Annotated in this window: 46 protein-coding genes and 1 pseudogene (2 of these 47 cut by a window edge); 34 read left to right on the top strand and 13 right to left on the bottom strand. The window is 43.9% G+C overall.

Annotated elements, in window-relative coordinates:
• From F7D73_RS06410 to F7D73_RS06385, 6 genes are all read left to right on the top strand, one after another.
• On the top strand, positions 1-776 hold the 3' portion of the coding sequence (locus F7D73_RS06410) for a PCMD domain-containing protein (RefSeq protein WP_153123199.1). It extends 190 nt beyond the left edge of the window; only the last 776 of its 966 coding nucleotides appear in the window; its start codon lies beyond the left edge, outside the window; the stop codon is at positions 774-776.
• Positions 777-902: 126 nt separating this feature from the next.
• Complete coding sequence (locus tag F7D73_RS06405) at positions 903-1,982, top strand: BamA/TamA family outer membrane protein (protein ID WP_228117656.1); 1,080 nt, start codon at positions 903-905, stop codon at positions 1,980-1,982.
• Between the two features lie 12 nt (positions 1,983-1,994).
• Positions 1,995-3,725, top strand: coding sequence for a phosphoethanolamine transferase (locus tag F7D73_RS06400; protein WP_153123195.1), 1,731 nt, complete (start codon positions 1,995-1,997; stop codon positions 3,723-3,725).
• Positions 3,726-3,869: 144 nt separating this feature from the next.
• On the top strand, positions 3,870-5,399 hold the full coding sequence (locus tag F7D73_RS06395; protein ID WP_153123193.1) for a carbon-nitrogen hydrolase family protein: 1,530 nt from the start codon (positions 3,870-3,872) through the stop codon (positions 5,397-5,399).
• A 64-nt stretch (positions 5,400-5,463) separates the two neighbouring features.
• Positions 5,464-6,591 (top strand): o-succinylbenzoate synthase, encoded by a 1,128-nt coding sequence (locus F7D73_RS06390; protein WP_153123191.1) that lies wholly within the window; start codon positions 5,464-5,466, stop codon positions 6,589-6,591.
• A 19-nt stretch (positions 6,592-6,610) separates the two neighbouring features.
• Positions 6,611-7,624 (top strand): AMP-binding protein, encoded by a 1,014-nt coding sequence (locus F7D73_RS06385; protein WP_153123189.1) that lies wholly within the window; start codon positions 6,611-6,613, stop codon positions 7,622-7,624.
• A gap of 39 nt (positions 7,625-7,663) precedes the next feature.
• Here F7D73_RS06385 and aroB read toward each other — a convergent pair whose 3' ends face one another.
• Complete coding sequence (gene aroB, locus F7D73_RS06380) at positions 7,664-8,710, bottom strand: 3-dehydroquinate synthase (protein ID WP_153123187.1); 1,047 nt, start codon at positions 8,708-8,710, stop codon at positions 7,664-7,666.
• Between the two features lie 293 nt (positions 8,711-9,003).
• Between aroB and F7D73_RS06375 the strand changes: the two genes are divergently transcribed.
• On the top strand, positions 9,004-11,946 hold the full coding sequence (locus F7D73_RS06375; protein ID WP_153123185.1) for a TonB-dependent receptor: 2,943 nt from the start codon (positions 9,004-9,006) through the stop codon (positions 11,944-11,946).
• Between the two features lie 92 nt (positions 11,947-12,038).
• On the opposite strand, the gene F7D73_RS06370 is transcribed toward F7D73_RS06375, so the two are convergent.
• Positions 12,039-12,593 carry a porin family protein gene (locus F7D73_RS06370; RefSeq protein ID WP_153123183.1) on the bottom strand — a complete coding sequence of 185 codons (555 nt, stop codon included), beginning with the start codon at positions 12,591-12,593 and terminating at the stop codon, positions 12,039-12,041.
• Positions 12,594-12,794: 201 nt separating this feature from the next.
• On the bottom strand, positions 12,795-14,156 hold the full coding sequence (locus F7D73_RS06365; protein ID WP_153123181.1) for an MATE family efflux transporter: 1,362 nt from the start codon (positions 14,154-14,156) through the stop codon (positions 12,795-12,797).
• A 201-nt stretch (positions 14,157-14,357) separates the two neighbouring features.
• Between F7D73_RS06365 and F7D73_RS06360 the strand changes: the two genes are divergently transcribed.
• The 5 genes and pseudogenes from F7D73_RS06360 to F7D73_RS06340 all read left to right on the top strand — a co-directional run bounded on the left by F7D73_RS06360 (position 14,358) and on the right by F7D73_RS06340 (position 22,347).
• Positions 14,358-16,562 carry a sodium-translocating pyrophosphatase gene (locus tag F7D73_RS06360; protein ID WP_153123178.1) on the top strand — a complete coding sequence of 735 codons (2,205 nt, stop codon included), beginning with the start codon at positions 14,358-14,360 and terminating at the stop codon, positions 16,560-16,562.
• Positions 16,563-17,529: 967 nt separating this feature from the next.
• Positions 17,530-20,301, top strand: a complete 2,772-nt coding sequence (locus F7D73_RS06355; protein WP_194256865.1) for a DUF3427 domain-containing protein — start codon at positions 17,530-17,532, stop codon at positions 20,299-20,301.
• Positions 20,302-20,325: 24 nt separating this feature from the next.
• The gene (locus F7D73_RS06350) at positions 20,326-20,715 is read left to right on the top strand and encodes a (deoxy)nucleoside triphosphate pyrophosphohydrolase (protein WP_153123174.1); all 390 of its coding nucleotides are present in this window, start codon (positions 20,326-20,328) and stop codon (positions 20,713-20,715) included.
• Positions 20,716-20,736: 21 nt separating this feature from the next.
• A complete protein-coding gene (locus tag F7D73_RS06345; protein WP_153123173.1) occupies positions 20,737-21,510 on the top strand; it encodes an HNH endonuclease in 774 nt (257 codons plus the stop codon).
• A 329-nt stretch (positions 21,511-21,839) separates the two neighbouring features.
• A pseudogene (locus tag F7D73_RS06340) lies at positions 21,840-22,347 on the top strand (PD-(D/E)XK nuclease family transposase).
• A 391-nt stretch (positions 22,348-22,738) separates the two neighbouring features.
• Here the strand turns inward: F7D73_RS06340 and F7D73_RS06335 are convergent.
• Complete coding sequence (locus tag F7D73_RS06335) at positions 22,739-24,070, bottom strand: ATP-binding protein (protein WP_153123171.1); 1,332 nt, start codon at positions 24,068-24,070, stop codon at positions 22,739-22,741.
• A gap of 361 nt (positions 24,071-24,431) precedes the next feature.
• On the opposite strand from F7D73_RS06335, the gene F7D73_RS06330 reads away from it, so the two are divergent.
• Genes F7D73_RS06330 through F7D73_RS06315 form a run of 4 tightly spaced genes read left to right on the top strand, consistent with a single transcriptional unit; the run spans position 24,432 to position 26,116 of the window.
• Positions 24,432-24,731 (top strand): type II toxin-antitoxin system HigB family toxin, encoded by a 300-nt coding sequence (locus F7D73_RS06330; protein ID WP_153123169.1) that lies wholly within the window; start codon positions 24,432-24,434, stop codon positions 24,729-24,731.
• A gap of 11 nt (positions 24,732-24,742) precedes the next feature.
• Positions 24,743-25,105: a helix-turn-helix domain-containing protein gene (locus F7D73_RS06325; protein ID WP_022120483.1), complete on the top strand. Its 363-nt coding sequence runs from the start codon at positions 24,743-24,745 to the stop codon at positions 25,103-25,105.
• Between the two features lie 24 nt (positions 25,106-25,129).
• Positions 25,130-25,636: a very short patch repair endonuclease gene (locus F7D73_RS06320; RefSeq protein ID WP_153123168.1), complete on the top strand. Its 507-nt coding sequence runs from the start codon at positions 25,130-25,132 to the stop codon at positions 25,634-25,636.
• 27 nt (positions 25,637-25,663) lie between these two features.
• Complete coding sequence (locus F7D73_RS06315) at positions 25,664-26,116, top strand: hypothetical protein (RefSeq protein WP_153123165.1); 453 nt, start codon at positions 25,664-25,666, stop codon at positions 26,114-26,116.
• Positions 26,117-26,204: 88 nt separating this feature from the next.
• Here F7D73_RS06315 and F7D73_RS06310 read toward each other — a convergent pair whose 3' ends face one another.
• Positions 26,205-26,966 carry a NigD1/NigD2 family lipoprotein gene (locus F7D73_RS06310; RefSeq protein ID WP_153123163.1) on the bottom strand — a complete coding sequence of 254 codons (762 nt, stop codon included), beginning with the start codon at positions 26,964-26,966 and terminating at the stop codon, positions 26,205-26,207.
• Positions 26,967-27,243: 277 nt separating this feature from the next.
• On the opposite strand from F7D73_RS06310, the gene F7D73_RS06305 reads away from it, so the two are divergent.
• The gene (locus tag F7D73_RS06305) at positions 27,244-29,133 is read left to right on the top strand and encodes a C10 family peptidase (RefSeq protein WP_153123161.1); all 1,890 of its coding nucleotides are present in this window, start codon (positions 27,244-27,246) and stop codon (positions 29,131-29,133) included.
• A gap of 88 nt (positions 29,134-29,221) precedes the next feature.
• Here F7D73_RS06305 and F7D73_RS06300 read toward each other — a convergent pair whose 3' ends face one another.
• From F7D73_RS06300 to F7D73_RS06285, 4 genes are all read right to left on the bottom strand, one after another.
• On the bottom strand, positions 29,222-31,000 hold the full coding sequence (locus tag F7D73_RS06300) for a hypothetical protein (RefSeq protein WP_153123159.1): 1,779 nt from the start codon (positions 30,998-31,000) through the stop codon (positions 29,222-29,224).
• Between the two features lie 99 nt (positions 31,001-31,099).
• Positions 31,100-32,008, bottom strand: a complete 909-nt coding sequence (locus tag F7D73_RS06295) for an AEC family transporter (protein ID WP_153123157.1) — start codon at positions 32,006-32,008, stop codon at positions 31,100-31,102.
• Positions 32,009-32,047: 39 nt separating this feature from the next.
• Positions 32,048-32,923, bottom strand: coding sequence for a carbon-nitrogen hydrolase (locus F7D73_RS06290; protein ID WP_153123155.1), 876 nt, complete (start codon positions 32,921-32,923; stop codon positions 32,048-32,050).
• 80 nt (positions 32,924-33,003) lie between these two features.
• Positions 33,004-34,152, bottom strand: coding sequence for an agmatine deiminase family protein (locus F7D73_RS06285; RefSeq protein WP_153123153.1), 1,149 nt, complete (start codon positions 34,150-34,152; stop codon positions 33,004-33,006).
• Between the two features lie 307 nt (positions 34,153-34,459).
• Here F7D73_RS06285 and F7D73_RS06280 point away from each other — a divergent pair, with 307 nt between their 5' ends.
• Together F7D73_RS06280 and F7D73_RS06275 are read left to right on the top strand one after the other, a co-directional pair.
• Entirely contained in the window at positions 34,460-35,317 is an 858-nt protein-coding gene (locus F7D73_RS06280; RefSeq protein ID WP_264949758.1) for a Nif3-like dinuclear metal center hexameric protein, read from the top strand.
• A 31-nt stretch (positions 35,318-35,348) separates the two neighbouring features.
• Entirely contained in the window at positions 35,349-36,176 is an 828-nt protein-coding gene (locus F7D73_RS06275; protein WP_153123149.1) for a zinc ribbon domain-containing protein, read from the top strand.
• 79 nt (positions 36,177-36,255) lie between these two features.
• On the opposite strand, the gene F7D73_RS06270 is transcribed toward F7D73_RS06275, so the two are convergent.
• The 4 genes from F7D73_RS06270 to F7D73_RS06255 form a co-directional block, all read right to left on the bottom strand.
• Positions 36,256-37,065, bottom strand: a complete 810-nt coding sequence (locus tag F7D73_RS06270) for a TerB family tellurite resistance protein (protein WP_153123147.1) — start codon at positions 37,063-37,065, stop codon at positions 36,256-36,258.
• Positions 37,066-37,203: 138 nt separating this feature from the next.
• Positions 37,204-37,671 carry a MaoC family dehydratase gene (locus F7D73_RS06265; RefSeq protein ID WP_153123145.1) on the bottom strand — a complete coding sequence of 156 codons (468 nt, stop codon included), beginning with the start codon at positions 37,669-37,671 and terminating at the stop codon, positions 37,204-37,206.
• Between the two features lie 82 nt (positions 37,672-37,753).
• Entirely contained in the window at positions 37,754-39,010 is a 1,257-nt protein-coding gene (locus F7D73_RS06260; RefSeq protein ID WP_153123143.1) for a nucleotide sugar dehydrogenase, read from the bottom strand.
• 213 nt (positions 39,011-39,223) lie between these two features.
• Entirely contained in the window at positions 39,224-39,682 is a 459-nt protein-coding gene (locus tag F7D73_RS06255; RefSeq protein WP_153123141.1) for a type I restriction enzyme HsdR N-terminal domain-containing protein, read from the bottom strand.
• Between the two features lie 184 nt (positions 39,683-39,866).
• On the opposite strand from F7D73_RS06255, the gene holA reads away from it, so the two are divergent.
• The 15 genes from holA to ilvD all read left to right on the top strand — a co-directional run.
• On the top strand, positions 39,867-40,895 hold the full coding sequence (gene holA / locus F7D73_RS06250; RefSeq protein ID WP_153123139.1) for a DNA polymerase III subunit delta: 1,029 nt from the start codon (positions 39,867-39,869) through the stop codon (positions 40,893-40,895).
• A gap of 1,008 nt (positions 40,896-41,903) precedes the next feature.
• Complete coding sequence (locus F7D73_RS06245) at positions 41,904-42,449, top strand: helix-turn-helix domain-containing protein (protein ID WP_153123137.1); 546 nt, start codon at positions 41,904-41,906, stop codon at positions 42,447-42,449.
• Positions 42,450-42,712: 263 nt separating this feature from the next.
• Positions 42,713-43,489 (top strand): dihydroorotate dehydrogenase electron transfer subunit, encoded by a 777-nt coding sequence (locus F7D73_RS06240; RefSeq protein WP_153123135.1) that lies wholly within the window; start codon positions 42,713-42,715, stop codon positions 43,487-43,489.
• Between the two features lie 142 nt (positions 43,490-43,631).
• Entirely contained in the window at positions 43,632-44,540 is a 909-nt protein-coding gene (locus F7D73_RS06235) for a dihydroorotate dehydrogenase (protein ID WP_153123134.1), read from the top strand.
• Positions 44,541-44,570: 30 nt separating this feature from the next.
• Positions 44,571-44,843, top strand: coding sequence for a tetratricopeptide repeat protein (locus tag F7D73_RS06230; protein ID WP_153123132.1), 273 nt, complete (start codon positions 44,571-44,573; stop codon positions 44,841-44,843).
• A gap of 412 nt (positions 44,844-45,255) precedes the next feature.
• On the top strand, positions 45,256-46,089 hold the full coding sequence (locus F7D73_RS06225) for a prephenate dehydratase (RefSeq protein WP_153123130.1): 834 nt from the start codon (positions 45,256-45,258) through the stop codon (positions 46,087-46,089).
• Between the two features lie 50 nt (positions 46,090-46,139).
• The gene (locus tag F7D73_RS06220) at positions 46,140-47,309 is read left to right on the top strand and encodes a pyridoxal phosphate-dependent aminotransferase (RefSeq protein ID WP_153123128.1); all 1,170 of its coding nucleotides are present in this window, start codon (positions 46,140-46,142) and stop codon (positions 47,307-47,309) included.
• 20 nt (positions 47,310-47,329) lie between these two features.
• On the top strand, positions 47,330-48,397 hold the full coding sequence (locus F7D73_RS06215; RefSeq protein WP_153123126.1) for a bifunctional 3-deoxy-7-phosphoheptulonate synthase/chorismate mutase type II: 1,068 nt from the start codon (positions 47,330-47,332) through the stop codon (positions 48,395-48,397).
• Positions 48,398-48,450: 53 nt separating this feature from the next.
• Complete coding sequence (locus F7D73_RS06210) at positions 48,451-49,248, top strand: prephenate dehydrogenase/arogenate dehydrogenase family protein (RefSeq protein ID WP_153123124.1); 798 nt, start codon at positions 48,451-48,453, stop codon at positions 49,246-49,248.
• 131 nt (positions 49,249-49,379) lie between these two features.
• A complete protein-coding gene (locus F7D73_RS06205) occupies positions 49,380-50,747 on the top strand; it encodes an NAD(P)-dependent oxidoreductase (RefSeq protein ID WP_153123334.1) in 1,368 nt (455 codons plus the stop codon).
• Between the two features lie 738 nt (positions 50,748-51,485).
• Positions 51,486-52,169 (top strand): hypothetical protein, encoded by a 684-nt coding sequence (locus tag F7D73_RS06200; protein ID WP_153123122.1) that lies wholly within the window; start codon positions 51,486-51,488, stop codon positions 52,167-52,169.
• Positions 52,170-52,241: 72 nt separating this feature from the next.
• The gene (ffh, locus tag F7D73_RS06195; protein WP_153123120.1) at positions 52,242-53,594 is read left to right on the top strand and encodes a signal recognition particle protein; all 1,353 of its coding nucleotides are present in this window, start codon (positions 52,242-52,244) and stop codon (positions 53,592-53,594) included.
• A 30-nt stretch (positions 53,595-53,624) separates the two neighbouring features.
• Entirely contained in the window at positions 53,625-54,503 is an 879-nt protein-coding gene (gene folD / locus F7D73_RS06190) for a bifunctional methylenetetrahydrofolate dehydrogenase/methenyltetrahydrofolate cyclohydrolase FolD (protein WP_153123118.1), read from the top strand.
• 231 nt (positions 54,504-54,734) lie between these two features.
• Positions 54,735-57,311 (top strand): alpha-L-arabinofuranosidase C-terminal domain-containing protein, encoded by a 2,577-nt coding sequence (locus F7D73_RS06185; RefSeq protein WP_153123116.1) that lies wholly within the window; start codon positions 54,735-54,737, stop codon positions 57,309-57,311.
• Between the two features lie 288 nt (positions 57,312-57,599).
• Positions 57,600-57,671: the start of a dihydroxy-acid dehydratase gene (gene ilvD / locus F7D73_RS06180; protein WP_153123114.1), read on the top strand. Its footprint extends 1,731 nt past the window's final position; only the first 72 of its 1,803 coding nucleotides appear in the window; the start codon lies at positions 57,600-57,602; the stop codon falls past the right edge of the window.

Below are 57,671 nucleotides of genomic sequence, written 5' to 3'. Positions count from 1 at the left end.
CCCTCAATGGCAATACTCCTTATACCAACAAAGGTGGTTCCCCCTGGGGATCATCCAATGTTCTGGCACATGTTTCGGGTATCTACAAAACCAATAACTCGGTTTATCGTGACAAGCGTGGCAATGGATATTGTGCTAAATTGGAAACCCATATAGAGAAAGTGAAGGTGCTTGGACTTATCAATATCAAGGTTCTGGCAGCAGGTTCCCTTTTCCTGGGTGATGTACGTGAACCGATTACGAGTACCAAAGATGGTCCGAAAGCCATCAATTGGGGTATTCCGTTCACTGCACGTCCTAAGGCAGTACAATTTGACTATAAAACATATATGCCTCAATCAGCTAACCGTATCAAGCAGAATGGATTCAGTGGAGCATCCACTGTAGCAGGTCGCGACTATGCCATTGCCGTACTCTATTTGCAGAAGCGCCATGAAGATGCTCAGGGAAACATCACTGCCAAACGAGTGGGCACGATGGTAGTAAAGTATGGAAAAAGTACCAACGGATGGGTGAATGATGCTACTTATACCATTCATTATGGCGATATCCGTCACATGGCTGGTTATGATGCTGCTACGATGGGACTTCGCTCTACCGACTATGCCCGCAACAGCAAGGGAAAAAGTGTGCCGGTAAGGGAAACCGGATGGGCGGGCAATCATGAGACGCCTACGCATCTTATCCTGCAGTTCTCTTCATCCCATGGTGGAGCCTATATCGGTACACCGGGTAATACATTGTGGATAGATAATGTGGCATTGGTTTACGAGTAAAAATCACATGTAGAATCAAAGATTATAGACTTTATGAAGCATATTCTGACAATACTAGTCATGATGATGGCATTGGGCTGTTATGCCTCTGAGCCATTTTCGCAAGATACAATCCCCTCACAGCAGATGGCAGATACAACCCGGCATGCCAGAAAATCATGGATGACACGATTTCTTGACTATTTTAATGATGCCAACAAAAACAAGGAGCATAAGCGGTTTGACTTCAGTATCATCGGAGGTCCTCACTATGCTTCTGATACGAAGTTTGGCTTAGGAATGGTAGCTGCAGGTCTTTATCGTTCAGACCCCAATGATACCCTACTTCCTCCTTCCAATGTTTCGCTTTTCGGTGATGTGAGCACGGTAGGTTTCTATATGTTGGGTGTTCGTGGAAATCATATAGCACCTCGTGGTCGTTATCGCATAGACTATCGTCTCTATTTCTATTCTTTCCCTTCTGATTTTTGGGGAATAGGTTACGTGATGGGCGATAACGATGACAATAAGAGCGACATGAAGCGATGGCAGGCACAGGCTGAGGCTGCTTTCCTGTTCCGGGTGGCAGACAATTTCTATGTTGGTCCGATGGCTAGTTATGATTATGTAATTGGTAAGCACATTGAGCGTCCGGAGTTACTGAATGGAATGGATCACCATACATGGAATGTGGGAGCCGGTGTATCGCTGGTATATGATAATCGTGATAATCTTACCAATCCGCATCGGGGCATCTATCTCAATCTGAAGCAGATGTTCCGCCCTCGGTTTATGGGTAATGATTATGCCTTCAGTACCACAAAATTCCGCTTTGACAGCTATCAGCAGTTGGGAGAGGGTACGGTTCTTGCCGAAGATTTTGGAGCAAATTTCAATTTCGGCAATCCTTCATGGGGTATGATGGCCAATTTAGGTGGAACCAGTTCTATGCGTGGTTATTACGAGGGTCGTTACCGTGACAAGCATTCCCTGGAGGCTACGGTGGAGTTGCGCCAACATGTTTGGAAACGGAATGGCATCGTGGTCTGGGCTGGAGCTGGAACCGTTTTTCCTAAATTCTCTGAATTGCGCAGTAATCGGATTTTGCCTAATGTTGGCGTGGGTTACCGATGGGAGTTTAAGAAGAATGTCAATGTACGTTTGGATTATGGATTTGGTAAGTCGGGACAGTCTGGCTTCCTGTTTAATATCAATGAGGCATTTTAATACAAGAGAAGAATGAATCGTTTATCCTATATATATAATAAGGTGTCATCGGGGCAATTCCTGTATGCTTATGCTGTGGTGGCATTGCTGTTGCCTAATATAGCCTTGTGTTATACCGAGTGTTTGACTCCGTGGGCATGTGGTGTCAATGTGTTGCTGCCTTTGTCGCTGTATATGTTGTTCTTTTCTGCGGCTAAGCGTCCTGGTAAGATGGTATGGTGGGCATTTATCTTTGTCTTTTTCGCTGCGTTCCAGCTGGTATTGCTTTATCTTTTCGGAACGGGAGTGATAGCGGTAGATATGTTTTTGAATCTCGTAACTACCAATCCCGGTGAGGCGATGGAGCTGCTCGATAATCTGGCTCCTGCCGTGGTTGGTGTCTTCGTGGTTTATTTGCCCTTGCTTATCCTGGGGGGTGTCAATATCAGAAGAGATAGCCGGTTGTCGGTTTCTTTCCAGCAGAGAGTCCGCCATTGGGCAATGCAGATTGGGGCTATAGGACTGTTCTGTCTGCTGGCAAGCTATCTGGTGGTGGATGATTACCGTATGCGCAATCAGCTTTATCCCGTCAATATCTGCTACAACCTTTATCTGGCTTTTGAGCGCAATGCTGCTTCAGAGAATTATAAGGAGGTAAGCCGGAATTTTAAGTTTGATGCCAGGAGCGAGCATTCTGCCACGGCTCCCGAGGTGTATGTGATGGTAGTAGGAGAGACGGCACGAGCTCATAATTTCAGTCTTTACGGCTATCCTCGGAATACCAATCCTCTGCTTTCCAAGACACCGGGTATCAAAGCTTTCCCGAATGTGACAACGCAGAGCAATACTACCCATAAGAGTGTACCGATGCTCTTGTCTGCTGCATCAGCCGAGGATTTTGAGCGACTTTTTCATGAGAAAGGCATCCTGGCGGCCTTTAAGGAAGCCGGATTCCATACTGTGTTTATCAGCAACCAGTTGCCCAATCATTCGTTTATCGATTTTTTGGGAGAACAGGCTGATGAACATTATTTTCTGAAGAAAGAGGATGCTTTGCAAGGTAATCATTATGATGAGGATTTGTTGCAGAAACTGGATGAGATATTGCCCAAGGCTGATGCTTCCTCGTCTGCCCATTACCATTACCGTTATCGCAAACTCTTCGTGGTTCTTCATTCCTATGGTTCTCACTTCAATTATCAGGAGCGTTATCCCCGTAGTTTCGCTTACTTCAAGCCTGATAGCAGGAGTGAGGCAAAACCGGAGAATCGGCGTGATTTGTTGAATGCTTACGATAATACTATCCGATATACCGATTATATCCTGCATGGTATCATTGAACGTCTGCAGAAATGGGAGGGGGTACAGACTAAGACGGATGGGGTATATGATCAGCCTACATCAGCGATGCTCTATACCAGCGATCATGGAGAGAATATCTTCGATGATGATCGCCACCTCTTCCTTCATGCTGCCCCGAAGGCTTCGGATTACGAACTGCATGTGCCTTTCATCATCTGGACTTCTGAAGGATTCAGTAAACAATATCCGGATATATTGAAGGCATTGGGAGAAAATCGGACCAAACAGGTACAGAGTAGTCTTTCGGCTTTTCATACCATGTTGGGCATCGGTGGCATTCAGACCCATTATCGTCAGGATGAATACTCGATGGCAAGTGATAAATATCATCCGGTAAAGTTGCTCTATCTCGATGATCATGACGAGGCAATACCGCAGGAAGATGCCAAGTTTTTGCGTTAAATTCTAAGCCAAAAGGCTTTCTTACAGCAAAATATATGAAAAGAGTTTTCGTAAATATCAATTATTTACGAAAACTCTTTGTCGTATCTATAATTTGCTGTAACTTTGCACCCGGATTTAGATAATAATAAAAATACAGTTGTTATGGAACCAACTCGAAAAATCGAAAAGGTGAGCATGCGCAACCTCCGCATGGAGGATTATGACCAGCTTGCCAAGTCATTTAAGCGTATTTACGCAGACTCAGATGTATTCTGGACAAAAGAACAAATTAAGAAACTCATTACAATCTTCCCTGAGGGACAGGTGGTTATTATCGTTGACGATAAGATTGTGGGCTGTGCGCTCTCCATCATTGTCAACTATAATATGGTGAAAGGCGACCATACCTATGCTCAGGTGACAGGTAATGAAACCTTCAATACCCACGATCCTAATGGCAATATCCTTTATGGTATTGAGGTATTTATCCACCCTGATTATCGTGGCTTGCGATTGGCTCGTCGTATGTATGAGTATCGCAAGGAACTCTGCGAGAAGCTCAACTTGAAGGCTATCATGTTTGGTGGTCGTATTCCAAACTATCATAAGTATGCTGACAAGATGCGCCCTAAGGAGTATATCGAGCATGTAAGAAACCGTGAGATTTACGACCCGGTTCTTACTTTCCAACTCTCCAACGATTTCCACGTACGTCGTGTGATTCGCAACTATCTTCCTAGTGATGAGGAGAGCGAACACTGCGCAACCCTCTTGCAGTGGGATAATATCTACTATCAGCCACCTACGGATTCCTATGTAGATAGAAAACCAACCGTGCGAATCGGTCTGGTACAGTGGCAGATGCGTCCATACGCTTCGGTAGACGACCTTTTTGAGCAGGTAGAGTTCTTCGTGGATTCCGTGAGTGATTACAAAAGCGATTTTATCCTCTTCCCAGAGTATTTCAATGCGCCATTGATGGCACGTTTCAATGATTTGGGTGAGGCACAAAGCATCCGCATGATGGCTCAATATACAGAAGAAATCCGTGACCGTTTCCGTGAACTGGCCATCAGCTACAACATCAATATCATTACCGGTAGTATGCCTTATCTCAAGGGCGATTCCCTCTACAATGTCGGCTTCCTTTGCCGTAGAGATGGTAGCGTGGATATGTATGAGAAGATTCATGTAACTCCAGATGAGCAGAAGTGCTGGGGATTGAGTGGCGGTAGCCATATCCAGACTTTCGATACCGATTGCGGTAAGATAGGTATCGTGATCTGCTATGATGTGGAGTTCCCTGAACTTTCCCGTCTGATGGCAGAGGATGGTATGCAGATTCTCTTTGTTCCATTCATGACCGATACGCAGAATGCTTACTCTAGAGTAAGAGTCTGTGCACAGGCTCGTGCCATCGAGAACGAATGTTATGTAGCCATTGCAGGTAGTGTGGGCAACTTGCCTCGTGTTCACAACATGGATATCCAGTATGCCCAGAGTGCCGTGTTCACTCCTTGCGACTTTGCCTTCCCTAACGATGGTAAGCGTTCGGAGGCAACACCTAATACCGAGATGATTCTCGTATCAGATGTTGACTTGAATCTCTTGAACGAGCTTCATACTTACGGTGCCGTTCGAAATCTTCGTGATCGCCGCAAGGATTTGTATGACTTGAAGCAGAAGAAGTAAGTTAAGTGAAGAGTGAAGAACGAAGAGTGAAGAATTCAATTGTATTGATATATAGATATAAAGAATGTATAAGATAGAAATCTCGGAGCGCACGCTCCACTTTAAGCAGCCAGCAGGCACGTCTCGTGGAGTTTATACCACGAGACACAGTTATTATCTGACTCTTACTTCGGATGAAATGCCGGGGATAGAAGGAGTGGGAGAGTGTGCTACGCTCCCTGATTTGAGTTGCGATGCCAAACCGGAATATGCAGTCACCCTTCGACAGGTATGTCAGATGGTGGAACAGATGGGACGCATCCCATACGATATGATTCGTGCTTATCCTAGCATCACTTTCGGCTTGGAAACAGCCTTCGCTTCGTTCTTCGATGCAGCGAAGAAGTTGTTAGAGATTGTTCCTGCTGAAGGAGCATCTTCTTCTTCAGAAATGTTGAAGCAGAAAGGGGTCTCTGTTCCAGCAGGAATGGAGAACCTGGTAGATCTTTACGACTCTCCTTTCGGAAGAGGAGAAGAGGGTATCACTATCAACGGACTGGTATGGATGGGTACTTACGAAGAGATGTTGGCACGATTGGAGGAAAAGCTTCAGGCTGGTTTCCATTGTGTGAAACTGAAGATTGGTGCCATCGATTTCTTCAAGGAACTAGACCTCATCAAGCGTATTCGTGATGTCTATACCCGTGAACAGGTAGAACTGAGAGTGGATGCCAACGGTGGATTCCTGCCGGAGAATGCGATGAGCCAGCTGGAGGCTTTGGCTAAATATGACATTCATTCGATTGAGCAGCCTATCAAGCAGCATCAGTGGCCTAAAATGGCCCAGCTCTGTCGCGAAACACCGCTTTCTATCGCCCTAGACGAGGAACTGATTGGGGTGAATGTCCGAAGTATGAAGCAGGCTTTGCTCGATACCGTCCGTCCTCAGTATATCATCCTGAAGCCTTCGCTTCATGGTGGAATCTATGGATGTAACGAGTGGATTGAGTTGGCTAACCAGCGTGGCATCGGCAGTTGGATTACCTCTGCCTTGGAGAGCAACATCGGTCTCCATGCCATTGCCCATTATGCTGCCAAGGTATATGGTCCGAATGTCCAGATGCCACAGGGGCTGGGCACCGGTCAGCTCTTTACTGATAACATCCCAATGCCATTGGAAATCCGTGGCGATCAACTGTTTGTCGTAAAATAACTTAGGAAGAATTCTTGAAATGACATTAGAAGATTTCCTTTCCGAATGGAATAACGATAGCGACCGGGTGCTTGTACATACCAGTGGTTCCACAGGAAAACCCAAACTGATGATGGTAGAGAAGAAGCGAATGCTCAACTCAGCCCGCATCACTTGTGATTTCCTTGGATTGAAGCCAGGTGATAGTGCTCTGCTCTGTATGTCGCTTGATTATATTGCCGGTAAGATGGTGGTGGTGCGAAGCATTGAGCGCCATCTCCATCTTATTTCTGTACCCCCAAGTGGGCATCCTTTGAAAGATGTAAATAAAGAGATTACTTTCGCAGCCATGGTTCCGATGCAGGTATATAATACCCTGCAGGTTCCTGAGGAGCGAGAACGGCTCTGCCATATCCGTCATCTAATTATCGGTGGTGGTGCCATTGATGCAGCTTTAGAGAAGGAACTGAAGTCATTTCCCGGCAATATCGCTATCTGGAGCACTTACGGCATGACCGAAACCTTGTCTCATATTGCCCTGAGGCGAATCAATGGTGATGAGGCAAGCGAATGGTATCAGCCTTTTGATAGCGTTCATATCAGTCAGACCGAAGAAGGCTGTCTGGTCATTGATGCCCCTCAGGTTTGTGCTGAAACCTTGGTAACGAATGATATCGTGGAGATAGAACCCTATATATATAATAAGGTGGAAAAACTCCGTTTCCGCATCAAGGGCAGAAAAGACAATGTCATCTGTAGTGGTGGCATCAAGATTCAGATTGAAGAAGTGGAGACTCTCTTGAAACCTCATTTGGAAAAACCTTTCATGCTTGCCAAGAAGAAAGACGGGAAGTTTGGAGAAATCGCTGTACTCCTGTCTGAGGATGAAGATATAAAAAGAGTAGAGGCGACTGTCCGCCGCCTCTTATCTGATGAATCTGAAAAGTCTTCTGATCATAAAAAATATAAATATTGGATTCCTAAGGAATTCCGATATGTAGAGCATCTCCCGCTTACCGAAACCGGAAAGCCAAAGCGATGCTGTTTGGCATAAGGATACAATAATGGCGGGTTGATGGCCCGCCATATTATATTATCCTTCTCTAAAGAAGTCGAGTGCTTCTTTAATTTCTTCTGTAGTTGCTGTCTGGTTGATACGGATATCCCCTATACCGCCAAGCATGGTGAAGTTGATGATGCCATTCTGGTTCTTCTTGTCATGATGCATCAGCTCGATGAGCTCATCATAGTCATCACAGGTGATATTCAGCGTACCGTAGTATTCCTTGATGAAGGTTACGGTCTGGCGCATTTTGTCTGTTGGGAATCCTGTCTTTGCCACACTGAGGTAAAGCTCAGGGATAAGACCGAATGCTACGGCATAGCCATGCAGGATAGGCTTGCGCTTCAACGCCCAGCTCTCGAAAGCATGACCGAAGGTATGACCCAGGTTCAGAGCCTTGCGGATGCCCTTCTCATGAGGATCCAGCTCTACGATGCGCTCCTTTACCTTCACGCTGTCACCCACCATGCGCTGCAACTGCTTCAGGTCAGGGTTGGCAAGGTCGAAGCTTACCAGTTCTTCCCACATTGCCTCGGTAGAAATCAAGCCATGCTTCAGCATTTCTGCATAGCCCGAACAGATGTTCTCGGCATCGAGTGTCTTCAGAAATTCAGTGTCGAGAATCACGTACTTAGAGTCGTTGAATACGCCCACTTCGTTCTTCAAACCACCGAAGTTGATACCGGTCTTTCCGCCTACCGATGCATCTACCATGGCAAGCAGGGTAGTAGGGATATTGATGAAGTTGATGCCACGTTTGAAGGTGCTGGCTGCAAAACCACCCAGGTCGGTCACCATACCGCCTCCCAGGTTAATCATGCATGAATGGCGTGAAGCGCCACCCTCCTGCAGTCCCTTCCAGACCATCATCAGACTTTCTATGTCCTTATGGCTATCGCTTGCAGGAATAGTGATTACCTGTATGTGCTTCAGGCTATAGAAGTTCTTGATGACTGGCAGACACAGCTCTTGGGTCGTGGTATCGGTAAGCACAAACAGCTTGTCGTGCTCGCACTCAGCGAGAGCGGTTACCAGTTCGCTCTCCAGATGGGTTGATATGATTACTCTTTGACTCATAACTTACTAACGTTTAAAAAAAAGACGAATTTATATAGGGCCGTTGGGAAGTCTCGAAAGGACAACGCCACGGCTATTTTGGCTGCAAAGGTACGTTAAAATGAAGACAAAACAAAATAAAAAAGCACTTTTTTATCAATAAAAGTTTAAACCTTGATACATTTCGTTCGTCAAATGAAGCAAAATGCCCCAAAAAGTGCATCTGTTTTTTACAATTGCGCTCTAATCGGGTCTAATCATATAAAAGCAAGTCTATATACAATTTAGAAATAATAAATAACATTCAACAAATAATGAAAAGATCAATTCTATCGATGCTGTTGATGCTCGTTGCAATAGCATCCTTAGCTCAAGAGCGTTTGATTAGCGGTAAGATAACAGACCGCGATACCAAGGACCCTGTAGAGCAAGTAACGATTCAACTACTCAAAACCGACAGTACATACGTGTCGGGTGCCATTTCTAATGAGCGGGGACTCTTCCATGTCAATGCCCCGGCTAATGGCAAGTATCTCCTCAAGATTACCAGTGTAGGTTACAAGCCTACCGTTAAGCGCATCCAAATTTCTGAAGACAAGAATCTGGCAATGGGGAATGTGGTCATTGGTGCTGATGCTATCATGCTGAAAGGTGCCGTGGTAACCGCCATGGCTCAGAAGGTGAGTCTGAAGGAGGATACCTTCGTCTATAATTCGGCAGCCTACCGCACACCGGAAGGTTCGGTGGTTGAGGAACTCGTGAAGCGTCTGCCGGGTGCAGAGGTCAGCGATGACGGTACCATCAAGATCAACGGTAAGGAAGTGAAGAAAATCCTGGTAGATGGTAAGGAGTTTATGACGGGCGATACCAAGACGGCTCTGAAGAACTTGCCTACCAGCATCATCGATAAAATCAAGGCATACGACGAGAAGAGTGATCTCTCCAAGGTGACCGGTATTGATGACGGTGAGGAACAGACCGTGCTCGACTTCGGTGTGAAGAAGGGGATGAATAAGGGTGTGATTTCCAATATCGACCTGGGTGTGGGCAACAAAAACCGCTACAATATGCGTGGTATGGGTGGCTATTTCGCCAACAACAACCGATTCATGCTCTTTGCCAATGCCAATAATACCAGTGACCGTGGATTCGGCGGTGGTCCTGGCAGAGGATTCTGGGGCGGTGCCAACGGTTTGAATGCCAGCAAGATGATAGGCGCCAACTACAACTATGAGTTGAAAGACAAGTTCAAGTTCAATACCTCTCTCCGCTGGAACCACAGCGACGGCGATGTATGGAGCAGCCGTTCCAGCGAGAACTTCATGGGTACCAGCAGTTCCTTCAGCAACAGCTTGAGTCAGAGCTATTCCCGCAGCAACAGCTGGAATGGTAACATCCGTCTGGAGTGGATGCCTGATTCCATGACCAATATCCTCTTCCGTCCTTCCATCTCCTGGAGTTCCAGCGATGGCTTGAGTGGTAGCCAGTCGGCATCTTACAACAAGGATCCTTATACCATTACCACGAAAGATCCTCTTTCTGAGGAAGGTATCGAAGAGATGGAGAAGGCTGAGGCCATGGTGAACAGCCAGTTGACCAATGGCATCACCTACTCTGATAATAATAATATCAATGGTATGCTGCAGGTAAACCGCAAGTTGGGCAACAAGGGACGTAATATCACCTTCCGTGTGGATGCCAAATATACCGATAAGGACAGCAAAAGCATCTCGCTCAACAATGCCAAACTCTATCTCGTGCAGACTGCGGAGGGTAAGGATTCAACCTATCAGACCAACCGCTACAACCTGACTCCTTCAAAGAATTACAGTTATGCCGGTCAGTTGACCTATAGTGAGCCACTCTGGAAGGCTACTTTCCTGCAGTTCAGCTATAAGTTTACTTACAGCTACTCCAAGAGCGACCGCAGCACCTACGATTTCAGCAAGTATGCGATGAGTGGTGATCATGAATATCGCGGTTGGGACAGCTACTTGAATCCGTTTGCCGGTCATCTCAATGACTATAGGGATGATGATTTGAGTCGCTTCTCAGAGTATCGCAACTACAACCATGATATCCAGGTGATGATGCGATTCATCCGTCAGAAGTACAACCTGAACTTTGGTGTGATGGTTCAACCACAGCAGTCTAAGTATATCCAGGATTATCAGGGAGTGCATGTAGATACCGTTCGCAATGTGGTGAATGTGAGTCCAACCCTCGATTTCCGTTATCGCTTCTCAAAGATGAGTAACCTGCGAATCAACTATCGTGGTACAACCTCTCAGCCAAGCATCTCTCAGTTGCTCGACATCACGGATAACAGCGATCCGTTGAATATTTCGATGGGTAACCCAGGCTTGAAGCCATCGTTCACTCAGAACTTCCGATTGTTCTACAACAATTTCGTGCAGAACCATAACAAGGGTATCATGACTTTCGTCAACTTCTCTACCACCAACAATAGCATCAGCAATAAGGTGACATACGATGAGACGACTGGTGGAAGAATCACCCGACCTGAGAATATCAATGGCAACTGGAATGCGATGGGAGCCTTCATGTTCAACTGCTCTATCGATAGTGCAGGTGTATGGAACATCAATACTGGAGCCCATGCCAATTACAATAACTATGTAAGTTATCTGAGTCTTGACAAGAAATCAGACTCTCAGAAGAATACTACCCGCAGTATCACCTGGCGTCAGAATCTTTCTTTAAGCTATCGCAACGACTGGGCAGAGTTCTCTCTCGATGGTACGCTTACTTACAATAAGGCAAAGAACAAGCTTCAGCCTACCAGCAACCTCGAGACCTGGCAGTTCTCTTATGGTCCTAGCATGACGCTTACAGCTCCTTGGGGAACCAGCTTGAACACAAGCCTCTCTATCAACAGTCGCCGTGGCTATAACGACAGCAGTATGAATACGGATGAGTTTGTATGGAATGCTCAGCTCTCTCAGAGTTTCCTGAAGGGCAAGCCATTGACCATCATGCTTCAGTTCTACGATATCCTCCGCCAGCAGAGCACCTTCTCTCGTGCCATCTCGGCTACATCCCGTACGGATACCGAGTATAATGCCATCAACAGCTATGCGATGCTGCATGTGATATATCGCTTGAATCTCTTCGGAGGCAAGCAGGCACGTCAGGGTGGTCCTGGCGGTCCTGGCGGTCCTGGTGGTCCTGGTGGTCGTCCTGATTTCCGTGGTCGCCCATTCGGTGGTGGCCATCCAGGTGGAAGAATGTTCTAAGTGAAGTTTAAATAGATATGACAAAAAAAATCCCCGCTCTTCATGATGAGGAGCGGGGATTCTTTTTTGTCTTATTTTAAAGTCGCTGCTTTTTAGAGAGCGAACTTGTAACCGATAGTAATCTGGATTACATTGTTGTAGTGATCGTAGTTCTCAGCAACCTTTGTTACGCCGATGTTGTAACGAGCATCGAATACAAGACCCTGGTACTCGTAAGAGAGACCTACTGGGATAGAGAGGTCTACAGTCTTAACATCTTCCATGTCATCCTTGTTTACCAGGAAACCAGGCTGCAAACCTGCCTTGAGAGCAAGACCTGCTACAGGATAGTAGTTCAAAGTGATAGGAACGTTAATGTAACCAGGGTTCCATTTGTAGTCATTCTTATAAGTTATATTTCCTATTTTTACGTCCTCTGCCTTGAAGCCCTGTACTGAATAGAGAGCACCTACAGCAATACCGAAGTTGCTTGTAGACTGATACTGCAACTCAGCACCAGCAGCGAAACCTGCCTTCCAGTCGTTATCACCGATTGTAGCAACGTTCAAACCAATCTTAGGCTGGATAGTTGTTGTACCAGCTGCCTGCTGTGCGAAAGCACCTACTGAAGACAGCACCATGGCTGCCATAACCAATAATTTCTTCATAATCTCTAATTTTTTAATTGTTAATACTGTCGTTTGTTGATAAGCCTTCATCTCTGTTGATTCAGAGTATTAGGTATTTTTTCATATCTAACTGGGGGCAAAGATATATGAAAAAACTATATAAAGCAAGCTTTTTACAATAAAAAATGTACTTTTGAACCGAAAAATCTCATTTTCGTGGTAAAATCGTATATTCTTATCCTATCTTTGCTCTATTTTCAGAAGTTCTTTCTCAAATCTTCTGCGATACATTTCGCCTGCTATCGTCAAGCCGAACGGGAAGGCAATCCAGATGCCCAGTATGCCCATGCCGCAAGTAAAACCGAGGGTATAGCCCAATGGAAGTGAGATGACGAAGTAGGCGATGAAGGCATAGAGCACCATCGGCTTCACACAGGCGATACCTCGAAGGGCATTGGCAAAGGTATATTGCAAACCGTCGCCAAACTGATATACCATCATCAGAATTATCAATACCGACACATACGCCTGTACCTCGGTATTGTCATTAAACCAACCGCCTATCTGGTGGCGAAGCAGAAATACCGGAATTCCCATGCAGAGAGAGAATAGCAGATTCAGACGGAAGCCATCGTAGGCGTTGCGGCGTACGGCAGCATAGTCTTTCTGTCCCATAAAGTGACTCACGCGGATTGCCAGCGCTGCTGCCATACCCGAAAGTACGAGATAGAAGAGCTGGGAGAGGGTAATCATTACCTGATGAGCTGCCAACGGGATAGTACCCAGCCAGCCTACCATCACGCAACTCAGCGTAAAGGCTGCCGATTCCATTCCCAGCTGTAAGGCTACCGGCCAGCCCAGACGGTTCATCTCCTTGAAGTCTGTCTTATTAAGTGAACTATGGATGAGGTCGTGTCTGTATTCTCTGAATTCCTTGCTGACAATCACAATGCTCATCATTGCCAGAGCCATGAGGATGCGGCTTACCAAGGTTGAGATTCCGGCTCCGAGCAAACCCAGTTCCGGAAAACCAGCCACACCGTAAATCAATACCCAGTTGCCGAGGATATTGACCACGTTTCCGCCAATCATCGCCCACATCGCCACCTTGGTCTTTCCGATACCATCCAGGAATTGCTTCATCGTAAAGAAGATACCCATGAAGAGAACCGAGGCAAGGTTCACCAGGAAGTAGGGACGGATGAGCGATAGTAGTTCTTCCGGCTGTCCGATATGTGCCAGATTGAGATAGAGTAGGATGAGAACAGCCGTAAAAATGGCTCCCGTCAGCATATTGGCAAAGAAAGAGTTGCGAACCTTCTGTCCGATACAGTCGGTACGTTCCTCTCCGTAAAGCTTGCCGATGATAGGAGTGAGTCCGTAGGTAAATCCCATATAGGATACAAAGACGAGACCGAAAATGTTGTTCACCAATCCGGCTGCAGCCAGTTCGGGTGTACTGTGATGACCGATCATCAGCGTATCAGCAAATCCCAGAATGATGGTTCCTAGTTGTCCGATAATAATAGGAAATCCTATCGAAAGCAGTTCCCGGTAATGATGTTTCTTATTCGTTGTAATCGATGTTGTATGATTATTCATATTGCTTTTAATTACTAATCTATTTCTTGTATTTTGTCATTGAGGGATGCAAAGTTACGGCTTTATTCAGTAACTACCAAATTTTTCTTTCAGAAAAAGTTTTTTTCCTCCGTTTTATTTGGAGTTATCGGATAAAAAAACTATATTTGCAGAATCAAAACAACTGACAATCAGATTTACAAACCAAATAAACATACCATTATGAACAACATTCCATTAGTATTTTGGCTCATCCCGATAGCCAGTGTTGTAGCATTGGGAATGGCATGGTTCTTCTTCCGTTCGATGATGAAAGAGGACGAGGGAACCGAGAGAATGAAAGAGATTGCAGCACATGTTAGAAAAGGTGCAATGGCCTACCTCAAGCAGCAGTACAAGGTGGTGACCATCGTCTTCGTGGTGCTTGCCATTGTTTTCGCCTTTATGGCTTATGTGCTGAAAGTGCAGAATCCGTGGGTTCCGTTCGCTTTCCTTACCGGTGGACTCTTCTCCGGACTGGCGGGCTTCTTCGGTATGAAGACGGCTACCTATGCTTCGGCACGTACGGCTCATGGAGCTCGTACCGGTCTCGACAAGGGTCTGAAGATAGCTTTCCGCAGCGGTGCCGTGATGGGACTCGTTGTGGTAGGTCTCGGATTGCTCGATATTGCCATCTGGTTTATTGTTCTTAATGCGGTGTATGCCGGTGAGTCTACTGCCCTCATCACCATTACTACCACTATGCTTACCTTTGGTATGGGTGCTTCTACTCAGGCTCTCTTTGCCCGTGTAGGTGGAGGTATCTATACCAAGGCTGCCGATGTGGGAGCTGACCTGGTGGGTAAGGTAGAGGCAAATATTCCTGAGGATGATCCCCGGAATCCTGCTACCATTGCCGATAATGTGGGTGATAATGTAGGCGACGTAGCCGGAATGGGTGCCGACCTCTATGAGAGCTATTGCGGTTCTATTCTTTCTACTGCTGCTTTGGGTGCCACCGCCTTTGCCATGAATAGCGACATGCAGCTCCGTGCCGTTATCGCACCTATGATCATTGCAGCCATCGGCATCTTCCTCTCGCTTATCGGCATCTATCTGGTCCGTACCAAGGAAGGCGCATCCATGAAGGATCTGCTCCATTCCCTGGGCTTGGGAACCAATGTAAGTGCCGGTCTTATCGCTGTTGCCACCTTTATTATATTATATCTCCTGGGCATCGAGAACTGGCTCGGACTCTCATTCTCTGTTATCAGCGGTCTGGTGGCTGGTGTCATCATCGGTCAGGCTACGGAATATTATACTTCCCAGAGCTATAAGCCTACACAGAAAATTGCTGAGGCTTCGCAGACGGGGCCTGCCACGGTGATTATCAAGGGCATTGGAACGGGAATGATTTCTACCATGGTTCCTGTGGTAACCATTTCTGTTGCCATCATGTTGAGCTTCCTCTGTGCCAATGGTTTTGACATGTCGATGTCTGCTAAGTCCATCAGTACCGGTCTTTATGGCATCGGTATCGCAGCCGTAGGTATGTTGTCAACGCTCGGCATCACCCTTGCTACCGATGCCTATGGTCCTATTGCCGACAATGCCGGAGGTAATGCAGAGATGAGCGGACTGGGTAAGGAGGTGCGTGAACGTACTGATGCACTCGATGCACTTGGCAATACCACTGCTGCCACAGGTAAAGGCTTTGCCATCGGTTCAGCAGCCCTTACTGCTTTGGCGCTTCTTGCATCTTACATTGAGGAAATCAAGATAGCCATGATTCGTGCCGTAGAGAATGGCAAGCAGTATGTGGATGCTGCTGGAAATCTCTTCGACCCATCGAATGCAAGCACCATCGACTTTATCAACTTCTTCCAGGTTAACCTGATTAATCCTAAGGTTCTGGTAGGCGCTTTCCTCGGTGCGATGGCTGCCTTCCTGTTCTGCGGACTGACGATGGGAGCTGTGGGACGTGCTGCAGAGTCTATGGTTCAGGAAGTTCGTCGCCAGTTCCGTGAGATTAAGGGAATCCTTGAAGGCAAGGCAACTCCGGATTACGGTCGTTGTGTAGAAATCAGTACCCGCAGTGCTCAGCGTGAGATGATAATCCCGTCTCTTCTTGCCATCATCATTCCTATCGTAGTAGGTCTGGTTTTGGGAGTTGCCGGTGTGCTCGGTCTTCTTACCGGTGGTCTTGCAGCCGGCTTCACGCTTGCCGTCTTCATGTCTAATTCAGGTGGTGCATGGGACAATGCCAAGAAGATGATAGAGGAGGGCAACTTCGGAGGCAAGGGTAGTGAGAATCATAAGGCAACGATTGTAGGCGATACCGTAGGCGACCCATTCAAGGATACCTCGGGTCCATCGCTCAATATCCTCATCAAGTTGATGTCGATGGTAAGTATCGTGATGGCTGGTTTGACCATTGCGTTCTTGTAAAAATCTGATAGTACCCCCTAGAAAAATAGCCCCCGATGCAAGAAACGCATTAGGGGCTTTTTTTTCTATATATTAATGCTACATTTGCCACGCTGCATGTTAACTATCTGATTTACAGAAAATAAAGCGTGGCAATAAGTGTGTTTTTTATTGCCACTTATTGCCACCTAATTACAAAAATAGTACGATTCTTTTTATTGTGTCTATAAAAATAGGAACAAAAAATAAGGAGTGTCTACTATTTCAGTTTTATAAAATTGAGAGTGTCTACTATTTCAGTTTTATTAAATTGAAAGTGTCTACCTTTCTAGTTTATAAAGTAAAAAAGTGTCTACTGAAATCAGGAAAAGTCAAAATGATTAATTTTGCAGCAAAATTGTAAAAACCGCGATCCACCTTTAGGGGTGGGTCCTTTGTCTACTTCTATTAGGAACTAGAATGAAGTATGTAAATACTAACTAGGAATAAGATAGAAGATTGACAAGTAGAATTAGGAATAGAGAAAATAATTGTCAACTTACAATAGGAATAAGAAACTATGTAGTCAACTAAATATAGGAAACTACACAGGAAAAGTCAGCACATTGGCTGGTCCCTGAGTGCCCGTCACACGGGCACTCAGGGACCATGTGATGGGCATCGACAGATCAAGTGATGGGCACTCATTGCCCGTACGGTGGGCATCGAGTGCCCATTTTATGTGATGATTTTGGGGCTGTGGTTTAACGATTTTAGTTGACCACTTTTAGTTTTGTGGCATTAATATAGGAAAACTTTTTTCATGTATATTGCGAAACTTATATTGTCTTTTAATATTATGGTAAGAAGTCGGATTCTTGCATTGTAAGAAAGAAGATGTTGATTGAAATTCTAGAAAAATGAACATAATATGTGAGAAAACATAAGAAAAAGGAACATGCATGAATTCTTTTTTGTACTTTTGCATTCGAAACAAAATACAAGACTTATGAAATCGAGATTCTTAACAAATTATACAGAGACAACCTTCCTGTCAACCATTCAGATGAATTTGCGTCGTTGCAAGGCATTTGATTTCTCAGTCAGCTTTATCAAGAAAGCCGGCTTGGTACTCCTGTCTAAAGATATCAAGGCTGCCGTAGAACGTGGAGCCAAAGGAAGAATCATCACTTCTACCTATCAGAACTTCACAGACGTAGAATCCTTGAACTTTTTCATGAGCCTGACACGATATCCCAATTTTGAATGCCATCTGGATGATGAATGCTTCCACGATGAGAAAAACTATTCTACCAATGGATTCCACTCCAAGGGCTATCTCTTTGAGATGGAAGATGGAATAGAGATGATAGTTGGTTCATCTAATATCACCCGCTATGCTTTGTTGAAAAACATAGAGTGGGATTTGGTTGTAAACTGCGACCGTGATACCGAGGCTTATCTTGATGCAATGAATGAGTTTGTAAACCTTTGGAACCAAACTTATGAATTATCACAGGATAGAATCAAGGATTACTCTACAAAACTCAGTTTTGCTATAGAGCGTTGGGATATGGATTACGATATGGCGAATTCCGATATCAAGCCTAACTATATGCAGCGCAAAGCGCTTCGTGAATTGAATCGTTACCGTGCCATCGGACAGGAGAGGGCTTTGGTGATTTCTGCTACAGGTTCTGGAAAGACATATCTGGCAGCATTTGATGCGCTCAATTTCAACCCAGACAGATTACTCTATATTGTGCACGAGGGTTCTATCTTGAAGAAATCCCTGGAGACATTCCAAAAGGTATTTGGTGGCTCTAAAACTTGCGGCTTGTATAATGCGGAAGCAAAGGAAACAGAAGAAGATTTCCTGTTTTCTACTAATGTGTCGATGTGTCGCTCACTCGAACTCTTTGATAAGAAGGAATTCGATTATATCATCATCGATGAGTGTCATCATGCTGTTGCGGACAGTTATCGGAAAATCATCGACTATTTTGAGCCAGAGTTCCTGCTGGGTTTGACAGCTACCGAGAACCGTATGGATAATCAGGATGTAGTAGAGATTTTCGGCAATAATATCCCATACGAGTTGCGACTTCGTGATGCCATCATCAATGATCTGATTGTGCCATTCCATTATTTCGGTATTCGTGACGAACTGGTTGATTATGGCTTGACTGCTTCTGGAGAACGCCGTATGATATCACAGATTTCTACACCGGAAAACTGTGAGTTTATCCATCAACAGATAGAGAAACATCGTATGGAAGGACAGAAACTGAAGGCTCTGGCTTTCTGTAGAAACATCCAGCATGCTAGAATGATGGCTGATAATCTGGGTGATTATTATCATACAGCTTTCTTGAGTGGTAAGAACAAGACCGGTGAACGTATTCGTGCCTACAATGATTTGCAAGATGAAAACCGGGATTTGGAAATCCTGTTTGCTGTAGATATTCTGAACGAGGGTGTGGATATTCCTGGTGTCAACATGGTGCTTTTCCTGCGCCCAACGGAATCGAGTACCATCTTCTTACAGCAATTGGGTCGAGGACTTCGTAAGTATGCCAACAAGCCTTATGTTACGATACTCGATTTCATCGGCAACAGCTATAAGCGTAGCGTTCATATAGCCTTGGCACTTGGTAGTCTTTCCCGAAATTCCATCTTGGAAAAGAAACTTTTGAAGTTTATGGTAAGGAATGATTTCAAAAGTTTGGGTCTGGACAATTATGGTGTTGAGATACATATCGACGATCTTTCTAAAGAAGAAATCATTGACAAGATAGAGAGCGAGAATTTCAATCGCATCAACTATCTGAAGATGGATTATCAGAATTTCAAGGCATATCTGAAGACTCCATCTTATCCAACGCATATGGATTATATGAATAGTGATTATGCTCCTAATCTGTTGAAATTCATGAAGATAAAGATTGGTTCGAAGAAAACCAATTCTTATTATGGTTTCTTGAAAGGTATAGAGGAAGAGGATTTGCCTGTATTCTCAGAAGAGCAGATAGCTTGCATCAATTATCTGTCGAGTCTTTTGCCTTTGGTTAGAGAACATGAGTATTTGGTGATTAGGAATTTACTGAGCGGAGAGACATCCTTGTCTCACATAGAAGCCAACATCCAGGAGGAGATTCCTGGTTTTAAGCATGAACAGTTGGAGCATGCTTTGCGATTCCTGGAAGATGGAAATGCGGTGAAGAAAGAAGAGGGTGAAGTGCTATTATGTGGCGAAAGAGAACAGGAATATGAGGCTTATCTGCAAGATTTGCTCAACTATGGTTTGACGCAATATGAGGCAAGGTATGCTGATGAGGCTGGGGATTTCCTGTTGTGGCAGGATTATCGTCAGGACCAGGTGCTCTTGAAGATTCTGGAGAATCCGAAGCACAATCAGTATGGCACTTACTATAAAAATGGCAATATGTATGTCTTTGCTGGTTTGAAGAAGGATGCCTCGCTGGATGATCATCTGAAGTATAATGACAAATTCTTGTCGCCAGATGTTTTCCAGTGGGAGAGTATTGCCCGTATTTCTGCCAAGGATGAGGTTTTGCAGCGAGCAGCCAAGAGGGTATTGGTATTTGTGAGAAAGGTGAGTGCTGAGAATGGTATCACTCTGCCATATACTTATATCGGAACAGGTCATTTAGAGAATCCTAGAAAGGATGCCACGACGAATGGTTCCATATTGTATGATATTCACATGGACAATCCGTTGCCGCAGGAATTGCAGGAGGATTTCCAGTGGATGGAGTAAATGATAATTTAAGGAGATAAGACAATGAAACATTATAATGTGGTAGCAGCCGTGGTTTGCCATGATGGCAAGTATCTCTGTATGCAGAAAGGCAAGACAAAGTTTGAGTATACCAGCTATAAATGGGAGTTTCCTGGTGGCAAGATAGAGCCTGGTGAAACTCCTCAACAGGCGTTGACTCGTGAGCTGATGGAGGAGATGGAGTATCCTGTAGAAGTAGGAGAGGAGCTGGTGACCGTGAATCACGAGTATCCCGATTTCTCGATAACTATGACAGCCTATCTATGTACTCCAAAAGCTGAGGCTGATGGGTTCAAGAGAAGGGAGCATGCTGATAGCAAGTGGTGCAGCAAAGAAGAACTGAAGAGGCTCGACTGGGCTGCTGCGGATGTTGGGGTAGTGGAGGTATTATAAAGTAATAAACGCAAGTTGATTATGGAAAAAAGAAATCTTTGGAAAAGAGAAGAGTATATCGTTGTACTGAATCTCTACTATAAACTTCCATTTGGTAAATTACACCAAAATACCAAAGAAGTTAAAGAATTAGCTGCATTAATTGGTAGAACTAAAGGTTCTGTGGCGATGCGGTTAACTAATTTTGCCGCTTGCGATCCGTATATTCTTTCTACAGGAAGACATGGTTTGGAAGCTGGAAAAAAACAGTGTCAGCCTTATTGGGATGAATTTAATAATGATCGGGAATCTTTACTTTTTGAAAGTGAGAAAATTCTTGCAAAGTTAGAAAACTCAACTGTAGATGAGAAATTTCAAGCAGCCTTAAAGGGTATTGAAAATCTACAGGGAGAAGATAAGGTAAGAGCTATAAAAACAAGAGTAAATCAGTCTGTATTTCGTTCTATTATTCTCTCAAATTATTCCGGGAAGTGTGCTCTTACGGGTATAGATGTTCCCGAACTTCTAGTGGCAAGTCATATCAAGCCTTGGGCTGTGGACGAAAAGGAGCGATTGAATCCTTCAAACGGAATTTGTTTGTCCTCGCTTTATGATAGTGCTTTTGATAAAGGTTTGATAGGTTTCGATCAAGAATATAAGGTTATTCTTTCGCCACGTATTTTGGAGCAAGAAAGTAAGTGCTATTTCGAAAAATATTTTGGTAGTATAAAACATAGGCAATTAGTTTTGCCCGAAGAGTATAAGCCAGATAAAGTCTTTTTGGAATGGCATATGGATACTATATTTCAAAGATAGTGAGTATATTGACTAAACATATGAAACTTTTGCCCTTACAGGGCGCAAGGCGGATTGCGCTTATACCCAGGGTGTTACCCTGGACTAGGAGCTTTTGGGTCTTCAGCCCGTGCCTGAACCACATGCGGAAGTTCAGTTCCTAACATAATTATATAATTTAAAATGTTTGTAATGCAAACGAGCGCAATGAAAGCTTGCTTTCAAATTGCCGAGTGCAGCTTTTCTTCTGCAAATATATGAAATATTTCTCTTTTCTGCAAGTTTTTGGGCTTTTTCTTTTGTGTTTTCAAAGGAAAAATGTAAATTTGCAGAAAAAAATAAGATTGCGTATGGGAAAGTTTATCAATCCATTTTCTGATTGGGGTTTTAAACTGATCTTTGGACAGGAAATCACTAAAGATTTACTGATTAGTTTCCTCAATGATCTCCTGAAGGGTGAGCATAAATCTCAGAATGATATATCTTATGCTTCCCCTCTTTACTAAGGAGGAGGATGAATGTGAAACTGATTTTGAACGTTGGATATTTGTTTTAAAGAATATGAGTACATTGGAAAGAATGCCGTTTATGGCAAGAAATGCCGTCTTCCAGAAACTGGCTGAGATAGCGGATATCACTGCACTCAGTAAGGAAGACCGTGAAAAATATGATGAAAGTATCAAGGTGATGCGTGATAACATTGCTGCATATAAAGGAGCTATCATAGAAGGTAGAATAGAAGGTAAAAAAGAGGGTAAAATAGAAATGGCTAAGATTATGCTGATGGAAAACGAGCCTATTGATAAAATCGCAAGATATACAGGGCTTGCCAAGGAGGATATTTTAAAACTCAACTAATATTTGAACGAGGTTGCTGGTAAGAGTGACCTCGTTTTTATTTCTAAGTTACGTTAAAAGAAGTCTTTGTAAATAAAGAGTATGTCGGACCGTTTGACCATAGAACAGCGCCACAACAATATGGCGGATTGCGCTTATACCCAGGGTGCTACCCTGGGCTAGGAGCTTCTGGGCCTTCAGCCCGTGTGGGGCAAGGTATCTAAAGTACCGCTGCACAGACCTTGCGGAACCAGTCGAGTTTCTTGCCGCTCATTTCTGCTATGGATAAGTTCTCTTTGTTCACATCTTCTGGCTCAAATTCATAATAAGAATCTTCGGTAGGGAGATAATCCTCAGGAAGATCTTCTATGGAATGGGCCTATTGCCAAAAATCTTCGTAAGAATATTACCATCAAATGAGTGGAATCATATAGAATGGCAGCAATAAGGTATTTCCATCGTTCGTCAAATCCTTAGTATACAACAAGTAGCGTTGTGACACCACCTTAGAGTATTTATCGCAAAAGGCATCTAGCGACGCATGAGTTTTATAGCCAGATGACTTCACCTCTATCGGACAAATCTTGGCTCCTCGAGACAAAAGGAAATCAATCTCGTAATTATGCGTTGCATCTTTAGCCCACGAATAATAAAACAACTTGTTACCATTCGCCGTCAACATTTGGGCTACCAGATTCTCGTAAATATAGCCCAGATTGGCAGAAAGTTTGTCACTCAACAGTTTCTCATAAATCACGTTCTCCGTAAACGACTTATCCCAAAACGCCAAAGTCACAAACAAACCTGTATCTGCACAAAACAGTTTAAACTTTGAATTGTCTTGATGCAATGACATCCCTACATTGGGATCATTGGAATGATAAGCAAACAAAACAGTCTTACTATCTTCCATCTCTCGAAGTAGTCCTTGGAGTTTGTCCGTATCCACACTTCCCACAACAGAATAAGGTTTATATCGATTACTATTCTGATTCAACTGGGCAGGAATATTCAAGAATAACTGTTCTATTCTGCGAGAGGGATCTATCTTTTGAAAATCATCTAGATACAAACGAATGATATCCCGCTTTACCAAATCTACCATACTGAGATTATTTGTCTCCAAATACTCATTTACAGCTTGAGGCATGCCACCAACAAGCATATATAGACGAAGTTCCCTCATCTTTGTTCGATGAGCTTGGCCTAGCATCAGCCGTTTATCAAAGAATTGCTTGAGTAAAGGAATTGATGCCGTATCTCCCATCGCCCAACGAAATTCTTCGTAATCCAACGGGTACATGGCGACTCTTTCCTCTTCACTAGGAATGGTAATGCCCTTCGTATTTTTAGTGATACTGATAAGAGACCCCGTCTCTATATAATCATACCTTCCATCCTCCACCAAATACTTGATGGCTTGTCTTGCTTTAGGGCACGCCTGCACCTCATCAAAAATGATGGCAGACTTCCTTGCTACGAGAGAAACATTATATATAGCTTGCAACTGAAGGAAGATAAAATCCAAGTCCATCAAATCGTCAAATAGTGAAACAACTCGCTTGGATGCCTTATTGAAGTCAATGAGAATATAAGATTCATACTCTTTCTGAGCAAATTCCTTCACCAGCGTTGACTTTCCAACGCGACGTGCTCCTTCTACGAGAATGGCTGTTTTTCCCTTTCTCGTATTCTTCCATTGCAGGAGTCTATCATATATTTTTCGTTTAAAAATTCTATTCATCTTATTTTCTATTGTTTACGAAATCTTTAACTTCTTGATTTTATGCCTTTTGGCGATGCAAAAATACAAAAATATTAGAAAATACGCAAATCTTTTTAGCTAAAATATTAGAAAATACGCAAATCTTTTTAGCGGAGATATTAGAAAATACGTAAATCTTTTCGGTCTGTAAGGGCAAAAGATTTAAAACTCCAGACAAAACATAAAGCTTCAGCCCGTGTGGGGGAAAGGTGGAAGCTAAATAGTAGAAAAACAAGCTTAATTATATAAATAATCCTAAAAAACAAAATATTTATGGAAGAAACTATTGTATTTCAATATTTCTATATATCTTTGCAATGAAAATTTAAATCATGGAATTATGAGAATTATTTCGCATAGGAAACTAAAAGAGTTTTACGAGCCCCCTGGGCGAGAAGACTCAAAAGTAGCTCTGGAAAGATGGTACCAGATTGCGGAAGAAGCAGAATGGCGCAACTTTTCTGATATAAGAACTGACTTTCCTGATGCTGACTACGTAGGTAATCAACATTACGTATTCAACATTCGAGGAAACAGGTATAGGTTGGTAGTGGTAATTAAATTTACAATAGGCCGACTCTTCGTAAGATTTGTCGGAACACATAGTGAATATGACAAAATAGATTGTTCCACCATTTAATAAAAACAATTATGGATAGAATTACGAAAGAACAATATGAGTTTGCACTCAACAGAATAGAAGATCTCCTGCCATTGGTAACGGACGATACGCCTGCCAATGATAAGAATGCCATAGAACTGACATTAATGTCGGACATTGTTGAGTCATACGAAAAGAAACATTTTCCTATCGGAAAGCCTTCTGTTTCTGAACTTATCGAACTTTCTTTAAATGAAAAGAAAATGACTCAAAAACAACTGGCTTCAGAAATTGGAGTAAGTCCTTCACGTATTAACGATTATGTAACAGGGCGCTCTGAGCCTACTCTAAAAATAGCTAGATTGCTATGCAAGGTTCTGAACATAACGCCTGCTGCGATGTTGCAATGTTAAACAGATGTTGATGATAAATTAAAGATGTCTGATCGTTTAACCATAGAACAGCGCCATAACAATATGGCGGCAATAAGGGGCAGGGATACCAAACCGGAGATTCTTGTCAGGAAATTTCTGTGGAGTAGGGGATTCAGGTATCGGCTCAATCATCCGCGGTTGCCGGGCAAGCCGGACATCGTGCTGAGGAAATATCGCACCTGTATTCTGGTGAACGGATGCTTCTGGCACGGACATGAGGGGTGCAAATATTATGTGGTGCCGAAATCGAACACCGGGTTCTGGATGGAGAAGATCAGGAGAAACCGGGAAAGGGACCATGAGGTGCTGCACCGGCTGGCTGAAATGGGATGGCATACTATTGTAATATGGGAATGCGAACTGAAGCCGGCTGTCAGGGAGAATACCCTGGAGTCGCTGGCCTTTACGCTGAACCATATCTTCCTGGAAGATCATCATATCAGGAGGTATGAATTGCCGGAAGAAAAGCCGGCAATGGTAGCGGAACCGGATCCAAGGCATCGGGATTAGTAACTACTATTATTGGGAATAAGGCTTATGAAAGATATGGATAAATATTGGAAGAACGTGGGTTCACTTTTCGATTCTAAAGATACTCGGAAAGTGATTTGGGTAAGTTATGCTGTTGGTTTGGTATTGGTTGCTGCTTCCATATACAAGTTATACCTTAGGTTGTCGGGGCATGAAGAATTCTCTTTGGGGAGAATATCTTCATTATTTTTAATGTTAATGGTAGGTATTTCTTTGGTTTGTTTCCTTTTTTATAGGAAGAAAGTATCGATTAAAATTAAGTTTTACCTGTTGTGTCTGATTTTTGCGTGTGGCGGCATTGATATGTTTCTTCATCCGAAAGTATCAAGTAGGGTGCCATCTGAAACATATTGTCAGATAGTAGGAGTAGTGGGCTGTCTCTTCTCTGGGGGAGGCGGTCTGTGGGTATTGTATAATGATTACAAGTGGCAAAGGGGCCGTAGAGACGAGGAGGGATAAAGATTCGTAAGTAATAAATACAAAAAATCCCCTGATGAACTCCGATGGGGGAGATTTCATCAGGGGATTCTCTTTTAATTTTTCTCTTTTATCTGATTTCTCTGTTGATTTCGCCTGCTTCGCTATAGCCTTCCAGCATCTTGCCGCTGATGATAGGTTTGCGGGAACAGTAGTCGAAATCTACCTTCTTATAGCCTTGGCTTGAGCGCCAGCGGATGGTGAGCTTCACCGTCTTGCCGTTGGTATCTGGCAGGGCATCGTTGAGATTGAAGGCTACCAGGGCATCACGCCAGTAATTCTGTGGGTCACCGTTTACGTTATGACGAAGCTCTACCTCGTATGGATTCTCTGGGTTTACACCGGTAAGGAGATTGATGTAATGTGTACTCATGCCACCCCAAAGAGCACGGAAGCGGAGGGTGAGATAGCCATCCTCGGCTACGGTTACCCAATCGCGGACGATATCTACGATGTTGTTGCCGTATTTCTCGCTGTTTTCTGTATCAGAAGCGAGTGAAGGTACTGGCTTCTTGGTCAGGATGCTGTCTATCCAGTTGACATGCACTACCTGATTGTACTGGTCGCTCTTCTCATTGGTTGAAGAGTAGTTGACGAGTGCACGTACCTCCTTGCCGCCGAAAACGGTAGACTTGAGGTTCTGGGCGAGCAGGGTGGTGTTGTCATCGAGCTGCAGGTAGCAGGCATCGCCATTCTGCTTGACTGTGACCAGGGCATTTGGTAATACCTGGCTCCAATCGGTATCGTCATCGTCATTGCATGACTGGAAGGTGAAGGCTGACAGCAGCATGGCTACAGCCAATCCGATTTTCTTGAAATTAATTTTTCTCATACTTATTGTTCCTTTCTTGTTTTATTTCTCTTTTCTGATGATAAAATGAGAAGTGAACGGAAATCTTGCTTCTGATTTAGAAAAAGATTGTTAAAAGTAATAGGGCTACCGATTGTTGCAGTATAGTAGACAGTGGCTTTTTACGGAAAAAGATTCTTTTGCGTTAAAAAACTTGCATTATTTCTTGCTTTGTATTACTTTTTTTTATATATTTGCAATCGAAAGTAATTCTAAGAGCAAATAGAAGAAAAGTAATAACCTTTTAATATTTAAGCGTATGAAGCGACTGATACAATTTCAACTCATGCTTGTTTTGTTGCTCGTTTGTGGACAGGCAACTATTCAAGCTAAGCGAATCAGCCAATGGCAGGCTCAACAGCAAGCCTACAGTTTCTGGGGAAAGCAGATGCCTATGAAGGCAAAGGCTAAGAGCAGAGTGGTCTCTACAGCATCTCTCTCTACTCTGGGAAATGATTCCTACTATGTTTTTAATAATGATGCCGGTGGATTTGTCATCATTGCCGGCGATGATGCGGTGGCACCTGTTTTGGGTTATACCTCAACGGGGGCGTTTGATGCTAACAACTTGCCTGAGGGTTTGAAGGATTTGCTGAAGAGCTATGAGCAGCAGATTGCTGCATTGGGTAAAAACTATAAGGCAAATACTACTTCGACAAGAGCCGAATTTACTGGAGAAAAACTGCTGAATACGGCGAAATGGAACCAGGGGGCTCCATTCAACAAGTATACTCCGAATAATTATGTAACGGGATGTGTGGCTACAGCGGGTGCTATTGTGATGAAACATCATGGCTATCCTGCAAAGGGCGTTGGATCTCATTCCTATACCTGGAATGGTCAGAACCTTACCGCAAGTTTCGAGCATGATTATGACTGGGCTAATATGCCTGCTAGGTATACTGGTGACAATGATGAGGCATTTGATGGTGTTGCCAGACTGATGTCTGACCTGGGTATTGCTGTGAATATGCAATATGACAATGGGGGAAGTGCATCTTCTTTGGAAGATCTGGTAACTGCTCTGAAAAAGTATTTTGGTTACAGTAAGTATGCCAGATATCTGAAAATAGAGGATCTTGGTGCTGAGGCCTGGAACGGCAGATTGCGTGCTGAGATTGATGCCAACCGTCCTATTCTTTATTCTGGTGCTGAGTCTTATTATACGGGTCACTCCTTTGTGATTGATGGCTATAAGAATGAAACCTTCAGCGTAAACTGGGGTTGGGGTGGATATTGTAATGGATTCTATCGCATCGGTGCCCTCAATCCGGAAGCCTGGGGAACGCCTACGGGAGAGCAGTATAATTTATCTCAAGCAGCCGTATTTGCACTTCAGCCTTCTGACGGTAAGGAAGTCCTTTCTAATCTGAGATTTATCAAGGTTGATGGTTATCTGGAAACGATGAATATGAATGTTACTGATGTGAAGGCTGGTAAGGACTTGACTCTGTATCTTTTACCTCTTCAATGTCAGGGGGAGAATTCGTTTGCGGGAGAAGTAGCGATAGCTTTGAAGAATGCCAAGGGAGAAATCCGTGAAGTCTTTGGGGCAAAACCAATTAAGGCCTTAAAACCTGGATATTATTACCCCGAATTTCCATTAGGTGAAGCTTGTTCGGTGGATGCACAGGATGGTGACTACCTGGCTATTGTATCTAAGGAAGAGGGAACTGACGAATATGTAGAAATCTTCGGACCTGATATGACGGAAGTACATTTGCCTGCTACGGGATTCCAGCCTCGTACATTCGAAGTGAAGGCGGAATTAGGCAAAGGGGCTGAGTTTATTGAGGCACCTTCATCTTATAATTGGGTTAGCAGCTTCTATAATGGCAAGCCATTGCAGGGCTGTCCTTATTATTTCGACGTAAAGATGGATGAGAGTGTTACAGAGAGTAGTCTTGAACTGGATGGTGGAAAGATTCCTGTTGCAACATTCAGTGATGGGGTTAAGTTCTATGCAATATCTCCTGGTATAAAACCTGTTTATAATCTTGTTGTTAAAACCACTACCGGCATCCGTTCGGTAACAGTAGATAATAAGACAAGGAAGTCTGCATTGTATGACCTCAACGGTCGCAGAATACCAAATGTTCCATCTAAGGGCATTTATATCCAGAATGGAAAGAAGATGATTAGAAAATAATCATTTGCTGACGATAAATCAATTAAACAACAGAAAAGTCCCCTGGTGCCGCAAAGCATCAGGGGACTTTTTTAATCATTAATCACTATTAAAAGTAATAGGTGCAGCCGATTGTAGCAGCACGGTTGCCAAAGTGCTGACTGGCAATATCATGGAATCTGCCTTCCAGGGTAAGGTGCTTGCCGATATTCTTGTAGACTCCTACTTCCGCATAGAGATTGGCAGGGGTATAGGCTGGAGTGGCGGTATGACGGTAAGTACACCAGATGAGATTGGAGGTAAGGCGCCAGCCATCTGCCAGGGTAAGCTGAGGAGCCAACTTGAAGACGGCAAAATTGTGATAGCTTGTATCTCTTAATGATGTCTCTTCCACTGGTGTTTCTGCCCGCTCCCAGAAATAATTGAAGCCAGCGGTAAGGCGAAGGATGCCGGTATGCCAGAAGGCGGTGGTTCCGATGCCTAATGTGTTGTCGTGGTTGTTGTCTATCAGATGCTGGTGAATGTTCTTCACCGAGGTGCTGACCACGAGATTCGGCTTGCTGTAGGTATATTTCAACTCCATAACATTGGCAAGACTATTCCTTATATTAGTGGTATAGGTAGGCTTCCATGCGCCCTCCATATCTCCCGCAGTCACAAAGTCGCCAAATTCCGGATTGAAGATGCGGCGGCAGAAGGTGCCTTGCAGGGTATGACCCGGAGTGAAGGTATAGTATGTACTGAACGAGTAGATATGGTTGTGGGTGGTATGCTCCCAGTTGCTGACAGAACTGATCTGTTTAGGGCGGAAATTGATGATGCGGTATCGCTCACCAGCCATGAATCCCCACTTGCCGATATTGTAATCCAGCTGGACATAGAAATCCTCGTAGTTGGAATGGTTGATGTAATCAGCAATGCAATTCTTCTCGATAGACAAACCGCCCTCAAAACCTGCTGTAATCCAAAGGTCTTTGGTGAAGACCGGAGTGGCATATTCTACCACCGCAAACGGATAGGTGGAGTGGTTCTGGTAAGGGAAGGTCTGGCTTTCTTCCTGGGTTCTGCCATTGTCGCTGATATGTTCTGCACCCAAGGTGAAGAGGATGCTGGAACCATTCTCGCTTAGTGTCCGGGTATAATCTGCCTGCAGATGATAGGCACGTACATATTCGGCTGGTGAATGGGTGAAATGATTGCGGGTATAGGTCTGCATTGCATCCACTTCGAGTATGTCCTTGCTGGTTGGAGTCCAGAGCACATTGAGTTTGGCTCCCTCGTGCGAGTAATGGTTGATGGTATTGGAACTCTGGTTCTGATAAGCATCCTTATCGCTATTGGAGGTGCGTTGGAAGTTGCCTTCTACGTGGCTGAGGATGCGCAGGTCGTCCTGCTGGCTCAGAACGCTGACGATTCCCTTGCCACCGCCGTAGGTATCACCAAATAGTCCTACTCTTCCGCTCACACCATTTTCGCCCTTGCGGAGAGTGATGTCGATAACTTTCTTCAGACTGCTGCATCCCTTCATTACTTCTGCATTCTGGCAAACCTTGATGCTCTCTATCTCGCGAGCCTTGAAATGGTGGAGCAGGGTAGAATAGTCGAGTCCGTATTCCTGATTGTCGATACGGATGACGAACTTGCCATATTGATTGGCAAAGGGATCACCGCCGATGATGTTGTTGCCATCGAGGCTGATTACCTCTGGACACATCATCAGAACATCGAGGAGAGATTCTTCGCCAGTAAGTTCCATTTCTGAAACGTGCATGATGTATCTGTCGCCAATATGTTCTATCGGGGCTGCGTTCATCTGTGGCAATGTACTGCCAAGAAAGCCAGCCAGACACATCAGGCGGGTATTCTTAAGAAGACTGTTTAATATCATATATAATAACCATTTAAGTTTTTTCAACTTGCAAAGATAGTGCAAAAAGAGGAAATAGCGAAATTTTTCCCTAACTTTATGGTTCTTATCATGAAAAAATCAAGAAAACAGCAGTGTAATCAGAGGAATGGTGATGATGCTGCCCAGGGTGGTGATGAAAGTCATCTCAGTGATGAGCGATGGATTGCGACCGTATTTCAGGCAGAACATGGTGCCGAAGCTGGCTACAGGCATCGCTATGACTACCGTATTGATGTTGTTAACCAAATCGTTGACGCCACACGCCTTGAACAGGAAGTAGATGCTCAGCGGAACCACTGCTAGGCGGAGAACAGAAGAAATGTATACCTTCGGACTTCCGATAATCTCCCTGACGGGAAGTTTTGCCATGGAAGAACCGATTATCATAAGAGCGGCAGGAACCGTAACGTTGCCTACCATCGTTACTGGGCGGGCAATGATATCGGGGGTATGTACGCCCAATGCTACCAGGATGGCGGCAAGGAAGGCTGCCAGCAAGGCTGGACTCACCAATACCTTAGGATTGAACTGCTTGATGCTGTATTCGCCCTTGATGAGCATCACACCTGCCGTAAAGATAAAGAAGGTGTTGGGCATATTGAGCAAGGCTGCATAAAAGATGGCCTTAGGACCGAAGATGCTCGATACGATAGGGTATCCGATAAAGCCCACGTTGGCAAACATCAAGGCGAAGCCTATCATGCCCTGGTCATCATGGTTCTTGGTGATGAGGCGCGGTACCCAGAAGCCAAATACCAATAATAATATATAGGTGAGGAAACCGACTCCTAAAAGTGGGAGGATGAGCGTGCGGTCGGGCAACTCATCCCCCATTACGGATGACAGCACCAGCAGTGGACAGGTTATGTCCACAACGATGCTGGATAGTTTCTTGTCAAATTTGTCGCCCATATAGCCTAACTTGCAGGCGACATAGCCTAAAATTACGATGATGAACAATACCACCATCACTTCTAAATTCTGCATTATCCTGAAAATCTATACCTTAATTTATCTATAATCTCTTTAATCTATGAATCTCTTGGTGATGTCTCCATAGTTTTCTATACGGCGGTCGCGGAGGAATGGCCACCAACGGCGTACATCCTCACTGTGCTTGAGGTCGATGTCAACAACCAGACTTTCTTCTTCCTGATCGCTTGCACGGTAATGGAGTTCGCCCTGAGGACCAGCCACAAAGCTGCTGCCCCAGAACTGGATGCCTCCAGTCTGTTCGCTAGGATCAGGTTCAAAGCCTACTCGGTTTACGGCAACAACAGGCAGACCATTGGCTACCGCATGACCACGCATCACGGTGGTCCAGGCTTCGCGCTGTCGCTGCTGCTCTTCCGGTGTATCATAGGTTGCATAACCGATGGCTGTAGGATAGATGAGCATTTCTGCTCCCTGCAATGCCATGAGTCGGGCTGCTTCCGGATACCACTGGTCCCAGCAAACCAAAACACCCAGTTTGCCTACTGATGTCTGGATAGGACGAAAACCGAGATCGCCTGGGGTGAAGTAGAACTTCTCGTAATAGGCTGGATCGTCTGGGATATGCATCTTGCGATATTTGCCTGCGATACTGCCATCCTTCTCGATAACGACAGCCGTGTTGTGATAAAGTCCTGGTGCTCTGCGTTCAAAGAGTGAGGTTACGATAACCACACCGAGATCTTTCGCCAGTTTGCCATAGAATTCTGTTGACGGACCAGGGATTGGTTCTGCGAGATTGAAGAGCTCAACATCTTCTACCTGACAAAAGTAGAGAGAATTGTGAAGCTCTTGAAGAACGATGAGCTCCGCACCGCGATGGGCAAGGTCGATAATGCCCTCAGCGAGGCGGGTTTTGTTGTTGGCTATATCTGCCGTATTATGTTGTTGTAAAATACCAAGTTTCATTTACTTTTTTTGCTTTATTTACTTTGAACTTCTTTACTTTGGACTTTAGATTTCGAACATCTAACTTTATGCCCAACCCTTTATGTCTGCCACTGGGCAGCCTCCGGATAATCATTTCTATCTCCTTTCAGGGCTCCTTCTGGCAATTGCATGGTGAGGCAGTGGATGCTGCCATGCTGGCGAATGATGGTTCGTGAGTCTACACCGATGATGTCTCTGTCTGGGAAGGCAAGTTGTATCTGCTTGCGTGCCTCTTCGTCCTTCGCTGGCTGATTATAGGTTGGATATATCACAGCCTTGTTCTGAATCAGGAAGTTGGCATAAGTGGCAGGCAGGCGGTCACCCTTGCTGTCCTTGTCTGTAGTCAGGCGGTCACCCTCATCAAAGATTGGGTCTGGCATCGGGAGCTTGAGCAGTCGATACGGGTATCCTTCCCAGGTGAAAAGCGACTGAAGCTGCTTTTCAAGTGCCTGGAAGTCTTCATATTGCTCATCTTCCGGGTCATCACACCCTACATATAATAAGGTGTCGTGAGGAGCCACTCTGACGATGGTATCAATGTGACCATCTGTATCATCACCGATGAGATTGCCATGATCCAGCCATACCACTCTCTTAAGATGGAAGAAAGTCTTGAGCAGATGATCGATGCTGTCATGGTCGAGCGGCTGGTTGCGATGAGGAGCCAGCAGACACTGTGAGGTGGTAAAGAGAGTGCCTTTACCGTCACTTTCTATGCTTCCACCTTCCAGTACAAACCCCTGATGGTTTTCCATGTCGGCATTGAAGGCAGCCATATAGTATAGCTTCAGATTGATGGCATTGTCTTTTTCCCATCTGAACTTCTCTCCCCAACCGTTGAATTTGAAGTCGAGCATACGGATTGGCACCATCCATGTGTTTTGCTTTTTCCGCAAAACCATCGTAATAGGGCCGTGGTCACGTGCCCAGGTATCATTGCTCTCTACCTCGTAGAGATGTATACGGTTCATTTGCTCCTGATTCAGATGGTTTTCCAGCAGGAGCTGGATACCAGTCACGTCGGGTGTAGCTACAAGCAGATGCTCATAGCGGGTAATGATGTCTGCCAATTCCAGATAAGTCTGGCTTATCTCTGGCAGGTAGGGCTTCCAATCGGTGCCCGCATGTGGCCATGTCAGCATGATGGCACTTTGTGGCTCCCATTCTGCTGGGAGTGCGAAATCGCAAGGCAATGTGGATTGATACATAAGCTGTACTTTTTAGTCAAATTCCAAGCTTGGCTTTTTGGGCTCGGCTTTTTATCTGTTTTTTTTTGTTATTTCTAATATGTTTGCAAAATTAATAAAAAATCTACAACTTCCGAGTATTTTTGTGGAATATTTTATGCAAAAGCAAAAGTTTTTATTAAAAAAAATTAAAGGGAGCATGGAATGAGAATAAAATCAAGGAAAAATGCTTAACTTTGCAATCTAAAATGATAAAAACAGGCGAAATCCATGTCGGTGGGAATGATTAGCGGGCAGGATGAGTCTTTTAAAACATAATAATAGGAGCGTGAAAATAAAACAGGTAGTTGATGCCCTTGAACATTACGCGCCTCTGCCCTTGCAGGAAGGATATGATAATGCCGGCTTGCAAGTTGGATTGACAGAGGCGGTAGAAATGTCAGGGGCATTGTTGTGTCTTGACGTCACTGAAGAGGTGGTGGAGGAGGCTGTTCAAAAGGGATGTAATCTCATCGTTAGCCATCATCCGCTGATATTTCGCAAGTTGGCGAGAATATCAGATGAAAACTACGTTCAACGTACTGTGCGCAAGGCGATTAAGAACGATATTTCTATCGTGTCGATGCATACCAATATGGATGCTGCGACGGGGGGCGTGAACTTCAAGATTGCTGAGAAGCTGGGACTGGAAAATGTCAGGTTCTTCGGTGGTGAAAAGGAAGTGGACGGAGTGAAAGGCGGAAATGGAGTTATCGGAGAAATCTCGGATGAGGATATTCTGCAAGCTGCTGAGGCTGGCAAACTTTCTGAAGAGGTGAAGAATCACTTTGCTGAAGGAATTGCTGCTGATGACCTGGTGCTGCTGCTTCGTGAAAGATTCGGTGTAGAGTGCGTGCAGTGTAATCAGCTTCTGCGCCGACCAATCCGCAAAGTGGCGCTATGTGGCGGTTCGGGTTCCTTCCTGTTGGAAGAGGCTATCCAGGCTGGAGCTGATGCCTTTATCACGGGCGAGATGAGCTATCATGAGTATTTCGGTCATGAACAGGAAATACAGATTTGTGTCATCGGACATTATCAGAGCGAGCAGTTCACCAGCGAAATCTTCCGTAGCATAATCCAGGAACAGTTCCCGGAAGCAAAATGCTATATCTCGGAAATTAATACGAATCCAATTATATATTTATAAAATAAGGTTTAAAAATTAGATATACAGAATTATGGCAAAGAAAGATCCTACAGATTTGACAGTGGAAGAGAAGTTGAAGACTCTCTATCAGCTTCAGGTTACCTTGTCTGGCATTGATCAGAATCGTGAGTTAAGAGGTGAGTTGCCTCTCGAAGTTGAGGATTTGGAAGACGAGATTGCTGGTTTGACAACTCGTATTGAGAATATTCAGCGCGAGATGGAGCAGTTTGACCGTGCAGTATCTCAGAAGCAGCAGGAAATTGCTGATGCGCAGGCTAGCGTAGAGCGCTATCATGCTCAGCTCGAGACTGTAAGCAACAACCGTGAGTATGATACTTTGAGTAAGGAAATCGAGTTCCAGGAGTTGGAAATCGAGCTTTGCAATAAGAAGATTCGCGAGGGATTGCAGCAGATTCGTGAGCGTGAGTTCGACTTGCACAAGGCTGAGGAGCAGAAAGCTGACCGCGAGAAGGGCTTGGTAGAGAAGCGTTCTGAACTGGAAGACATCATGGCTGAAACCCGTGAGGAAGAGGAGCGTTTGAAGGAGAAGGCTCTGGAGCTTGAAAAGAAGATTGAGCCACGTTTGCTCGCTAGCTTCAAGCGTATCCGTAAGGGTGCTCGCAATGGTCTCGGTATCGTATACGTACAGCGTGATGCTTGTGGTGGTTGCTTCAACAAGATTCCACCTCAGCGCCAGTTGGATATCAAGATGCACAAGAAGATTATCCCTTGTGAGTACTGTGGACGTATTCTCATCGACCCAGAATTGGCTGGTATCAAGGTAGCTTCTCCTGCTACTGAAGAGAAGCCAAAGCGCAAGCGCGCTATCCGTAAGAAGAAGGCTGAAGACGGAGAATAAAAAATAGTAAAATAAAAATCGCCCTGAAAGAGTAAAAGCAGCATTTTTCTGGCTTTTACTTTTTCAGGGCGTTTTTGGGTTAGATTCCTCTTGCTTTAAAGATGCGTTCCTTGGCATCGTTTATTTCCTGGAATTTCTTTTCAGCTGCACGGCGTACGTCTTCGCCCAATGCTGCCACCTTGTCGGGATGATGCTTGAGCGCCATCTTGCGATAGGCTGCTTTTACTTCATCATTGGAGGCTTCCGGACTGATGCCGAGTATACGGTAAGCGTCAGCAAGACTGTCTGATGATGAGCCGCTCGCAAGATTGAGCATCTGATCAACGTCTTCTGCTGATAATCCCATGTGGATGGCTACTTCCTTGAGTGCCTGTATCTCAGCTTGGGACACAACACCATCGGCTTGGGCTATCATAACCAGAAAGTTGAGCAACTGAAGGCGTTGTTCGTACATCATATTGGAACGTATCTGATGACAGCTGTCTTGAATGACGCTGCGATACTGTTGCATGCCAATACGTTTCTGCTGTTCAAAGAGTTTCAGGAGGATTTCTTCTCCCTGCTGTTTGGCTGCTTCGCCAAAATTCTGTCGGAGGAAGTTGCGTACCAGCTCCATCTCTGAATGCATAATCTTGCCATCGGCATTGATGATGTATGAGGAGAGTACGAGGAGCGAGAACATGAATGAGTTTCGCTCGCCTTCATAGTTTCGGCGTTGCCCGCTGTAGGCTTCATAGGCATTGCTATATTCCCGATTGTTGTATCCCTCCTTGTTTACCTCGTCCAGTCCGTGGTCGAAAAGAGAGCCTAGGGCAAAGCCAGCCAGGGCTCCAAGAGGGCCGGCGGTGATGAAACCGAGAAATCCGCCTATCCATTTTCCTGCTGCCATAAAAAATATCGATATTTATGTAAGGTGTTCTCTTTCTGAATAGAGAAACCGTTCTTTTTTAATTGAAAAGAAAATGTCCTTCTCTCGTGTCGTCTTGAGCAGAAGGACAATTTACTGTTTCTTTATGAATATTCCTCTTTAGTTGTTGAAATAATAGAGGAATGATGCGATTCCTGAGAGGGCAGGCTTGCGCTGACCTTCAATCTCAATGCTGAACTTGATGCTGGTCTTACAGATGCCACGAAGGTTCTGGATGTCGTGGAGGGTAGCAACAAGGCGAACACGTGAACCAGTGATGACTGGCTGGCCGAAACGCATCTGGTCCATACCGTAGTTGACGAGCATCTTAAGGTTGTTTACCTCCAAAATCTGCTGCCAGAGATAAGGCAATACTGAGAGGGTAAGATAACCATGAGCGATAGTGCTATGATAAGGGCTCTCAACCTTGGCACGCTCTACATCTACGTGAATCCACTGTGGATCGAGAGTTGCATCTGCAAACTTGTTGATACGTTCCTGGTCAATCTGCAACCAGTCTGATTCTCCTAACTTCTCACCGAGGTGAGATGCAAATTCCTCATAGGAATTGATTACTAATTTTGCCATTTTTATCTATTTTGATGTTTATTATTTAATATCTAACATTTAAATAGGCTTGCGCCTTATAAGCTTTGAAGTCTTCACTCTCTTAGTCTCTTCTGAAAATATCGCGAGTATAAACTTTCTCTTCTACATCATCCAGACATTTATCGTATCTGTTGGCGATGATAGCCTGACTCTGCAGCTTGAATGCATCGAGATCATTCACAACCCGGCTGCCAAAGAAGGTGCTTCCGTCTTTCAAGGTTGGCTCATAGATGATGACTTGTGCGCCTTTAGCCTTGATGCGTTTCATCACGCCCTGTATGCTGCTTTGACGGAAGTTGTCGCTGTTACTCTTCATGGTGAGTCGGTATACACCGATGACGCATGATTTCTCTTCTTCCTCGTTATAATTGTTCTGGTTGGCATAGTCATAATAGCCTGCCTTATTGAGCACACGGTCTGCAATGAAATCCTTTCGGGTGCGATTGCTCTCTACAATGGCTTGGATCAGGTTCTCTGGCACGTCTGCGTAGTTTGCCAGCAACTGTTTGGTATCTTTTGGAAGGCAGTAGCCGCCATATCCGAACGAAGGGTTGTTGTAGAATGTGCCGATGCGGGGATCCAACCCTACACCGTCAATGATGGCTTTGGTATCAAGTCCCTTCATCTCGGCATAGGTATCTAACTCGTTGAAGTAGCTTACGCGGAGAGCCAGATAGGTATTGGCGAAGAGTTTTACGGCTTCTGCCTCGGTTAGTCCCATATATAGGGTTTCGATATTTTCCTTGATGGCACCTTCTTGCAAAAGAGCAGCAAAGGTATGGGCAGCCTTGTCTAGTCGTTCATTGTCTTTTGGACGACCAATGATAATGCGGCTAGGGTAGAGGTTGTCGTAAAGTGCCTTGCTCTCACGTAGAAACTCTGGTGCAAAGATGATGTTGTCGCTACCCATCTTTTTGCGAATGTTTTCTGTATATCCTACGGGGATGGTACTTTTAATTACCATGATGGCTTCTGGGTTAACCTCTTTTACCAACTGAATGACTTCTTCTACATGGGATGTATCAAAGTAGTTTTTGACAGGGTCATAGTTGGTTGGGGTAGCAATTACAACGAAGTCTGCATCTTTGTAAGCTGCAGCCCCATCGGTTGTTGCTTTGAGATTCAGCTCTTTCTCGGATAAGTACTTTTCTATGTACTCGTCCTGAATTGGAGAGTGGCGGTTATTGATGAGATCCACTTTTTCTTGAATCACGTCTACTGCCACAACTTCGTGGTGCTGACTCAGGAGTGTTGCTATACTCAGACCAACATAGCCAGTACCTGCTACAGCTATCTTTTTTATATTGTCGTTTGCCATTTTGCTTTATAACCTATATATTAGGTACCTTCAATAATGATGAGTACCCATACATTATTAACTATATTTTTTGCAAAGATAGTATAAAAGAGGGAGACTACAAAAAGAAATGGGATTTTTTATCATAAAATAACCCTCTCAAAATTTGCGAATTTTAGAACGGCTGATTAATTGGCCGTAAATTCGCAAATTTTGAAAGGAGATAATATGTGGCTAAAGTGTCAATAAATCCGAATAGTTAGGGATATCTTCAAGAAATAAATATTTTTTACCGTCATAATCCATCTTACAAATATAGTGCTCCAGACCGTTGCTGACAACCAGAAAGTCAACATGAAGTAGGAGATTGTAGGTCGAGACTTGGTCGAAAACTTTTTGAGTGATGGGAATGTGCGGAGCTTTGTATTCTATAATCATTCTGGGTTGAAGTTCCCGGGAGTAGAGAACACTGTCAGCACGCAAAACTTTATCGCCACATTGCAGCTGGATCTCATTGGCGAGTAGGGCAGCAGGGTATCCTTTATGCTCGATAAGAAAGTGGATGAAGTGCTGTCGCACCCATTCTTCAGGAGTGAGTGCGATATATTTTCTTCGTAGAATATCGAGGATTTTTGGTTGCTGCTTAGTACCAGAAATCTTCATTTCGAAAGGTGGTAAATTTAAGCGAATCATTTTTTCTATACCTTATTATATATTATATACTTTTATTTTCTCTACCTTATTATATATGTAGTTCGAATAATTTTTGTATCTTTGCATGCAGAAATGCAGGCTGTAATAACTGGCAAAAAGCGCGAATGGAAAGCCTGCATGATTGCAGCAAGATTGCTTGTGCAAAAGTACAAAAAATAATTCAATGGCAGAAAAGAAAAGTGGAATAAGTTACGAGCAAATCATAAAAGATTTGAAAGCTCGGAAGTTTGCGCCTGTCTATGTTTTGATGGGTGATGAATCTTTTTATATAGATAAGATCTGTGATTTTATCAGTGAAAATGTGCTTAAACCGGAAGAGCAGGATTTCAATCAAACCGTAGTTTTTGGCGCTGATGTCAATGCTATGCAGGTGGTTGATATGTGCAAAGGCTATCCGATGATGGCTGAATATAGGGTGGTGGTAGTGAAGGAAGCTCAGAATTTGCGGAATTTGGAACCGCTGGAAAAGTATCTCCTGAATCCTGTAAAAACAACAATTCTTGTTTTGTGTCATAAAAACGGAAGTATTGACCGACGGAAGAAGTTTATTCCGCAAGCTGAAAAGGTGGGAGTGGTCTTTGAAAGCAAGAAGCTTTATGACCGTCAGCTACCTGGTTTTATTGAAACGTACCTCAAGAGTAGGAAATCTACAATAGAACCCAAGGCTACTCAGATGATAGCGGATCATATTGGTGCTGATTTGCATCGTCTTACTTCGGAGCTTGATAAGTTGCTCATTTCTCTTCCTGAGAAAGATCGACGTGTCACTCCTGAGTTGGTGGAGAAGAAAATAGGGGTAAGTAAGGATTTCAATGCGTTCGAACTTCGGAGTGCTATTATAAACCGAGATGTTTATAAGGCAAATCTGATAATAAAATATTTTGACGGAAATCCAAAGAGTGGTTCGCTCTATGCGTTACTCCCAATACTCTTCAGTTATTTCCAAAACTTGATGATTGCTTATTATGCACCTAATAAACAGAATGAAAATGAACTCGCAAAATTCTTGGATTTGCGTGGAACTTGGGCAGTGCGTGATTATATCACAGGAATGAGAAACTATTCTGGCATGAAGGTGATGGAGATTATTGATAAGTTTAAGGAGGTAGATGCGAAGAGCAAAGGTCTCGATAATCCATTTACTTCGGCAGGCGAATTGATGAAAGAACTTATATTTTTTATTCTTCACTAGTTGTGGGGTAGAGTAGGCGAGCTTCTGCTGGGAGTTTTCTCTCGACAGAAGCTCGCTTGCGTTTTCTCTCTTTTGAACCAGGTTAAGCTGAGTAGCTTCCAACTAGCGTTTAGCTTTGTAAATTCTTGCTGAAAGGGGTGTTTTGAGCAGTAAAAATGAGATTTTTCAGGGTTCTGAAAACGTGTTTTTGGGCTCAAAAATGATAAAAAAGGTGATTTCCTAAGCTAGATGGCTATTTCTGGGATTTAGCTCAAATAGTACATAATATATGTGATTATCAGATATTTATGTAAAATAACCCCTTCCATTACTCGCATATTTTCATCCATCCCCTCCTATGGGCTAGAATACGACGAAAATGGAAAAATTTACCATTTTCAGTTGCCTGATAATTGACGTTTGTATTTTTTAAGGTTTATGTTTTGAGAGTTTATTAATGTGAATTTACAAAATACAATCCTGCATTTTGGTTTATAAATATAAATATTAGAAAACTAAATTCTTTATAGAGGGATTTATGTTTACAAATATAAATATGAATTTTTGGTTTTATATTGATAAATGTATAAATATTCGTGATAAATGTGTAGTTCGTATCTTGTTGTAACTCAGTTATTTATGAGATTGTATTACTCTATAAACCTAGTTTAATATGTTAGGTAATAGGAAAATAACGTATAAAACGTTATATTAATAATGGTTTGTATTAGTTATGGTTTTATAAATCAGTGAGTTAGGTGAAAATATTAAAGAAATGAATTGTTAAATGTTTTGTTTTTGAAGTTGATATTTATAAATATAAACCTAAAAACCGAAGTAAGGTTGAATAGAATTTTAGATTCGTAAATATAAAGATAAAGTTTAAAAAACTAAAATCTATTGCAAATGTTTGGATATTTCGATTTTTTGTTTTACCTTTGTAAAATCAAACGAAAATGGCGTTAAAAAACGCCTGTTCGGAAATTAAACATAGAAATTAGACATAAGTAAACGATAAAATTTTAGAGTATGAAAGATAGAATCAAACAGCTGATGGATGACCAGCATCTTACTCAGCAAAGCTTTGCTCAGTTGATAGGTAGCACACCTGCAACATTGAGTAATATTTTCAATGGAAAGACCAATCCGTCACTCAGTATTGTGGATGGGATTCATAAGAGTTTTCCTCAGGTAAATGTGTATTGGATACTCTATGGTACTCCTCCTATGTACAATAGTCAGGAGGCTCAGGCGGATGGGAATGAAGACCTGGCTAATGGTCTAGATCCTATGAATGAAAGCTTAGCAGCGAAAGCAGGAAGCATGACGGGTAGTTCCGCCAGACCTGTAGGTTCTTCTGTAGAAGCTACTCTTGATTTTGGTGCGGCTAGTAGTACTGGCTCCCCTACTTCCCCATCGCTTTTTGAGCAGCCTCAAATGCAAGGTGTAAACCGTACACCTAAAAATATTGCTCAAACGGAGGTAAAGTATGTGGACAAACAACAGAGAAAGATTACTGAGATTCGTATTTTCTATGATGATCAGACTTGGGAGACCTTTGTTCCTAAAAAGTAAAAGTCAGACCTTTCGAATGTGGTTCAAGTACGGCTTGATGATTTAAAAACTTCTTGCTCATGGTTGTGCCCAAGGTATAATAGAAGTCGTCAAGGCGTCCTGGGTGATTAGAAAATCTGAAAAAAAACTTAGTTTCTTTTCGTTAAGTCAGATTTTTGGTGTACCTTTGCATTTAGAAGTCACGTGTGCATGGTTTATTTGAAAGAATGCAATAGCGTGCATATACATATTATATATAATAAGCATATAAAATTAGCATTAAGATGAAAAAATATGTTCTCGACCTAAAGGTAGTTTCTGTTGAAGCGCTCAGCGATAAGCACGTTTTGATAAAGCTTACCGATGAAAAGCCTTTGCCGGAAATTTTGCCTGGCCAATTTGTAGAAGTAAAGGTAGAGCATTCGCCTACCACAATGCTTCGTCGTCCTATCTCCATTAATTATGTGGATCGTGAAAATAATCAGCTTTGGTTGCTTGTGGCAATGGTTGGAGATGGCACTCGTCAGCTCGGACAGTTGAAGGCCGGTGATTCTCTCAACTGTATGTTGCCTCTTGGTAATGGCTTTACAATGCCTTCTGAAAAGAGTCAGAAATTTCTGCTTGTTGGTGGTGGCGTAGGTGTAGCTCCACTTCTATATTTTGGTAAACTTATCAAGGATTTTGGAGCTGAGGTTGTGTTCCTGTTGGGAGCACGTTCTGCAAAAGATTTGCTTGAACTGGATGAATTTGCTAAGATCGGTAAGGTTTGTATTACTACCGAAGATGGTTCTGCGGGCGAAATAGGCTTTGTGACCAATCATTCGGTTTTGGAGAATGAGAAATTTGATATGATTTCTACTTGTGGTCCTAAGCCGATGATGGTAAGCGTGGCTCGCTTTGCAAAGAAGGCAGGTGTAGAATGTGAGGTCTCTCTGGAGAATAAGATGGCTTGCGGTGTTGGTGCTTGCCTCTGTTGTGTAGAGAAAACTACTGAAGGAAATCAGTGTGTTTGTAAGGATGGTCCTGTCATCAATATCAAAAAACTCACTTGGGATATTTAGTGAAGCAGGAAAATAAAGAATGAAGTTGTCTCTTGCTCTAACGGTGGGTGGGAAAAGTGAAGAAACTTCTTATATTAGAGTGGGGAACGGTATCGGAAAATCTTTGTTTTGTAAAAACATTTTTAATGATTATTAAAAGATTATGGCTGATTTAAGTGTAAATATAAAGGATTTGAAATTGAAGAATCCTGTGATGACTGCATCGGGTACTTTCGGCTACGGCTTGGAGTTTGCTGATTTTGTTCCATTAGAGGAAATCGGTGGTATTATCGTTAAAGGTACAACTCTGGAACCTCGTGAGGGAAATGACTATCCGCGTATGGCAGAAACACCTCAGGGAATGCTTAATTGCGTGGGACTTCAGAATAAGGGTGTAGATTATTTCTGCGAACATATCTATCCTCAGATAAAAGATATTGATACCAATATGATTGTGAATGTGAGTGGGCATTCGCCTGAAAGCTATGCAGAGTGTGCTGCGCGCATCAATGAACTGGAGAAGATTCCTGCTATCGAGCTGAATATCTCTTGTCCAAACGTGAAAGATGGCGGTATGGCATTCGGTGTTACTTGTGAAGGTGCCGCAAGCGTTGTGAAAGCTGTTAGAAAGGCATATCATAAGACGCTTATCGTGAAGCTTTCTCCTAACGTAACCAATATTGCTGATATTGCCCGTGCTGTAGAGGCAGAGGGCGCAGACTCTGTTTCACTTATCAATACTTTGATGGGTATGGCTGTTGATATTGAGAAGCGTCAGCCTTTGTTGAGTATTCGTACAGGCGGCTTGAGCGGTCCTTGCGTGAAACCTGTGGCTTTGCGTATGGTTTGGGATGTAGCGCATGCTGTGAAGATTCCTGTAGTTGGTTTGGGTGGTATACAGAATGCCAAGGATGCTATCGAATTCCTGATGTGTGGAGCAACGGCTATTGAGATTGGTACTGCCAATTTTGTTGATCCTGCGGTTACGAAGAAGGTAAAGGATGGCATTAATGAATGGCTTGATGCACACGGATGTGCTTCTGTTACCGAAATCATTGGCGCCATCTCGTAGTTTTCCACATTAATTAAATAGAAGGATAATATGGATTTAAATGAGATGAATCCTGTGCTCTTGATTGCTACCCTGACTCAACAGATTGTGGAGCAGGAGAAGATAGCTGAGGCTGAAGTCGGAAATGCAGAAAACAAGACTGCCCTGAGTGAAAATCTTCTGAAGCGTGGGCGGCTGTTGATGCAGATGGGCGACGAGGAAGGAGCACAGCAAGATATGCAGCGATATCTGCAACTGAATCCTGAAAAGATAGAAGAGTTGACAGGTGAGTTTAAGGCAGAAGGTAGAGAACATTGTCATTAGACTCAGTTTCCGTCAGAAATGAGTAGCAGGAATCTATTTTCTTCTGATAAAAATCTGCAAGAAATAAGCTTTTTCTGATAAAAATCTGCTAAAAAAATGCTTTAGAACAGAAAATATAAGCAAAATTCAGAAAAAAGTGACAAATTGTTTGGTGGTATCAGATAAAAGTGTTACTTTTGCAGTCGTAATATTAACAATTAAAATAATAAGACAATGAAGAAGTTGAACGCATACTTTTTTAGCTATTACTTTTACTTTGCAAGCGATTGTAAAGCGGGAAGTTGCGTGTAAATTTCAACTTAGGATATTAGATTCTTTGAAATCATCGAAACGGTCCCGCTCTATACAGAGTTGGACCGTTTTTCGTAAACGTTCTTAAGTAAACATTGGGTTAGAGATAAGAAACAAGGCAATGAAGAGAATAGCAATACAAGGAGAGTTGGGATCTTTCCACGACATCGCTGCCCATCAGTATTTCGAGGGGGAGCAGATAGAGCTGATATGTTGCGCCACCTTCGAAGGGGTGTTTGAGAATATCAAGCGCGATCCAACCGTGGTTGGTATCTGTGCCATAGAGAATACGATTGCGGGAAGTTTGCTTCACAACTATGAGTTGTTGCGGGAGAGCGGTACGACTGTTGTGGGAGAACATAAACTTCATATAGAGCATAGCATCTGCTGCTTGCCTGATGATGACTGGAGTTCCCTCCAGGAAGTTCATTCTCATCCTGTGGCTTTGATGCAGTGCGGTAAGTTTCTTGCCAATCATCCGGACTTGAAAGCTGTGGAAGCAGAAGATACTGCTGGTTCTGCAGCTTATATAGCTCAGCATAAGGTGCATGGATGGGCTGCTATCTGTTCTGCCTATGCTGCCCACATGTATGGCATGAAGGTATTGCAGGAAGAAATCCACGATAATCCGCACAATTATACCCGGTTTCTGGTGGTCTGTAATCCGCAGAAGGCGGCTCTGCTTCGCCCTATCGAGAAAGCAAACAAGGCTAGTATCGTCTTCAGCTTACCTCATACAGAAGGATCGCTCTCCAAGGTACTCACCATTCTTAGTTTCTATGACATCAATCTGACAAAGATTCAGTCGTTGCCGAATATCGGACATGAATGGGAATATCTCTTCTATGTGGATCTTACCTTTGATAATTTGACACGTTATCGCCAAAGTATTGATGCCATCACACCGCTGGTCAAGGAAATCAAGGTGCTTGGTGAATACGAGGAGAAGGAATAGATTGAAATGAATAGTTAATAGTTGACAGTTAAGAATTAAAAATAAGAATTATGATACAACCAGCCAATAGAGTAACGGAAATACAGGAATACTACTTCAGTCGCAAGCTGAAGGAAGTGGCTAAGTTAAATGCCGAGGGCATGGACATTATCAGCCTTGCCATTGGAAGTCCAGACATGCCGCCTTCTAAGCAGACTATCGATAAGCTCTGCGAGGTAGCCAATAATCCTAACGCACATGGTTATCAGCCTACAGTGGGCATACCGGAATTGCGTAAGGCTATGGCTGGATTTTATAAGCGTTGGTATGATGTAGACCTTGACTGGGCTACGGAAATCCAGCCGCTTATCGGTAGCAAAGAGGGTATTCTGCACGTAACGCTTGCATTCTGCAATCCTGGTGATGAGGTACTCATTCCTAATCCTGGTTATCCAACCTATACAGCCATCAACAAGATTCTTGGAACCAAGATTACTTATTATGATCTGCGTGAGGACAATGGGTGGCAGCCCGATTTCGATGCCCTGGAGAAGATGGACCTGAGCCACGTAAAGCTGATGTGGACCAACTATCCTAACATGCCGACAGGCGGTGTGGCGAAGCGCGAAACCTACGAAAAGCTGGTGGCATTCGCCCAGAAGCACAACATCGTGGTGGTGAACGACAACCCATATTCGCTCATCCTCAACGAGCACCCAATGAGCATCATGCAGGTGCCGGGAGCCAAGGACTGCTGCATCGAGTTCAATTCCCTGAGCAAGAGCCACAACATGCCAGGCTGGCGTGTGGCGATGATTTCAAGCAATAAGACATTTATTTCTTGGATTCTGAAAGTGAAGAGCAATATCGATAACGGATCCTTCCGTGGTATCCAACTTGCTGCAGCTGAAGCTATGCTCAATAATACTGATGAGTGGCATCGTGAGAATAATATTGCTAATTATCGCCGTCGCCGTGATATTGCAGAAGAAATCATGAAGGTGCTCGATTGCAAGTTCGATCCTAATCAGGTGGGAATGTTCCTCTGGGGTAAGATACCCGAGAAGTACACAGAGGTAGAAGATCTCACTGAGAAGATTCTCCATGAGGCTCGTGTGTTTATCACACCAGGATTTATCTTCGGAAGTAATGGCAAGCGATATATCCGTATCAGCCTCTGTGCCAAGGATGAGAAAATGAAGGAGGCATTGGAAAGAATAAAAAAAGTATTTGAATCATAAGAACATAAAAATATACGACTATGGAATTAGAATTAGAACCATTGAATTTTCCTAGTGACCAGGAACGCCCTTGTATCATTGCAGGTCCATGCTCTGCAGAGACAGAAGAGCAAGTGATGACTACCGCAAAACAGTTGGCAGCTAAGGGTTGCCACATGTTCCGCGCAGGTGTTTGGAAGCCACGTACCAAACCAGGAGGTTTCGAGGGAAATGGCGAGGTTGCTTTACCTTGGATGAAGCAGGTAAAGGAAGAGACTGGTATGCTCACTGCTACCGAGGTGGCTACTCCTGAGCATGTAGAGCTCGCCTTGAAATATGGAATCGATATTCTCTGGGTAGGTGCACGTACATCCGCCAACCCATTTGCCATGCAGGCTCTTGCTGATAGCTTGAAGGGTGTGGACGTTCCGGTATTGGTAAAGAATCCTGTAAACCCAGACCTCGAACTTTGGATTGGTGCTCTTCAGCGTATTAATCAGGCTGGTATCAAGAAGCTTGGTGCTATCCACCGTGGTTTCTCAAGTTTCGATAAGAAAATCTATCGCAATCTTCCAATGTGGCAGATTCCTATTGAATTGCACCGTCGCCTGCCTCAGTTGCCTATCATCTGTGATCCTAGCCATATCGGTGGTCGTCGCGATTTGATTGCTCCTCTTTGCCAGCAGGCTATGGACTTAGGTTTTGATGGTCTTATCGTAGAGAGCCATTGCAGTCCTGATGATGCCTGGAGCGATGCTAAGCAGCAGGTTACTCCAGAAATCCTGGATTACATCCTGAGTCTTCTCGTAGTACGTGATGAGCATTATTCAACAGAAGGTCTGCATCAGTTGCGTGGTCAGATTGATGAACTCGACAATCAGCTGATGGATCTCTTGGCTAAGCGTATGCGTGTATGCCGTGAGATTGGTACTTACAAGAAGGAGCATAATATGACTATCGTTCAGACCAACCGTTATAACGAGATTCTTGACAAGCGTGGTGCTCAGGCTTCGCTCTGTGGCATGAGCCCTGAGTTTGCTGCTCAGATTTTTGAGCACATTCACGAAGAGAGTGTTCGTCAGCAGTTGGAAATTTTGAATCAGAAGTAAATTAAGTGAAGAGTGAACTTCGTTCTTCACTCTTCGTTCTTCACTTAAATATTATGAGAATATTAATCATGGGAGCAGGAAAGATGGGAAGTTTCTTCATCGACCTGCTCAGCTTCGATCACGAGGTGGCAGTTTTCGAGAAGGATGCCAAGCGTCTGCGTTTCACATATAACTGCTACCGCTTTACTAAAATGGAGGAGATAGAGATGTTCCGTCCTGAGCTTGTCATCAATGCTGTGACGGTAAGATACACTCTTTCTGCCTTTGAAGAGGTGTTGCCACATCTCTCTCACGACTGTATCATTTCGGATATTGCATCTGTAAAGACTGGTTTGCAGGAATTCTATGAAAAGAGTGGTTTCCGATTTGTGAGTACGCACCCGATGTTTGGTCCTACTTTCGCCAATTTGAATCAGCTTTCTGAAGAGAATGCTGTTATTATCAAAGAGGGTTACTATATGGGTAAAATCTTCTTTAAGGATCTGTATCAGAAGTTGGGATTGAGTCTTCATGAATATACTTTTGATGAGCATGACCAGACGGTGGCTTATTCGTTGAGTATTCCTTTTGTAAGTACTTTCGCATTTGCTGCGGTTATGAAACATCAGGATGCACCTGGTACAACCTTCAAGCGTCACATGCAGATTGCCAAAGGGGTGTTGAACGAGGATGATTATCTGTTGCAGGAAATTCTCTTCAACCCATATACTAGTGGTCAGGTAGCACAGATTCGCGAGGAGCTCGCTGAATTGATTGATATCATCGATCATAAGGATGCCAAACGCATGAAGGTATTCCTCACAAAGATTAGAAATCATGTGAAGGAAGATATTGAAATCAAGAAATCATAATAGTTAATTATAATAAGTCTTATAGGGAGTCTTGTATGGGAATATTGGACTCTCTTTTTTAAAAAAAAAAGATTGTAAAACATTAAAGAAGAGTAGTAATGGACGAACAGACAAGTCAGAAAGGAATAGATATGGATGAGCAGCAAGCTCAGGTTGATACCTCTGCCGCTTTTCAGGTTGTAAACGAGGGGTTCTCTACCCGTGAGGCGATAGAGGAAGCAAAACGTTGTTTACACTGCAAGATTCCGCAGTGTAAGAAGGGATGTCCAATAGAAAACGACATTCCTGACTTTGTGCATGAACTCTCTATGGGTAACATGGGTGCAGCAATGAGTATCCTCAATGCAAAAACTAATTTGCCTGCTATCTGTGGACGAGTATGCCCTCATGAGAAGCAGTGTCAAGGTCATTGTGTGCTTGGAAAGAAGGGCAAGCCTGTACAGATTGGAAAACTGGAACAGTTTGTTGCTGATTTTGATACGAAGATGAAACTTTCCCGTGAACGCTTGCCACAGAAGACCCGTGGTCGTATAGCTGTCATTGGTTCTGGTCCTGCAGGTTTGACTGTTGCGGGCGATTTGGCTCGTCAGGGTTTTAATGTTACTATTTTTGAGGGACAGGCAGAGCCGGGAGGAGTCTTGATGTATGGTATTCCTGAGTATCGTTTGCCTAAGAGCGTTGTACGTGATGAGATCAGTAAGATTGAGGCATTGGGTGTTCAGTTTATCACCAACTGTATGGTAGGTGAGAACAATGTTACGATAGACAGTCTTTTCCGTGCAGGCTATGATGCCATCTTTATGGGAACAGGTACCAGTGTACCTCAAAATATGGATTCTACTCCTGGTTCAAACCTTCACGGCGTAAGCCAGAGCACATACTTCCTGCATAATGTAAATGCCTATAGTGAAGGAGCTTTGACTCGTGATATGGTGCCTTTGCGTGATGGAGAGAGGGTTGGTGTGATTGGTGGTGGTAATGTGGCTATGGATGCTGCTCGTACTGCCATTCGTCTCGGTGCTGATGTAACCGTGCTTTATCGTAAGACGCAGGAAGAGATGCCTGCCATCAAGAGTGAGTATGAGGAAGCGCTCAAGGAAGGGGTGAAATTTGAGTGGAAGACCACCGTTGAAGCTTTCCTCAAAGGTAAAAATGGCCGTCTTGGAAGTTGTGTATTGAATACTCCTGAGGGCGAAAGAGTTGAAAAGTTCGATCGTATTTATCTGGCCATTGGTTCGAGACCTGCCAACCGTATTGTGTCTACTACCGAGGGTATAGAGGTAGATGAGAAGGGATACGTAAAGGTGGTGGAGCGTCCTTTCGGTATGACAACCCGTCGCGGTGTTTTTGCCGGAGGTGATGTGGTCCACCGTCCTCAGACTGTTGTCTTGGCAATGAAAGCAGCCAAGGAAGTGGCACAGGGTATCGCTCAGTATGTGGATGCCATCAAGTTGCTTGAAGAGGCTAAGCGTATTGAGAAGCAGGGTATTGCAGAATAAATCCCTTATTTGCAGACTGGCGACTCTGGTATATTTTATAGGGGCACCTTTGTTTCTTTGATAGAGACTGAGATGTCCCTATATTTTTTATAGTTCTCATCAATTTGCTAGCATTACTTCCCTCCCCGTTGGGATAGGAATATCATTCTCTTTGAATGACGCTGCAAAGATACGAAATCTGAAAACGCTACTTCATACTTTCTCATACTTCCTCATACTTTCTCACACTTTCTCATACATAGATTATGGTTCACCGAGAAAAAAGAGCAGGACGCTTCCTGTTTGTTATTACTTCTTATCTCCATGCTGCTTTTGAAGTATAAGTATCATACTTACGGAGTGAAAGTGACATACTTATGGGGTGAAAGTATCATACTTAGTCCTCGACAGTAACCGCAGGGCGTTTTTTGCAAATCTGAACTCTGAATGCTGAATACTGAAAAAACCTGCGTTAAATATGTGTTAAATATATAGTGTAACTATTTATATATCATTTCTTTATATTCTTTCTTGATCGCGCTGTATATCAAAGATGTAAAACCGATAAGTTCAGCTTCAGATGTTCAGAAATCTGTTATGAAAATAAAAAAAAGGGGATTTACCCTTTAAATGAACTTAAACTTCTTAAGGAAATCTAAGGAGTATCAGATTTTATCATTACTTTTGTATTTAAAAGAACAAAATATAGCAAAGATATTTGCTACGAACAAGGAAAAGATAAAAACTGAGGAAATAAATATGAAACGAATTATATTGATTTTTGTAGTATTACTTGCTATGATAGGGCAGGTTGCCTATGCGCAGAAGACATGTGTCATCGCATCGGCAGAAGATCATGTGCCTATCCGTGAAGCACTTATCCATACAAACAATAATCATTGGGCAAGAACCGATTATCGGGGATATTGGACGATGCGTTACCAGTTTGATTCAGCAACAGTTTCGAAACCTGGTTATATGAAGGCTACTATCAGATACAAGGAATTGCCTGATACAGTGTTTCTTTTACCGGAAGCCAAGCAGTTGGGTGAGGTAACCGTTTGGGGCAAGAACCAGGAAAACGTCGGCAAGGTGAAGAGCCAGGCCTGCCAGGAAGCTGTGGAGGCAGGCAGAAATGCTGCACTGGGACATACCCGTCTGGTAGGCTTCGACCTGGGCAACATGATGGACAGTCAGGGGCGTCGCGACCAGAAACATCTGAAGGAGGCCAAGAAGGTGTTCTCGAAGATGGAAAACAAGGATCCGCTCATCAATGCCTACGAAAAAGCTACGGGAAAGAAGTATGAACTGAATAATCCTATCAATCTGAGCGCTAACAAGAAAGAAACTTTGGAAAAGCAGGATGAGACCAAGCAGGAATCATCAGAGAAAATGCTTCCAAATGTTCAAAATGATGCAAAAGAGCAAGAAAATGAAAAATAATTGAGATTGAGTTGGCTTTCTCGGAAAAAGTTCGTAACTTTGTGCCCGAAATAAAAAAGTACAATTAAGAACATGTTTGAAAATTTAAGTGATAGACTAGAACGTTCCTTCAAAATACTGAAGGGTGAGGGTAAAATTACCGAAATCAACGTGGCGGAGACCATGAAGGATGTGCGCCGCGCACTCCTTGATGCCGATGTTAACTATAAAGTGGCAAAGGAATTCACTAATAAGGTGAAGGAAAAGGCGCTCGGTATGAATGTGTTGACTGCTGTGAAGCCTGGTCAGTTGATGGTGAAGCTGGTTCATGATGAACTTGCAGAACTCATGGGTGGAGAAGAGGCTCCATTGAAGCTCGAAGGTCATCCGGCCATCATCCTTATGAGCGGTCTTCAGGGTTCTGGTAAAACTACATTCAGTGGTAAACTTGCCAATATGCTCAAGACAAAGAAAGGTAAGAAGCCATTGCTCGTAGCCTGCGACGTATATCGTCCTGCTGCAATCCAGCAGCTCCATGTTGTGGGTGAACAGGTTGGTGTTCCTGTATATAGTGAGCCTGATAATAAGGATGTATGTATTATTGCCGACCATGCTATCCAGCAGGCAAAGACCAATGGCAATGACGTGGTTATCGTCGATACTGCCGGTCGTCTTGCCATCGATGAGCAGATGATGAATGAGATCAGTAATCTCAAGAATCATCTTCATCCTGATGAAACTCTCTTTGTTGTTGACTCTATGACGGGTCAGGATGCTGTCAATACAGCCAAGGAGTTTAATGACCGTCTTGATTTCAATGGTGTTGTATTGACCAAGCTTGATGGTGATACCCGTGGTGGTGCTGCCCTCAGTATCCGTACCGTAGTTACCAAGCCTATCAAGTTTATCGGTACCGGTGAGAAGATGGAGGCTATTGATGTGTTCCATCCAGCCCGTATGGCAGACCGTATTCTCGGAATGGGTGATGTTGTATCTCTCGTAGAGCGTGCGCAGGAGCAGTTCGACTTGGAGGAGGCAAAGAAGTTGGAGAAGAAGATTCGCAAGAATCAGTTTGATTTCAACGACTTCTACAATCAGATTCAGCAGATTAAGAAGATGGGTAACATCAAGGACTTGGCAGCCATGATTCCTGGTGTGGGCAAGGCTATCCGCGATGTTGATATTCCTGAAGATGCATTCAAGGGCATCGAGGCTATCATTCAGAGTATGACTCCTAAGGAGCGTACCAATCCTGCTATCCTCAATACCTCTCGTCGTCAGCGTATTGCAAAGGGTTCGGGTACTAATATCCAGGAAGTGAACAAGCTTATCAAGCAGTTCGATCAGACTCGCAAGATGATGCAGATGATGACAGGCAACAAGATGGCTCAGATGATGAGCCGTATGAAGGGTATGCCAGGTATGCCTAAGATGCCAGGAATGTAAGAATAAGTACAATCATAATCATAATTTCAAATGCAGCTAATAGACGGAAAGGCGACAGCAGCCGCCATTAAAGAACAGATAGCCCAGGAGGTAGCCCAGATTGTGGCTAACGGAGGAAAGCAGCCACATCTGGCTGCAATTCTTGTGGGCCATGACGGAGGTAGCGAGACCTATGTGAAGAACAAGGTCTTGGCGTGTGAAAAATGTGGATTTAAGTCGACCCTTATCCGCTATGAAGAAGATGTTACCGAGGAAGAGTTGCTGGCTTGTGTGGATAAACTGAATCATGATGATGACGTTGATGGCTTTATCGTGCAGTTGCCTCTGCCTAAGCACATTGATGAGCAGAAGGTTACGATGGCTATAGATTACCGCAAGGATGTGGATGGCTTCCATCCGGTCAATGTGGGAAGAATGGCTATTGGTTTGCCTTGCTTTATCTCGGCTACTCCACTTGGCATTCTCACTTTGCTGCAGCATTATCAGATAGAAACAAGTGGCAAGAAGTGTGTCATCCTAGGCAGAAGCAACATCGTGGGCAAACCAATGGCTCAGTTGATGATGCAGAAGCAATATGGCGACGCCACTGTCACCGTGTGCCATTCTCATTCGGCTCATCTGAAGGAGGAATGCCGAGAAGCAGACATCATCATTGCTGCTATCGGCAAGCCTGATTTCGTTACTGCCGACATGGTGAAGCCGGGAGCCGTGGTCATCGATGTGGGTACCACCCGTGTGCCTGATGCATCGAAGAAAAGCGGATTCCGCCTGAATGGCGACGTGAAATTTGATGAGGTGGCAGAGAAGTGCTCTTTCATCACTCCTGTACCTGGAGGTGTAGGACCGATGACTATCTGTTCTTTGATGAAGAATACTCTTGCCGCCGGAAAAAAAGAGTTTTATAAATAGGTCTATTCTGCCCCAAAAGTGTAGAAAAGACCGTTATGCGATTCGTGGAGGTAGGCTACTGTTAAGCAACCTGCCTTTTTTCATATATTTACATAGTTTATTTATTAAGCGTATGTATTTATGTATATTTAATCGTATATATATCATATCCTCTATATATAAATATGTATATATAATTAAGGTGAAACAATAGAAATCTAAAAACAAATCAGATAATTTAAATTAGAAAATATGATGAAACCAAAGTATCTACTCTTCTCGGCGGCATTGCTGGCTATGACGCAAGCTGTGGCGCTGACTCCGGTAAAGAAGCAAATCAGTAAGGTGGCTGCCCGAAACAAGGTGGCTGCTGCGAGTGTGGCTAGTGCGCCTATAGATAAGGATGCACCGGCTTATAGAATCGTGGGCAAGGATTCCACTTGCCAAATCTTTGTTTATTCTCCTGCGGCAGACCAGGGCTTGCATCTGGCTTATCTCACCGACGATGATCGCTGGGTGGATGTAGGTCAGCTCTGTGCCAGCGACTTCGGTCCGTGGGGCAGCGAGAAGAAGATGTATCGCCCGTTTGTGATGAAGGCGAACGATGGCACCTGGCGTGCGCTCTGGAGTGTGAATACCCGTTCGCCTCAGTTTGCCGTGGCTTATTCAGAGGATTTGGTTACCTGGCGCCCTCAGGATTATCCTATCATGAAGGAGAAGGGTATCAAGGATGTGGCTGCCTATCAGATGGACGACGGATCTTTCGATATCTATCTGAAAACTGCCAAGGGCAAGCGATATGTGCATGCCGACAAGGATTTCCGCACCTTTGAAGAGGATTCGCTGGAAGCCACAGCCGACGATATACTCTGGCAGCGTGATACGGCTACCATCAACGGTAAGTTGGTGGAAGGCAACGATTTCGAGATTCCTGCCATCCATCTCAACTATATCCGTGCCTGGCACAAGGCACTAGCCGAGGAAAACAGAGAGAACAGCAGACTCTTGCCTCATAACGAAGCTGAGCTTCAGGCTTATCTGAAGGAAAAGAATGTAGAACTGGCTGCCGGCAACGAGGTTTCTGCCCAGCTTCAGATCAAGGCTCAAAAATCGCATCGCATCTCTGACAAACTCATCGGTATATTCTTCGAGGATATCAGCCGTGCTGCTGATGGTGGCCTTTGTGCCGAGCTGCTGCAGAATGGCGACTTTGAGTATAACGGAGAAAGAAAAGGCTGGAATGCCATCACGGCATGGCAGGGATTGACTTCAACCTCTGTTGTTTCTTCGGAAAATGGTGTGAGCCGGAACAATCCTCATTATGCCATCCTGGGCGAGACACCTATTTATAATATAGGCTGGGAGGGCATCACCGTGAAGCGTGCTGCCTACGATGTGAGTCTCTATGCCCGCTGCATGGATGGCAAGAAAAAGCAGCTTACCGTGGCCTTGGTGGATGCTGAGAACCAGATAGTGGCTCAGGCTAAACTGAAGGTGCAGGGCGGCGAATGGAACGAATATAAGACCCAGCTCGTGATTTCTGATAAATATAAGGGTGAACTAGACAAGGATATCCGTTTTGCCGTTATCCCTAAGGGTAAAAACAGAGTGGCTGTGGATATGCTGAGCCTCATGCCGCAGGATACCTATAAGGGACATGGACTGCGCAAGGATCTGGCAGAGGTAATCGCTGATTTGAAGCCTCGCTTCGTAAGATTCCCGGGCGGCTGCATGCTTCATGGTCAGGGTTTGGAGAACATCTATCACTGGAAGGAGAGCGTGGGACCACTGAAGGACCGCAAGCCGGCTAAGAATATCTGGAACTATCACCAGACTCGCAAACTGGGCTTCTTTGAGTATTTCCAGTGGTGCGAGGATATGGGCGCAGAGCCTCTGCCTGTATTAGCTGCAGGCGTACCTTGTCAGAATTCTCAGCCTAATGCTGATGGAATCTGTGGTCAGCAGGGAGGAATCCCAATGTCGGAGATGCCGCAGTATGTTCAGGATGTGCTCGACTTGGTGGAGTGGGCGAATGGCGACCCTGCTACATCAAAGTGGGCTAAGATGAGAGCCGATGCAGGTCATCCTGCTCCTTTCAATCTGAAGATGGTGGGAATCGGTAACGAGGATTTGATTTCAACAGATTTCGAGAAGCGCTATCTGATGATATGTAAAGCTTTGAAGGAGAAGCATCCTGAGATAGAAGTTATAGGTACGGTAGGTCCATTCCATTACCCATCTTCTGATTATATTGAGGGGTGGAAGATTGCCAAGGAGAATAAGCAATGGATTGATGCGGTGGATGAACATTACTACGAGAAGCCGGGATGGTTCATCAATCATCAGGACTACTACGATAACTACGACCGCAAGGCTCCGAAGGTATATCTGGGCGAGTATGCTGCCAACGGCAATAATGAGTTGGACCGTGCCCTAGCCGAAGGCATCCACCTCTGCAATGTAGAGCGTAATGGTGATGTGGTAGAAATGACCTCCTATGCTCCGTTGCTCTGCAAGAACGGTTATAGCAACTGGAATCCGGATATGATTTACTTCGACAACTCTGAGAAGATTCGTCTTACCGAAAGCTATAAGATGCAGAAAATGTTTGGTCAGCATGCAGGTGATACCTATGTTGTTTCTGAACTGAATTTGTCTGCAGCCTTGAAGCGTTATGTAGGTACCAGCGTGGTAAAGAATTCTAAAACCGGTAAGACCTGGCTCAAGGTGGTGAATGCATTGCCACGTACACTCAAGCTTCAGGTCAGTGGCCTTGGTGACAAGGTTGTAGAAGTAAAGGGACGTTCTGCCCAGGTTTTTGAATTGTAGTTTTTTATCAGATAACATAGAAGTATCCACGGAATGCATGAATATTGCAGAATTTCATGTGTTTCGTGGATTTTTGATTGCACAATTCTATATAAATGTGCGCATTCTATAATAAATCGTAAGCAATTTATTGTATTTTCTAACAAAAAATAGCGTTATTTTGAAAGTTTATGCGAAATTAGTTGGTTATTACATAAATTCTCTGTATCTTTGCACTCAATTATAGAATCTGGAGCATTTTAAAGGCTCTTTTTTATGATATTGAATAGAAATTTAGATAAGAAAGATATGAAACATCCATTAAGAAGTAGCGTCTGTACTGAAGGTAGAAGAATGGCGGGTGCCCGAGCTCTTTGGGTA

Origin of the sequence: Segatella copri (assembly GCF_009494395.1) — a bacterium.
In the GTDB taxonomy this organism is placed as follows: domain Bacteria; phylum Bacteroidota; class Bacteroidia; order Bacteroidales; family Bacteroidaceae; genus Prevotella.
Note: the sequence above shows the minus strand (reverse complement) of the source record. Positions and strands in the feature narration are given on the sequence as shown.

Coding starts and splice junctions, on each gene's coding strand:
- F7D73_RS06405 (WP_228117656.1), top strand. CDS start 903: ATGGCAGATACAACCCGGCATGCCAGAAAATCATGGATGACACGATTT.
- F7D73_RS06400 (WP_153123195.1), top strand. CDS start 1,995: ATGAATCGTTTATCCTATATATATAATAAGGTGTCATCGGGGCAATTC.
- F7D73_RS06395 (WP_153123193.1), top strand. CDS start 3,870: ATGGAACCAACTCGAAAAATCGAAAAGGTGAGCATGCGCAACCTCCGC.
- F7D73_RS06390 (WP_153123191.1), top strand. CDS start 5,464: ATGTATAAGATAGAAATCTCGGAGCGCACGCTCCACTTTAAGCAGCCA.
- F7D73_RS06385 (WP_153123189.1), top strand. CDS start 6,611: ATGACATTAGAAGATTTCCTTTCCGAATGGAATAACGATAGCGACCGG.
- aroB (WP_153123187.1), bottom strand. CDS start 8,710: ATGAGTCAAAGAGTAATCATATCAACCCATCTGGAGAGCGAACTGGTA.
- F7D73_RS06375 (WP_153123185.1), top strand. CDS start 9,004: ATGAAAAGATCAATTCTATCGATGCTGTTGATGCTCGTTGCAATAGCA.
- F7D73_RS06370 (WP_153123183.1), bottom strand. CDS start 12,593: ATGAAGAAATTATTGGTTATGGCAGCCATGGTGCTGTCTTCAGTAGGT.
- F7D73_RS06365 (WP_153123181.1), bottom strand. CDS start 14,156: ATGAATAATCATACAACATCGATTACAACGAATAAGAAACATCATTAC.
- F7D73_RS06360 (WP_153123178.1), top strand. CDS start 14,358: ATGAACAACATTCCATTAGTATTTTGGCTCATCCCGATAGCCAGTGTT.
- F7D73_RS06355 (WP_194256865.1), top strand. CDS start 17,530: ATGAAATCGAGATTCTTAACAAATTATACAGAGACAACCTTCCTGTCA.
- F7D73_RS06350 (WP_153123174.1), top strand. CDS start 20,326: ATGAAACATTATAATGTGGTAGCAGCCGTGGTTTGCCATGATGGCAAG.
- F7D73_RS06345 (WP_153123173.1), top strand. CDS start 20,737: ATGGAAAAAAGAAATCTTTGGAAAAGAGAAGAGTATATCGTTGTACTG.
- F7D73_RS06335 (WP_153123171.1), bottom strand. CDS start 24,070: ATGAATAGAATTTTTAAACGAAAAATATATGATAGACTCCTGCAATGG.
- F7D73_RS06330 (WP_153123169.1), top strand. CDS start 24,432: ATGAGAATTATTTCGCATAGGAAACTAAAAGAGTTTTACGAGCCCCCT.
- F7D73_RS06325 (WP_022120483.1), top strand. CDS start 24,743: ATGGATAGAATTACGAAAGAACAATATGAGTTTGCACTCAACAGAATA.
- F7D73_RS06320 (WP_153123168.1), top strand. CDS start 25,130: ATGTCTGATCGTTTAACCATAGAACAGCGCCATAACAATATGGCGGCA.
- F7D73_RS06315 (WP_153123165.1), top strand. CDS start 25,664: ATGAAAGATATGGATAAATATTGGAAGAACGTGGGTTCACTTTTCGAT.
- F7D73_RS06310 (WP_153123163.1), bottom strand. CDS start 26,966: ATGAGAAAAATTAATTTCAAGAAAATCGGATTGGCTGTAGCCATGCTG.
- F7D73_RS06305 (WP_153123161.1), top strand. CDS start 27,244: ATGAAGCGACTGATACAATTTCAACTCATGCTTGTTTTGTTGCTCGTT.
- F7D73_RS06300 (WP_153123159.1), bottom strand. CDS start 31,000: ATGATATTAAACAGTCTTCTTAAGAATACCCGCCTGATGTGTCTGGCT.
- F7D73_RS06295 (WP_153123157.1), bottom strand. CDS start 32,008: ATGCAGAATTTAGAAGTGATGGTGGTATTGTTCATCATCGTAATTTTA.
- F7D73_RS06290 (WP_153123155.1), bottom strand. CDS start 32,923: ATGAAACTTGGTATTTTACAACAACATAATACGGCAGATATAGCCAAC.
- F7D73_RS06285 (WP_153123153.1), bottom strand. CDS start 34,152: ATGTATCAATCCACATTGCCTTGCGATTTCGCACTCCCAGCAGAATGG.
- F7D73_RS06275 (WP_153123149.1), top strand. CDS start 35,349: ATGGCAAAGAAAGATCCTACAGATTTGACAGTGGAAGAGAAGTTGAAG.
- F7D73_RS06270 (WP_153123147.1), bottom strand. CDS start 37,065: ATGGCAGCAGGAAAATGGATAGGCGGATTTCTCGGTTTCATCACCGCC.
- F7D73_RS06265 (WP_153123145.1), bottom strand. CDS start 37,671: ATGGCAAAATTAGTAATCAATTCCTATGAGGAATTTGCATCTCACCTC.
- F7D73_RS06260 (WP_153123143.1), bottom strand. CDS start 39,010: ATGGCAAACGACAATATAAAAAAGATAGCTGTAGCAGGTACTGGCTAT.
- F7D73_RS06255 (WP_153123141.1), bottom strand. CDS start 39,682: ATGATTCGCTTAAATTTACCACCTTTCGAAATGAAGATTTCTGGTACT.
- holA (WP_153123139.1), top strand. CDS start 39,867: ATGGCAGAAAAGAAAAGTGGAATAAGTTACGAGCAAATCATAAAAGAT.
- F7D73_RS06245 (WP_153123137.1), top strand. CDS start 41,904: ATGAAAGATAGAATCAAACAGCTGATGGATGACCAGCATCTTACTCAG.
- F7D73_RS06240 (WP_153123135.1), top strand. CDS start 42,713: ATGAAAAAATATGTTCTCGACCTAAAGGTAGTTTCTGTTGAAGCGCTC.
- F7D73_RS06235 (WP_153123134.1), top strand. CDS start 43,632: ATGGCTGATTTAAGTGTAAATATAAAGGATTTGAAATTGAAGAATCCT.
- F7D73_RS06230 (WP_153123132.1), top strand. CDS start 44,571: ATGGATTTAAATGAGATGAATCCTGTGCTCTTGATTGCTACCCTGACT.
- F7D73_RS06225 (WP_153123130.1), top strand. CDS start 45,256: ATGAAGAGAATAGCAATACAAGGAGAGTTGGGATCTTTCCACGACATC.
- F7D73_RS06220 (WP_153123128.1), top strand. CDS start 46,140: ATGATACAACCAGCCAATAGAGTAACGGAAATACAGGAATACTACTTC.
- F7D73_RS06215 (WP_153123126.1), top strand. CDS start 47,330: ATGGAATTAGAATTAGAACCATTGAATTTTCCTAGTGACCAGGAACGC.
- F7D73_RS06210 (WP_153123124.1), top strand. CDS start 48,451: ATGAGAATATTAATCATGGGAGCAGGAAAGATGGGAAGTTTCTTCATC.
- F7D73_RS06205 (WP_153123334.1), top strand. CDS start 49,380: ATGGATGAGCAGCAAGCTCAGGTTGATACCTCTGCCGCTTTTCAGGTT.
- F7D73_RS06200 (WP_153123122.1), top strand. CDS start 51,486: ATGAAACGAATTATATTGATTTTTGTAGTATTACTTGCTATGATAGGG.
- ffh (WP_153123120.1), top strand. CDS start 52,242: ATGTTTGAAAATTTAAGTGATAGACTAGAACGTTCCTTCAAAATACTG.
- folD (WP_153123118.1), top strand. CDS start 53,625: ATGCAGCTAATAGACGGAAAGGCGACAGCAGCCGCCATTAAAGAACAG.
- F7D73_RS06185 (WP_153123116.1), top strand. CDS start 54,735: ATGATGAAACCAAAGTATCTACTCTTCTCGGCGGCATTGCTGGCTATG.